The 57,112-nt window shown below is 35.1% G+C and carries 64 protein-coding genes, 1 tRNA gene and 1 CRISPR repeat array (2 of these 66 cut by a window edge); of the genes, 52 read left to right on the top strand and 13 right to left on the bottom strand.

Going from position 1 to position 57,112, the window contains the following annotated elements; all coding sequences use genetic code 11:
* From HYD3684_RS05580 to HYD3684_RS05535, 10 genes are all read left to right on the top strand, one after another.
* Positions 1-355 carry the final stretch of an energy transducer TonB gene (locus HYD3684_RS05580; RefSeq protein ID WP_015419700.1) on the top strand. 401 nt of this gene lie to the left of the window's left edge, so only the last 355 of its 756 coding nucleotides appear in the window; the start codon falls outside the window, past its left edge; its stop codon occupies positions 353-355.
* Positions 356-358: 3 nt separating this feature from the next.
* Positions 359-961 carry a ribosome-associated translation inhibitor RaiA gene (gene raiA, locus HYD3684_RS05575; RefSeq protein ID WP_015419699.1) on the top strand — a complete coding sequence of 201 codons (603 nt, stop codon included), beginning with the start codon at positions 359-361 and terminating at the stop codon, positions 959-961.
* A 2-nt stretch (positions 962-963) separates the two neighbouring features.
* A complete protein-coding gene (gene secD, locus HYD3684_RS05570; protein WP_015419698.1) occupies positions 964-2,466 on the top strand; it encodes a protein translocase subunit SecD in 1,503 nt (500 codons plus the stop codon).
* Positions 2,463-3,281 (top strand): A24 family peptidase, encoded by an 819-nt coding sequence (locus tag HYD3684_RS05565; RefSeq protein ID WP_015419697.1) that lies wholly within the window; start codon positions 2,463-2,465, stop codon positions 3,279-3,281. Before secD ends, HYD3684_RS05565 begins: the two co-directional genes overlap by 4 nt.
* Positions 3,272-3,550: a twin-arginine translocase TatA/TatE family subunit gene (locus tag HYD3684_RS05560; RefSeq protein ID WP_015419696.1), complete on the top strand. Its 279-nt coding sequence runs from the start codon at positions 3,272-3,274 to the stop codon at positions 3,548-3,550. The genes HYD3684_RS05565 and HYD3684_RS05560 overlap by 10 nt, the downstream gene beginning before the upstream one ends.
* Positions 3,513-4,238 (top strand): twin-arginine translocase subunit TatC, encoded by a 726-nt coding sequence (tatC, locus tag HYD3684_RS05555; protein ID WP_015471364.1) that lies wholly within the window; start codon positions 3,513-3,515, stop codon positions 4,236-4,238. Before HYD3684_RS05560 ends, tatC begins: the two co-directional genes overlap by 38 nt.
* A gap of 69 nt (positions 4,239-4,307) precedes the next feature.
* Positions 4,308-5,972, top strand: a complete 1,665-nt coding sequence (carB, locus tag HYD3684_RS05550) for a carbamoyl-phosphate synthase large subunit (protein ID WP_015419694.1) — start codon at positions 4,308-4,310, stop codon at positions 5,970-5,972.
* Between the two features lie 392 nt (positions 5,973-6,364).
* A CRISPR array of direct repeats spans positions 6,365-6,861; the repeat unit is 30 nt; unit sequence GTTTTGTTTGTACCTATAGGGGATTGAAAC.
* Between the two features lie 110 nt (positions 6,862-6,971).
* Positions 6,972-7,919 carry an Rpn family recombination-promoting nuclease/putative transposase gene (locus HYD3684_RS05545; RefSeq protein WP_015419693.1) on the top strand — a complete coding sequence of 316 codons (948 nt, stop codon included), beginning with the start codon at positions 6,972-6,974 and terminating at the stop codon, positions 7,917-7,919.
* 541 nt (positions 7,920-8,460) lie between these two features.
* Complete coding sequence (locus HYD3684_RS05540; protein ID WP_015419692.1) at positions 8,461-9,111, top strand: tetratricopeptide repeat protein; 651 nt, start codon at positions 8,461-8,463, stop codon at positions 9,109-9,111.
* Between the two features lie 126 nt (positions 9,112-9,237).
* A complete protein-coding gene (locus HYD3684_RS05535; RefSeq protein WP_015419691.1) occupies positions 9,238-9,837 on the top strand; it encodes a hypothetical protein in 600 nt (199 codons plus the stop codon).
* A 261-nt stretch (positions 9,838-10,098) separates the two neighbouring features.
* Here HYD3684_RS05535 and HYD3684_RS05530 read toward each other — a convergent pair whose 3' ends face one another.
* On the bottom strand, positions 10,099-11,082 hold the full coding sequence (locus HYD3684_RS05530; protein ID WP_015419690.1) for a hypothetical protein: 984 nt from the start codon (positions 11,080-11,082) through the stop codon (positions 10,099-10,101).
* A gap of 414 nt (positions 11,083-11,496) precedes the next feature.
* Between HYD3684_RS05530 and HYD3684_RS05525 the strand changes: the two genes are divergently transcribed.
* The 8 genes from HYD3684_RS05525 to HYD3684_RS05490 all read left to right on the top strand — a co-directional run bounded on the left by HYD3684_RS05525 (position 11,497) and on the right by HYD3684_RS05490 (position 22,353).
* On the top strand, positions 11,497-11,883 hold the full coding sequence (locus tag HYD3684_RS05525) for a hypothetical protein (RefSeq protein WP_015419689.1): 387 nt from the start codon (positions 11,497-11,499) through the stop codon (positions 11,881-11,883).
* Positions 11,880-15,143, top strand: a complete 3,264-nt coding sequence (locus tag HYD3684_RS05520; protein ID WP_015419688.1) for an AAA domain-containing protein — start codon at positions 11,880-11,882, stop codon at positions 15,141-15,143. The genes HYD3684_RS05525 and HYD3684_RS05520 overlap by 4 nt, the downstream gene beginning before the upstream one ends.
* A gap of 109 nt (positions 15,144-15,252) precedes the next feature.
* A complete protein-coding gene (gene rpsT / locus HYD3684_RS05515; RefSeq protein WP_012514171.1) occupies positions 15,253-15,534 on the top strand; it encodes a 30S ribosomal protein S20 in 282 nt (93 codons plus the stop codon).
* Positions 15,521-16,102 (top strand): tetratricopeptide repeat protein, encoded by a 582-nt coding sequence (locus HYD3684_RS05510; protein ID WP_015419687.1) that lies wholly within the window; start codon positions 15,521-15,523, stop codon positions 16,100-16,102. Before rpsT ends, HYD3684_RS05510 begins: the two co-directional genes overlap by 14 nt.
* Positions 16,099-16,800, top strand: coding sequence for a phosphoribosylaminoimidazolesuccinocarboxamide synthase (gene purC / locus HYD3684_RS05505; protein ID WP_015419686.1), 702 nt, complete (start codon positions 16,099-16,101; stop codon positions 16,798-16,800). Before HYD3684_RS05510 ends, purC begins: the two co-directional genes overlap by 4 nt.
* A gap of 342 nt (positions 16,801-17,142) precedes the next feature.
* Positions 17,143-18,732, top strand: a complete 1,590-nt coding sequence (locus HYD3684_RS05500) for a proton-conducting transporter membrane subunit (RefSeq protein WP_015419685.1) — start codon at positions 17,143-17,145, stop codon at positions 18,730-18,732.
* A 10-nt stretch (positions 18,733-18,742) separates the two neighbouring features.
* Positions 18,743-19,471 carry a hypothetical protein gene (locus tag HYD3684_RS05495; RefSeq protein WP_015419684.1) on the top strand — a complete coding sequence of 243 codons (729 nt, stop codon included), beginning with the start codon at positions 18,743-18,745 and terminating at the stop codon, positions 19,469-19,471.
* Positions 19,468-22,353: a DUF2309 domain-containing protein gene (locus tag HYD3684_RS05490; protein ID WP_015419683.1), complete on the top strand. Its 2,886-nt coding sequence runs from the start codon at positions 19,468-19,470 to the stop codon at positions 22,351-22,353. Before HYD3684_RS05495 ends, HYD3684_RS05490 begins: the two co-directional genes overlap by 4 nt.
* Positions 22,354-22,450: 97 nt before the next feature.
* On the opposite strand, the gene HYD3684_RS05485 is transcribed toward HYD3684_RS05490, so the two are convergent.
* On the bottom strand, positions 22,451-22,636 hold the full coding sequence (locus tag HYD3684_RS05485) for a hypothetical protein (RefSeq protein ID WP_015419682.1): 186 nt from the start codon (positions 22,634-22,636) through the stop codon (positions 22,451-22,453).
* An 87-nt stretch (positions 22,637-22,723) separates the two neighbouring features.
* Positions 22,724-23,968, bottom strand: a complete 1,245-nt coding sequence (locus tag HYD3684_RS05480; protein WP_015419681.1) for an adenylosuccinate synthase — start codon at positions 23,966-23,968, stop codon at positions 22,724-22,726.
* A 68-nt stretch (positions 23,969-24,036) separates the two neighbouring features.
* Here HYD3684_RS05480 and HYD3684_RS05475 point away from each other — a divergent pair, with 68 nt between their 5' ends.
* Both HYD3684_RS05475 and HYD3684_RS05470 read left to right on the top strand, forming a co-directional pair.
* Complete coding sequence (locus tag HYD3684_RS05475; RefSeq protein ID WP_041112961.1) at positions 24,037-24,222, top strand: S24 family peptidase; 186 nt, start codon at positions 24,037-24,039, stop codon at positions 24,220-24,222.
* A 58-nt stretch (positions 24,223-24,280) separates the two neighbouring features.
* Positions 24,281-24,976, top strand: coding sequence for a hypothetical protein (locus HYD3684_RS05470; protein ID WP_015419680.1), 696 nt, complete (start codon positions 24,281-24,283; stop codon positions 24,974-24,976).
* A 34-nt stretch (positions 24,977-25,010) separates the two neighbouring features.
* Here HYD3684_RS05470 and HYD3684_RS05465 read toward each other — a convergent pair.
* The 3 genes from HYD3684_RS05465 to hisC all read right to left on the bottom strand — a co-directional run bounded on the left by HYD3684_RS05465 (position 25,011) and on the right by hisC (position 26,593).
* Positions 25,011-25,100 (bottom strand) — tRNA-Ser (locus HYD3684_RS05465).
* An 88-nt stretch (positions 25,101-25,188) separates the two neighbouring features.
* On the bottom strand, positions 25,189-25,524 hold the full coding sequence (locus HYD3684_RS05460; RefSeq protein WP_015419679.1) for a helix-turn-helix domain-containing protein: 336 nt from the start codon (positions 25,522-25,524) through the stop codon (positions 25,189-25,191).
* Positions 25,517-26,593, bottom strand: a complete 1,077-nt coding sequence (gene hisC / locus HYD3684_RS05455; RefSeq protein ID WP_015419678.1) for a histidinol-phosphate transaminase — start codon at positions 26,591-26,593, stop codon at positions 25,517-25,519. The genes HYD3684_RS05460 and hisC overlap by 8 nt, the downstream gene beginning before the upstream one ends.
* A 30-nt stretch (positions 26,594-26,623) precedes the next feature.
* Here hisC and purE point away from each other — a divergent pair, with 30 nt between their 5' ends.
* Entirely contained in the window at positions 26,624-27,088 is a 465-nt protein-coding gene (purE, locus tag HYD3684_RS05450; protein WP_015419677.1) for a 5-(carboxyamino)imidazole ribonucleotide mutase, read from the top strand.
* 99 nt (positions 27,089-27,187) lie between these two features.
* Here purE and HYD3684_RS05445 read toward each other — a convergent pair whose 3' ends face one another.
* From HYD3684_RS05445 to dnaN, 5 genes are read right to left on the bottom strand one after another with little or no spacing between them, the layout of a single operon-like run.
* A complete protein-coding gene (locus tag HYD3684_RS05445) occupies positions 27,188-27,664 on the bottom strand; it encodes an NfeD family protein (RefSeq protein ID WP_015419676.1) in 477 nt (158 codons plus the stop codon).
* Positions 27,661-28,509, bottom strand: a complete 849-nt coding sequence (locus HYD3684_RS05440; protein ID WP_015419675.1) for an SPFH domain-containing protein — start codon at positions 28,507-28,509, stop codon at positions 27,661-27,663. The genes HYD3684_RS05445 and HYD3684_RS05440 overlap by 4 nt, the downstream gene beginning before the upstream one ends.
* A gap of 60 nt (positions 28,510-28,569) precedes the next feature.
* Complete coding sequence (gene sbcD, locus HYD3684_RS05435) at positions 28,570-29,712, bottom strand: exonuclease subunit SbcD (protein ID WP_015419674.1); 1,143 nt, start codon at positions 29,710-29,712, stop codon at positions 28,570-28,572.
* A complete protein-coding gene (locus HYD3684_RS05430; protein WP_015419673.1) occupies positions 29,709-30,452 on the bottom strand; it encodes a TIGR00730 family Rossman fold protein in 744 nt (247 codons plus the stop codon). Before HYD3684_RS05430 ends, sbcD begins: the two co-directional genes overlap by 4 nt.
* Positions 30,453-30,476: 24 nt before the next feature.
* Positions 30,477-31,673 (bottom strand): DNA polymerase III subunit beta, encoded by a 1,197-nt coding sequence (gene dnaN / locus HYD3684_RS05425; RefSeq protein ID WP_015419672.1) that lies wholly within the window; start codon positions 31,671-31,673, stop codon positions 30,477-30,479.
* A 75-nt stretch (positions 31,674-31,748) separates the two neighbouring features.
* Here dnaN and atpC point away from each other — a divergent pair, with 75 nt between their 5' ends.
* The 26 genes from atpC to HYD3684_RS05295 all read left to right on the top strand — a co-directional run bounded on the left by atpC (position 31,749) and on the right by HYD3684_RS05295 (position 51,208).
* Positions 31,749-32,159: an ATP synthase F1 subunit epsilon gene (gene atpC, locus HYD3684_RS05420; RefSeq protein ID WP_015419671.1), complete on the top strand. Its 411-nt coding sequence runs from the start codon at positions 31,749-31,751 to the stop codon at positions 32,157-32,159.
* Positions 32,160-32,170: 11 nt separating this feature from the next.
* Positions 32,171-32,719 (top strand): DUF507 family protein, encoded by a 549-nt coding sequence (locus HYD3684_RS05415; RefSeq protein WP_015419670.1) that lies wholly within the window; start codon positions 32,171-32,173, stop codon positions 32,717-32,719.
* Between the two features lie 107 nt (positions 32,720-32,826).
* Positions 32,827-33,060, top strand: coding sequence for a sulfurtransferase TusA family protein (locus HYD3684_RS05410; protein WP_015419669.1), 234 nt, complete (start codon positions 32,827-32,829; stop codon positions 33,058-33,060).
* A gap of 10 nt (positions 33,061-33,070) precedes the next feature.
* On the top strand, positions 33,071-33,604 hold the full coding sequence (locus HYD3684_RS05405; RefSeq protein ID WP_015419668.1) for a DsrE/DsrF/DrsH-like family protein: 534 nt from the start codon (positions 33,071-33,073) through the stop codon (positions 33,602-33,604).
* A gap of 126 nt (positions 33,605-33,730) precedes the next feature.
* Positions 33,731-34,159 carry a DsrE family protein gene (locus HYD3684_RS05400; RefSeq protein ID WP_012514125.1) on the top strand — a complete coding sequence of 143 codons (429 nt, stop codon included), beginning with the start codon at positions 33,731-33,733 and terminating at the stop codon, positions 34,157-34,159.
* A 13-nt stretch (positions 34,160-34,172) separates the two neighbouring features.
* Complete coding sequence (locus HYD3684_RS05395) at positions 34,173-34,895, top strand: 4Fe-4S dicluster domain-containing protein (RefSeq protein WP_015419666.1); 723 nt, start codon at positions 34,173-34,175, stop codon at positions 34,893-34,895.
* Positions 34,896-34,947: 52 nt separating this feature from the next.
* Entirely contained in the window at positions 34,948-36,264 is a 1,317-nt protein-coding gene (locus HYD3684_RS05390; RefSeq protein WP_041112960.1) for a heterodisulfide reductase-related iron-sulfur binding cluster, read from the top strand.
* Between the two features lie 20 nt (positions 36,265-36,284).
* Positions 36,285-37,343, top strand: a complete 1,059-nt coding sequence (locus tag HYD3684_RS05385) for an FAD-dependent oxidoreductase (RefSeq protein ID WP_015419664.1) — start codon at positions 36,285-36,287, stop codon at positions 37,341-37,343.
* Positions 37,343-38,116 (top strand): hypothetical protein, encoded by a 774-nt coding sequence (locus tag HYD3684_RS05380; protein ID WP_015419663.1) that lies wholly within the window; start codon positions 37,343-37,345, stop codon positions 38,114-38,116. Before HYD3684_RS05385 ends, HYD3684_RS05380 begins: the two co-directional genes overlap by 1 nt.
* Positions 38,117-38,128: 12 nt before the next feature.
* Entirely contained in the window at positions 38,129-38,890 is a 762-nt protein-coding gene (locus HYD3684_RS05375) for a 4Fe-4S dicluster domain-containing protein (protein ID WP_015419662.1), read from the top strand.
* Between the two features lie 12 nt (positions 38,891-38,902).
* Positions 38,903-39,865, top strand: a complete 963-nt coding sequence (locus tag HYD3684_RS05370; protein ID WP_015419661.1) for a CoB--CoM heterodisulfide reductase iron-sulfur subunit B family protein — start codon at positions 38,903-38,905, stop codon at positions 39,863-39,865.
* Positions 39,866-39,955: 90 nt separating this feature from the next.
* The gene (locus tag HYD3684_RS05365) at positions 39,956-40,402 is read left to right on the top strand and encodes a glycine cleavage system protein GcvH (protein WP_174256048.1); all 447 of its coding nucleotides are present in this window, start codon (positions 39,956-39,958) and stop codon (positions 40,400-40,402) included.
* A gap of 1 nt (position 40,403) precedes the next feature.
* Complete coding sequence (locus tag HYD3684_RS05360; RefSeq protein ID WP_015419659.1) at positions 40,404-40,661, top strand: thioredoxin family protein; 258 nt, start codon at positions 40,404-40,406, stop codon at positions 40,659-40,661.
* Entirely contained in the window at positions 40,658-41,059 is a 402-nt protein-coding gene (locus tag HYD3684_RS05355) for a DsrE family protein (protein ID WP_015419658.1), read from the top strand. Before HYD3684_RS05360 ends, HYD3684_RS05355 begins: the two co-directional genes overlap by 4 nt.
* Before the next feature lie 52 nt (positions 41,060-41,111).
* Entirely contained in the window at positions 41,112-41,558 is a 447-nt protein-coding gene (locus tag HYD3684_RS05350) for a glycine cleavage system protein H (protein WP_015419657.1), read from the top strand.
* Positions 41,559-41,633: 75 nt separating this feature from the next.
* Positions 41,634-41,981, top strand: a complete 348-nt coding sequence (locus tag HYD3684_RS05345; protein ID WP_015419656.1) for a DsrE family protein — start codon at positions 41,634-41,636, stop codon at positions 41,979-41,981.
* Between the two features lie 10 nt (positions 41,982-41,991).
* Positions 41,992-42,990, top strand: coding sequence for a radical SAM protein (locus HYD3684_RS05340; RefSeq protein ID WP_015419655.1), 999 nt, complete (start codon positions 41,992-41,994; stop codon positions 42,988-42,990).
* Positions 42,983-43,750: a dihydroorotate dehydrogenase gene (locus HYD3684_RS05335; protein WP_015419654.1), complete on the top strand. Its 768-nt coding sequence runs from the start codon at positions 42,983-42,985 to the stop codon at positions 43,748-43,750. Before HYD3684_RS05340 ends, HYD3684_RS05335 begins: the two co-directional genes overlap by 8 nt.
* Before the next feature lie 3 nt (positions 43,751-43,753).
* Positions 43,754-45,151 (top strand): NADPH-dependent glutamate synthase, encoded by a 1,398-nt coding sequence (gene gltA / locus HYD3684_RS05330; protein WP_015419653.1) that lies wholly within the window; start codon positions 43,754-43,756, stop codon positions 45,149-45,151.
* A 1-nt stretch (position 45,152) separates the two neighbouring features.
* Positions 45,153-45,581, top strand: a complete 429-nt coding sequence (locus tag HYD3684_RS05325) for a DUF4878 domain-containing protein (protein WP_015419652.1) — start codon at positions 45,153-45,155, stop codon at positions 45,579-45,581.
* 10 nt (positions 45,582-45,591) lie between these two features.
* The gene (locus HYD3684_RS05320) at positions 45,592-46,542 is read left to right on the top strand and encodes a glycosyltransferase family 9 protein (protein WP_015419651.1); all 951 of its coding nucleotides are present in this window, start codon (positions 45,592-45,594) and stop codon (positions 46,540-46,542) included.
* A gap of 38 nt (positions 46,543-46,580) precedes the next feature.
* The gene (locus HYD3684_RS05315) at positions 46,581-47,366 is read left to right on the top strand and encodes a DsbC family protein (RefSeq protein ID WP_015419650.1); all 786 of its coding nucleotides are present in this window, start codon (positions 46,581-46,583) and stop codon (positions 47,364-47,366) included.
* A 5-nt stretch (positions 47,367-47,371) separates the two neighbouring features.
* Positions 47,372-49,051 carry an alpha-glucan family phosphorylase gene (glgP, locus tag HYD3684_RS05310; protein ID WP_015419649.1) on the top strand — a complete coding sequence of 560 codons (1,680 nt, stop codon included), beginning with the start codon at positions 47,372-47,374 and terminating at the stop codon, positions 49,049-49,051.
* Complete coding sequence (gene truA / locus HYD3684_RS05305; protein ID WP_015419648.1) at positions 49,048-49,791, top strand: tRNA pseudouridine(38-40) synthase TruA; 744 nt, start codon at positions 49,048-49,050, stop codon at positions 49,789-49,791. Before glgP ends, truA begins: the two co-directional genes overlap by 4 nt.
* A complete protein-coding gene (locus tag HYD3684_RS05300; RefSeq protein WP_015419647.1) occupies positions 49,791-50,594 on the top strand; it encodes a serine/threonine-protein kinase in 804 nt (267 codons plus the stop codon). The genes truA and HYD3684_RS05300 overlap by 1 nt, the downstream gene beginning before the upstream one ends.
* Positions 50,591-51,208, top strand: coding sequence for a protein phosphatase 2C domain-containing protein (locus HYD3684_RS05295; RefSeq protein WP_015419646.1), 618 nt, complete (start codon positions 50,591-50,593; stop codon positions 51,206-51,208). Before HYD3684_RS05300 ends, HYD3684_RS05295 begins: the two co-directional genes overlap by 4 nt.
* Here HYD3684_RS05295 and dxs read toward each other — a convergent pair.
* Complete coding sequence (gene dxs / locus HYD3684_RS05290; RefSeq protein ID WP_015419645.1) at positions 51,194-53,077, bottom strand: 1-deoxy-D-xylulose-5-phosphate synthase; 1,884 nt, start codon at positions 53,075-53,077, stop codon at positions 51,194-51,196. The genes HYD3684_RS05295 and dxs overlap by 15 nt on opposite strands.
* A gap of 13 nt (positions 53,078-53,090) precedes the next feature.
* A complete protein-coding gene (locus tag HYD3684_RS05285) occupies positions 53,091-53,495 on the bottom strand; it encodes a hypothetical protein (RefSeq protein WP_015419644.1) in 405 nt (134 codons plus the stop codon).
* Between the two features lie 170 nt (positions 53,496-53,665).
* Here HYD3684_RS05285 and HYD3684_RS05280 point away from each other — a divergent pair, with 170 nt between their 5' ends.
* The 5 genes from HYD3684_RS05280 to HYD3684_RS05260 form a co-directional block, all read left to right on the top strand.
* Complete coding sequence (locus tag HYD3684_RS05280) at positions 53,666-53,899, top strand: pyruvate ferredoxin oxidoreductase (protein WP_015419643.1); 234 nt, start codon at positions 53,666-53,668, stop codon at positions 53,897-53,899.
* Between the two features lie 10 nt (positions 53,900-53,909).
* Entirely contained in the window at positions 53,910-54,230 is a 321-nt protein-coding gene (locus HYD3684_RS05275; RefSeq protein ID WP_012514100.1) for a hypothetical protein, read from the top strand.
* A complete protein-coding gene (locus HYD3684_RS05270; protein WP_015419642.1) occupies positions 54,230-54,781 on the top strand; it encodes a DJ-1 family glyoxalase III in 552 nt (183 codons plus the stop codon). Before HYD3684_RS05275 ends, HYD3684_RS05270 begins: the two co-directional genes overlap by 1 nt.
* 1 nt (position 54,782) lies before the next feature.
* Positions 54,783-56,582 carry a leucine--tRNA ligase gene (gene leuS, locus HYD3684_RS05265; protein WP_015419641.1) on the top strand — a complete coding sequence of 600 codons (1,800 nt, stop codon included), beginning with the start codon at positions 54,783-54,785 and terminating at the stop codon, positions 56,580-56,582.
* Positions 56,583-56,677: 95 nt separating this feature from the next.
* Positions 56,678-57,112, top strand: the start of a protein-coding gene (locus HYD3684_RS05260; RefSeq protein ID WP_015419640.1) for a short chain amide porin. It continues 966 nt past the right edge of the window; only the first 435 of its 1,401 coding nucleotides appear in the window; its start codon is at positions 56,678-56,680; the stop codon falls past the right edge of the window.

The following is a 57,112-nucleotide window of genomic DNA, read 5'->3' as shown; positions in this document are numbered from 1 at the left end:
AGAAATCGAAGCTCAAAGAAAACAAGCCCAAACAGACATAGAAGGGGCTATAAAACAAGTGGGAAATTTAAGCGCTACCATAAGCTCAAAAGGGTCTTACCTTCATGAGGGTTCTAGAAAGCTTATATACGCACCGCCCGCTCCTGTTATAAGAGCTGGAGAGTTTCCAGCACCAATGGTTTTAAGGATTTTTGTATCACCTTCTGGTTATGTCACGAGGGTTATTATCCTTAAAAGGAGCGGTATAGCATATGTGGATAGAGAGGTGGTAAACTACGTAAGAAGGTTTAGATTTGAACCTATAAATGGACCAGTAGAAAGTGGTACAATTACTATTAACTTTAAAGGAGGTTAAACTATGCAGATTGAGTTTATCGGCAAGCACTTTGAAATCACAGAACACTTAAGGGCTTTTGTAGAAGCAAAACTATCAAAGTTTAAGAGGCTTTTAAGAGAAACAGGTGAAGACCAAACAGAAGTAGTAGTAACAATATCAAGCGCCAGAGCAAAACACACCGACGACAACATCAACAAAACATCCATTTACAGAGTAGATATAGATATATATATAAAAAGCAACGGCGGTGGTACAGTGCACGCTTGGGAAGAGGACAAAGATGTCTATACAGCTATAGATAGAGTGATAGATGAAGTAGAGCGCCAACTTTTAAAACTAAAAGAAAGAAGGCTTAACTATCGTCGTAAAAGCTCAAAAACAAAAGAGGAAACAAGAGAAATACCACTAGAACCACTTGAAGAAGAGCAAGAGACTAAAACATTTGTAATAGAGGAAACGTTTTCAGTGGAAAAGCCTATGAGCGTTGAAGATGCTATTTTAGAACTAACCGAAAACCATATGGTATTTTTACCTTTTATGGATACAAAAGACGGTAAGATAAAAATTTTATATAGAAAACGTTCAGACAGTTTTGGTGTTATCGACTTAGGGTGTAAAGGATAACTATGCCAAAGAATATTTTTCTAAACATCCTTATAGGGGCTTTTATCATAATAGGTTCTTTATTGGTGGTAGCTTTTAAGCCAGTAAACCTTGGTCTTGACTTGAAAGGGGGCATAAGCATGGTCTTGGCTCCCGATATAGACAAAGTTATAAAAGAAGAGTATGAAAACACAGCCTCTGATATATCAAAACTTTTTTTAAAAAATCATATAAACGTCTTAGATGTTACACCTTCTCAAGATGGTATATATATAGACCTATTAAATGCTTCAGATTACAACAAAGTTTATGAGCTTTTGACAAAATACTACAAAAATAGAATAGATATTTCTAAGGTATCAGCTCTTAAAGTTAAAGTTAGATTTAGCTCTATCTACCTTAGTCAGATAAAGGAAAACGTTATAACTCAAACGGTGGAAGTGTTAAGAAGAAGGGTAGACCAACTTGGTGTAGTGCAACCTGTAATTACAAGGCTTGGCAATTCTAAAGTTATGGTGGAGCTACCCGGTGTTATGGATTTGGAAAGGGCTAAAAAAGTCCTTGGGAAAACCGCTCAGCTTGAGCTCATGGAAGTGGTGGACGCATCAGCTTCTTTAGATGCTTTACAAAAAGAGCTAAAACCAGATGAAAAGATATTGCCATCAAAAGATGGGCACGAATGGTATTTAGTTAAGAAAAAACCCATAATAACAGGGGCTGATTTAAAAACCGCTTACGAGAGCACAGATAGCTTTAACAACCCTGCTGTTAGCTTTGAGCTAAATTCAAAAGGAGCTGAAATATTTGGTAATTTTACCCAAAGCCATATAGGTAAAAGACTTGCTATAGTCCTTGACAATAGAGTTATGTCTGCTCCAGTTATTCGTTCAAGAATATCAGATCAAGGTCAGATAACTGGTAATTTTACACCAGATCAAGTAAGAGACTTGGCCGCTATTTTAAGAGCCGGTGCATTACCTACAACGCTTCATATACTCCAAGATGCTGTGGTAGGACCCACTTTGGGAAAAGCCGCTATAAAACAGAGTATCTATGCTGGTTTAGCGTCGTTTTTGTTTGTGGTGCTTTTGATAATAGCAAGGTATAAGACAGCAGGGGTCACAGCCACTATAGCAATAATAATGAATGGGCTTCTTCTTTGGGCTGGTCTTGTGCTTTTAGGAGCTACACTTACATTGCCAGGTATTGCAGGTATCATACTAAATATGGGTATAGCGGTAGACTCAAACGTTCTTATATTTGAGCGTATAAAAGAAGAGATAACAAGGGGCAACACCCTAAGGAAAGCCGTAGAATACGGTTATAAGAGAGTGCTTAGTGCCGTTTACGATACACACGCCACACTTCTGGTGGCAGCTTTGATACTTTTTCAATTTAGCAGTGGTCCAGTAAAGGGCTTTGCCACCACACTTACTATTGGTACCATAGCATCGTTTTTGTCAAATGTTTATTATTCAAAAGTGATGATAGACATCCTGGCTAAACTAAGAATGCTTAAGATATGACAATCCTAATCTTACTTACATTCTTTTTGCTTGGTACTATCTTTGGAAGCCTTTATAACGTGCTGATATATAGACTTCCAAGGGGAGAGTCTGTCGTTTATCCAAATTCCAAGTGCCCTCATTGTGGACATAAGATAAAACCTTATGAAAACATACCCATATTATCTTACATTTTCTTGAGAGGTAGATGCAGTGCTTGCAAAAATAAAATATCTATGAGGTATCCTATAGTAGAAGCCCTTACCGGGTTTTATTTTGCCCTTTGTGTTTATGCTTTTTATATAAAAAACAATGAAAATTTATCTGTGCTAAATATAAAAGATGCTGTAAAAACATTAGAAGCTCTACTTTTTGGATCAATCCTTATAGTACAATCTTTTATAGATTTAGATTGGTTTATCCTACTTGATAGTTTTAACTACGCTGGCATAGTGTTTGGACTTTTATTTTCTCTTAGTAATTATGGTTTTGTTGATATTAAAAGCTCAATACTTGGGATTTTGTTTGGTGGTTTAATTCCATTTTTAATATACTATATTTATCTTAAGGTTAGGAAGATGGAAGGTCTTGGCATAGGTGATATAAAACTTTTGGCAATGATAGGAGCCTTTGGTGGTATCTGGATGGTGCTTGGTGCTATGTTTTTTGGTTCAGTTATAGGGCTTTTGGTAAGCATACCTACCATTATAAAAAATAAAAATATGCAATACTATATACCCTTTGGACCATTTTTGTCTATTGGTGCAATAATTTGGATGTTTTTAGACCGTGGCATACTTGTTGGTATATTTATAGAGAGAGTGTTATGGACTTAGGTCAGATAATCATAATACTGGTTATAGCGTATATAGTGCTTGGGCCTGAAAAAATGATGGATGTGGCTACAAAGCTTGGAGAGTTTACAAGAAAAGCAAGAGAGTTCATGGATGAGATAAAAATGCAAGCTTATATAGAAAATGTAAATAAAAAAGTGTTAGAGCTTGAGAAAGAACAAACTAATACCGAGGAAAAGAAAGATGGAGAAGGAACTTCCGAAAGCTCCACTGATGGAGCATCTTCAGGAACTAAGACAGAGAATACTTAAATCTATAGCAGCTGTACTAATATTTTCTGCCATAAGCTTTTTTTACGCTAAGTATGTTTTTGAGATTTTAAAATACCCTATAGATGTATATTATCCTGGTATGAAACTTATAACACTTTCTCCCACAGAGCCCCTTTTTATCATGATGGAAATATCTGTAATAGTGGGAATAATACTTGCTATACCTGTTATTTTATATCAAATATGGAGATTTGTAGAACCAGCTCTTTACCCAGAAGAAAAAAGACTTGTTTTTCCTTTGGTTTTCTTTTCTTTGGTATTGTTTGTAATGGGGGCTAGCTTTGCATATTTTGCAGTGCTTCCAATGGCTTTAAAATTTTTAATAGGTATAGGTTTTAGCCAGCTTAGGGCAAAACCCATGCTTTCAGCGGAGCTTTATATAAACTTTTTACTTAAAATGCTTCTTGGTTTTGGTATAGCCTTCGAGATGCCCATTTTTCTTTTTATGCTACAAAGAGCGGGTATAATATCTACAAAACAATTAAAATCTTTTAGAAAATACTTTATAGTGGTGGCATTTTTTATAGGTGCTTTGATAGCCCCAGATGTTTCCACTCAAATCCTTATGGCTTTACCACTTATTGCCTTGTATGAAATATCTATATTCGTAGGTAGATTTGCAGTTAAAAAGCAAAATACTTCAAAAGATATACAAAAAGCTCAATAAACATTTAGTTTCTTGTTTTAAAAATATTATCAAATATTTCAATCAGTTAGTTTATAGTATAATAATTCTATGCCAAAAAATACCAACATAAAAAGAATACTAATCTTAGGAGCAGGCCCTATTATCATAGGCCAAGCGGCAGAATTTGATTACTCTGGTACTCAGGCTTGCAAAGCCCTTATGAGAGAAGGTTATGAAGTAGTACTTGTAAATTCAAACCCAGCCACCATAATGACAGATGAACAGCTTGCCACTAAGACTTACATAGAACCCTTGACTGTAGAGGTTTTAGAAGAGATTATAAAAAAAGAACACCCAGATGTCTTACTACCTACCTTAGGAGGGCAAACGGCTTTAAACTTAGCAAAGGATTTATATGAATCGGGCATATTAGAAAAATATGGTGTAGGAATAATAGGTGCCAGCTACGAGGCCATCAAAAAAGGTGAAGATAGGGCTCTTTTTGCAAAAGCCATGGAGGAGATAGGTCTAAAAGTTCCACCAAATGCCATAGTAAACTCTCTTTCAGAGGGTATGGCCTCTATAAAAGATATAGGATTTCCAGCTATATTAAGGCCAGCTTTTACACTTGGCGGGACAGGGGGTTCTATCGTTTACAACTTAGAAGAGTTTCCAGCTAAGCTAAACGCTGCTTTAGAAGCCTCTCCTATACATCAGGTGCTTATAGACAAATCTCTTATAGGATGGAAGGAGTTTGAGCTTGAAGTCATAAGAGACACAAAAGACAACGTCGTTATAGTTTGTTCTATAGAAAACTTTGATCCTATGGGTGTTCATACTGGAGACTCTATAACAGTAGCACCAGCCCAAACCCTAACCGATAAACAATATCAGATGTTAAGAGATGCAAGCCTTGCCATTATAAGAAAAATAGGTGTTGATACCGGAGGCTCAAATATCCAGTTTGCAGTAGACCCAAACAGCGACAATTTTTACGTGATAGAGATGAACCCAAGGGTTTCAAGAAGCTCAGCCTTGGCTTCTAAGGCCACTGGTTTTCCCATAGCAAAAGTAGCCGCCCTTTTGGCGGTTGGATATACCCTTGATGAGATAAAAAACGACATTACAAAAAATACACCTATAAGCTTTGAGCCAAGCATAGATTATGTTGTAGTAAAAATACCAAGGTTTGATTTTGCAAAGTTTAAAGAATCAAGCAAAATTCTTGGTACCACAATGAAATCTGTGGGCGAAGTGATGGCTATAGGAAGAACTTTTAAAGAAGCTTTCATGAAAGCCATAAGAAGTTTAGAAACCGATAATCCATATCTCTTTATGAAAGATTACGAAGCGCTTTCTTACGATGAGCTTCTTACAAACATAAGGATACCAACACCAGAACGTATTTTTTATATAAAAGAAGCGTTTATGAGGGGTATAAGCATAGAAAAAGTGAATGAAGTAAGCCATATAGACAAATGGTTTTTACATCAGATAAAAGAGCTTGTAGAGGCTTACAAACAAGATATACCTTTCGATAAAGATTATATATTTGAGCTAAAAATATTGGGCTTTTCAAATAAAGAAATAGCTAAAAAGTTTAACAAGACAGAGAAAGAGATAGAAGAGCTTTTGGAAGGTCTTATGCCTACTTTTAAAGCGGTAGACACCTGCGCTGGGGAGTTTAGGGCTTATACGCCTTATTATTACTCCTCTTGGGAATATCCATACTATAAAATCGGGCAAGAAGAAGCTATTTTTGACAACGACTAAATTTTGCATAAGTCCAAAAACTACTGCCAAAGATAGACATAAATAAACCATCTCATAAAGATTTTATTTCCTAATTTTATTTTCTAAAAGCCTAAAAATGTTAATATAATTTCTAAATTATTAACATCAAAATCCCCAAAATCATTGTCTATCAACGATCTGTCGATCGGCAAAAAATTATTAAAAAACGCCTTGTTTTCAAACAAAAAAATACCTCATTTTTGGCATCTCAGCTATATCTGACAAAGAATTGTCGATCTCCTATGATTTTGCTCCTATTGACGATCGACGGGAAATATGTTATATTATAAGCTGTTGATAGGTTGATGGGGTACCTCAAAAACCTTGCCGGCGAAGGGTTTTAGGGTAGTTCACAATTTTTTCATTTTGGTGTTTTGTTTGTACCTATAGGGGATTGAAACAGTTTGTTTTTTATCACAAAGCCCCAATTTTTAATCTTGTTTTGTTTGTACCTATAGGGGATTGAAACTCCATAATCGGCACTTTATTAGTTTTGATGTCAATGTGTTTTGTTTGTACCTGTAGGGGATTGAAACAATGATACCACACAAGAAAGCGACACACAAGAAGGAAGTTTTGTTTGTACCTATAGGGGATTGAAACTATTTTAATATTTGATTCATTATTTCCCTAATTTGTTTTGTTTGTACCTATAGGGGATTGAAACTTTGATTAAAGAGTTTGACTTTACACCATCATTGTTTAAGTTTTGCTTGTACCTATAGGGGATTGAAACTCCTCCTCGAATATCGGCGTGACGCCGACTTGAAGAGTTTTGCTTGTACCTATAGGGGATTGAAACAATCTTCTATATCGTCTAATATACGCTCTATCAATAGTTTTGTTTGTACCTATAGGGGATTTACTTTTGTAAATAATGTTAGTAGTAGCAATTTCTGGTTTCATCTGAGCCGTCTGGGTTAAGAAGCTGTGAAATCATATCCTTTAAATACTTTTGATTTGTAGTAAAATAGATCTATGGATATACAACCTCACGATACATTTTTCAAGCAGATATTTTCAGATCCCAAAAGATTAAAGATGCTTCTTGATATCTTTGCAGAGGATATAGCACAGGATATACATTCTATAACACCCGTTAATACAGAAAAGTTTTCTTCTAAATCTCAAAAGTTCATGCTTGATTTACTTTTTAGCTGCAAAGTAGAAGATCAAGATGCATATATACGGGTAGTACTTGAGCACAAATCTTATCTTGATAAAGAACTACCTATTCAGCTTTCATACTACAACAGTGCTATCTGGGAAGAAGCCATAAAAGAAAAAGAGTATTACCCTCCTATTATCAACATCGTTTTTTATCATGGAAAAGGTGAATGGAATATGCCAACATGTTTACCTATTGTTAAAAATACCAAATTAGAAAAATACACATCTAAGCTAAACTATATACTTATAGATCTAAATAAAATATCAGATGATGATATTATAAGTGAAACACATAAAGATCTTTGCACACAGTGGGCCTTGCTTGCAATGAAACATATATTTGATAGCATAAAAGACTTTATAAAGGTATTTGAGCTTATAGCAGATTATATCAAAACCCATGATTATATAGAAACGACTCATTGCATATTTTTAACGCTTGATTATATTGTATCTGTGAAAGACAGTGCTGAAGAGGTTGAAAATATTTTAAAAGAACTAACAGGAGGTGATGAAAAAGTTATGACACTAACAGAAAAGTGGAAAATGGAAGGCAAACAAGAAGGATTACAAGAAGGATTACAAAAAGGATTAATTAAGGCTAAAAAAGATGACATCAAGAGTGCTGTCCTTATCAAGTTTGGGTTACTACCAAAAGATTTTGAAGAAAAAATAGAAAACACAGATGATATACAGGCTTTAAACGATATCTTCAAGAAAGTTATACTTGCCACTAAAATTGAAGAGATTCAATAATCTAGCCTATTTAGTAATGATTTATAAAATCTATTAAAATTGTTCAATCTTAACCATGTGGGTTTCAACAACTCCACCGATTTCTGAAACGCGATTATATCTTTCTAGTGTGCCAACGGCATTTTTACATCGTGAGTAAAATATTTGTTAAGAAAACTGGAATTTGAAATGTGGTAAACCACTCTGTCCATATTCTATCTAAACTTATTTAAGAGCAGGTCGTACTTTAATAACTGAATAAGTGTATAGAGCTTTTTATACTTAGTAAATCCCAGCATGGCATTTTTAACTTTTTAGGTAAAGGCTTTGTTTTATTTCATCTGAAGCTCTTGGATATTAAAAAGACATAAGTATAATTGCAATCATAACAACATCGTTGATTTACAATGCTTGAAAGGCAGCTTAATTTAAAACATGGTTTTGTGTACATAGAGGATTTAAACTGATAAATATCATTGCAAAAATAAAAATAGATATTAAAGTTTATCTATTTATAGGGGATTTTAATAGCATTTAGATAAAATACAATAAGAGGCGATAAATGAAGAAATCTTACATTATAGGAGGAACAATATTATTAGTTTTAATTGGTGGTTTTGTTTTTCACAGATACGTGTATAGTAAAATAGAATATAAAAAAGGTCTTTCTTATTATAAAAATAAAAACTACCAAAAAGCATTACCTTTATTTAAAGACGCAGCGAATCAAGGATATGCGCCAGCCGAAGTTAAGCTTGGAGTGTTGTATTTATATGGTGAAGGAACATTAAAGAATTACGACAAGGCTATCTATTGGTTCAAGAAAGCTGCTGATCAGGGAGATGCAGACGGAGGATTTGATCTTAGTGTGATTTATGTCAATGGTTTAGGAGTACCACGGAATTATAGAAAAGCTCTATATTGGGTGAAGAAATTTGCTGAACGAGGAAATGCATACGGAGAATTTGGTCTTGGATGGATGTATTTATTTGGTAAAGGAGTACCAAAGGATTATGACGAAGCTCTATATTGGGTGAAGAAATCTGCTGAGCAGGGAAATGCAAGAGGAGAAAATCTTCTTGGATATATGTATGAAAATGGTTTTGGAGTATCACAGGATTATAACAAAGCTTTGTACTGGTACAAAAAGTCTGCTGAACAGGGATATGCACCAGCAAAAGCTAACCTTGAACGTCTTGAATCAGAGCACTAATTTGGTGGCTATTGAATCAAAAACAAGTGTATGAAATGGAAAGAAATGATCTTGGAATGATGTACCAACATGGTTTACAAGTAGGCTTAATTCAAATGAACAAGGCAAACAAAAGGAGGTATTAAGATGTTAAAGAAGTTAGTTGCAACATTGGCTTTAACAAGCTTGGCTTTTGGCAGTGGGTTGTGCTTTAACCCGTATAACCATGATTATGGGGTTAGCACAAAAGACATGTCAAATTTTTATTATGTCTCTTATAATCGCAACAAAGAAATCGTGCTTCATAATGGTAAATTGCAGCTTGATAAAGATGTCAGTATAAAACTTTTAAAGTATATAGCAAAAGGTAATAAAGCATTGGTATTAATGAAAGCAGACGTCGATTATTTAGTATTTTATGTGGAATGTGTAAATGGTAAACCACAAACTAAGGCTGCGGAAGACATAGGTTCATATGTTGATTCAGATTTTTCACATCCTTGGAATGTTAAAAGGTATCCAGTCAAGGTAGGATTCTATAAAGATGGATTCTGGACTAAAGCTTTAGGTATAGATGGTGGGACATATCATGATCCAGAATATCATTGCAACTATGAAACTGCCTACTTCCCATATAAACTTGTAGAAGAACATAAGACGGATAATAATCCGCCACATAAAAACAAATTCTTACCAAAGAGAGTATGTAATGTTTTGGTAAAGCAGTTAGGCATAGGATTACCATAAAGAAAAAACCATTAGTATAATAAGAAAGCTATCTGAATGGTGATTGGTGTTTCCTAAGGGGATGACCTTTACGCTTTTTTGGTTTGGCTTTTTTATGTACCTACAAGAGACTGAAAAGAGCTTTTTAGGTTATAGAACGCTTGCTAAGATAGTTTACAAGTCTGCCATGCCCCACAAGTATACCACGATAAACAAGTATTCAACTCTCCCAATTATAGCAAGATTTATGTGTTTATGATGTATTTAACCTGTACTAAAGTATTATCGCTTGGTAGTTTCAGATATCAGCTTTTCTATCTCATCAATGCTATTGGCAGTAATAGATTTATCAAATATAACATTTAGCTTTTGAAGGTCCTCTATCTTAGATAGCCTATTTTCAATATCTTCTGGCAATATCCCAAATCTTGTCAATATCACACGTTTTATATCCTCTAATTTCTCTTCAAGCCTTCCTTCAAGTTTTCCTTCAATCTTTCCTTCAAGCCTTCCTTCAAGTTTTCCTTTTAATTTACCTTTTAACTCACCTTCAAGCATTCCTTTTAAGATGGCTTCTTGTTCTAATTCCTTAACAAGCTTTCCCACCACAGGCCACTCTTTTATGTCGTCTATAGTTAGGCTTATTTCAAGCATAGGTGCCTCCTCGTAAAAATCTATAATCTCTTTACTTAATTTAGGTCTTATGCTTAAAAGCGTCAATATCTTCTTAAACCAATCAGACCTTTCTTTGCTTGGCAGCTCTTTTAATTTAGCTACAGCTTTTTTGAATAGTTTTTCTCTATCTTTTACATTGCATAGAAATGCAAAAGTTATATCTGCTATATTGTTAGACTCTATTAGACTATCGCATTGAATATACTTTATATCTATTATCTCGTATTTGTAAGAAATACCAATATCTTCAAAAGAATTTTCCATATTGCATTCATCTTCACCAAGATAAATAAGCTTTTGATAAAGAGACCTGTCTTTAAAATGCGACTTTATAAGGCTATAATACTCAAGCATTCTGTAAAGCATGTCTTTGTCATTACTTGTTTGAAATTTTATATGTAGTATTGAGTTATCTTCAAGCTCTAAAAGTAAATCTACTCTTCTTTCTTTTGTGCTTGGAAACACTGAGTTCAAAACACGTTTGTAGTTTTTACCTGTTATCATTCTTATAAATGCGCTTTCTGAAAAAGATGGAATTATATCTCTTATTGTGATATCTATCTTCTGAGGATGTTTATTCTCTTGATCCATAACTTAAGTAAAATTATATCACTCTTTGTATAAGTCTATATAAAGCATAGAAAGAGAGGTTTGTCATATTTGAGATAAGTGTTTTCTTAAAAGAAAATAATATCACGACAAGTCTGCCACAATCCACAAGTATACCACGATAAACAAGTATACCACGCCCTACAAGTCTGCCACAATCCACAAGTCTGCCACGGCTTATGTCTGCGATGTATTGAACTTGTGCAATTTTTTATAAATAAATATGATATAATAAGTCATAGGAGAGTAAATTAATTATAAGTTTTAAAAGTAGTTGAAATAAACAGATAGGAATAAAAGGAGTGAAGTTATGGGAAAACCTTATGAGACTTTGAAATTGATTTCTTACTTTCACAATAAGCAGATCAGATTTTTAAAGGTGTGAAGGAGGTGAATATGCCTACTGAAATAATATTAATTGTTATCTTGATTTTATTATTAATTTCAATTGCTTTAAATATTACTACTTACTTGAAACTTGAGAAAGACAAAAGTTTAATACTAGAAGAGATGTCAAATCATCACAAAGAGGTATCAAATCACAACAATATGATTCAAACCGCAATGAACCAAGCGTTTTTAGATCTAGATAAAAAGATAGAGCGACATGAAAATGAAATCAAAGAACACAACAATATGATTCAAACCGCAATGAACCAAGCGTTTTTAGATCTAGATAAAAAGATAGAGCGACATGAAAATGAAATCAAAGAACTTGAGGAAAAAATTGAGCATATTATAAAACTTCTTAAAGAGCCATTAACAGAGGAAGATTTAAGATGAATGATAAACAATATATCTTAGATTATCTTGGATATTTAAAAGAGTTAAGTAGAAAAATCGGTGTTGGAGTTGATTTTGGAAATCTTGTTAAATCTAAACCAAGAAATAAAAATCTTGAAAATACTTTTTTCTACTTTGATAAAAACTTAGACATAGGAGAAATTTATAGAATTGACATAGGAGAAATTTATAGAGCTAATAAAGAAGTAGATGGAAAATTATATTGGTACTTAAGGCAAAAGCTTATAGAAATTAATAATTCAAATCAAGCAATATTTTTAGGTATTGGATTATTAAAATATGTAATAAAAGAGAATGGAAGTTATACCAATAAAGCCTTTGGACCTATTTTTATAGTTAACTTAGATATAGAAGAAGATAAGGAAGGTAAAAGTATATCTATTTATTTTGAAAACTCATATATAAATTATGATCTTTTTAATAACATATCTGAAAATTTAGAAGATAACGAAAACTCTATCCAATTAGAACAAGCAGTATACTTTATAAAAACCTTAGAAGAAAAACTTGAAGAAACAAATAATTTGCTTGGTTTAAAGACTCTTGCAAAAGAAGCTATTTTGAAAATTCCTGAAGCATTTAACATTAAAATTGAACAAGACATTACAATAGAAAACAAAAATGTAAAAGAGATATTCTATAAAAAAGAAAGCGTTTATTTAGATAGAAATTATTTTTTTGTCAATAACTTTCCTTCTGAACTATCAACTTACAAATCTTTAGAATTGTTAATTCAAGAAATAAATGAAGAAGGAGATTTTAAAAACAGCACACTAAAAAAACTTTTTGTATCAGCCTTTGAAGAAAAGATTAACTTAGAGAAAGTTGACAATTTTAAACTTGAAGACTATGAATATTTAACTCCTTTGCAACTTTCAGAAAGTCAGAAAAAAGCTCTTGAGAATGCTATAAATTACGAAATTTCTTATATACAAGGACCTCCGGGAACTGGTAAAAGCCATACTATAACTGCATTGGCTTTATTGTCTATTTTACTTGATAAAAAAATTCTAATCGTTTCTCAAAAACCACCGGCTATTAAGGTTCTGTTTGAAAAGTTAACAGAAATTTTAGAAAAAAATAACATTATTCCGTTTATTTATTACTATGATGAGCACAAAAGAAAAATGAAGGAAAATGTAGGAGCTGTTGAGAGATTAAATATAAAAGACGATTTAAAAGAAAGATTAAGATACTTGGAAGAAAGAGCAATAGATTACATTAATGAGTTAAAAGAATTAGAGAAAAATTATAAAAAATATCTTGCATTGGAAAATAAATATTACTCTATAAGAAAAGATTTGAATGATGAAGTCAAGTTTTTTGAGGGAGGATTTTTTAATATCAAAAATTACCTCAATCACTTAAAATGCATAGAAATTGAAGAGCTAAATCTTCATAAAAATACTTTTAAAGTATTAGAAGGATATGGAAATACAAGACTTTTGCAGTTAAGAAAAGTATTTCTTTATAGATTTTTAAAAAACTATCACAAAGAGCTTGAGCTTAAGAAATTTTTAAATATTAGCCAATCTTTATTCTTAGATTCTCTGATAAAAATAATTTATGATTATAATAAAATTCAAGATACAAAAAGTAAGATTTTATCATTTGGAGATATACAGAATTTAGTCAATCGGATAAACCATATAAAAAGCCAATTAATGCAAGTTTCAAAAGAGTTAGTAAATTTAAAGCTATTACTTAAGATTTATGAAAATGCACAAAAATATAAAAATAATTTAGCCAAATTTAAGAATGTTTTTCATTGGGTAAAAGATCGTTTATTAAAGAATGTACAAGAAAAAGTTAATTATGAAAATATTTTGGAAATTTTTAATATTTGGATTGTAGATATTCCAAACGTAGACAGAATACTACCTATGAAGCCAAACTTATTTGATATCGTTGTAGTTGATGAATCCTCTCAGGTAAATTTAGCTCAAATAATTCCGGTATTTTATAGAGGTAAGCATATTTGTGTAGTTGGAGACCATAAACAGCTAAGCCTTGAGGCTACAGGTTTAGGATTTTCTATTGGTGGAAAACTTGATAGGTATACATGGGAAAAATTTAAACCAAATAAGATAGATTATGAACAAGCAAAAAGAAGAGATTTAATATTAACAAAATCTTCTATTTTAGATTTTTTAGTTTCAGATGATTCTGATAAAGATTCGAACAGAGAATCTTTTAACTACATAAGTGCAGAAGCTCAAAGTATGTTAAACGAACATTTTAGGTCAGTTTATCCTTCGGCAAGCTTTACTTCAAAGAAATTTTATGAAAATAAGATTTATATTATGACAAAAAATCCCAATTTAGAAGATAAAGCATTTAAAAGTATCAAAGTTAACGGTAAAAGGCATTTAAAATTTAATGTTGTTGAAGAAGAAATAGATGAAGTTTTTAAAATTATTGAAAGTCTAAAAAGAAATAGAAGATATGAGGACGTTGTTTTACCAGATTATGTTCCAGAAAATTTTTCAATAGGGGTATTATCATTTACAAGGGATCAAGTGGTGAGGTTGAAGATTAGAAGTTATGAATATGGCTATGAAGATATACTTATAGGAACACCAGAAGAGTTTCAGGGTCATGAGAAAGATGTAATGATTATATCACTTGCTTTAGATGAGACATGCACAAGAAGTAAAAACCATTATGAAAATAAAAATAGATTTAATGTTGCTACAAGTAGAGCAAAATATTTTACGTTTTTAGTTTATGGTGGAATTCCTGAAAACTTCCATTTGACTAAGGAATACATAGTACACTTTGAAAGTATAGAGAATGTAGATAGAAAAAATATAGATACAGAAAATGCTCACCTAGATAAATCTAAATTTGAATCAGAATTAGAGGAATTTGTTTATAATTATTTAAAAGATATAGTAAACGAGATAAATAAAAATTACCACTCAGATATAAGAATATACAATCAATATGAAACTTGTGGTTATAGATTGGATTTTGTATTGCATAATAGAAAAAACAAAAAATTTATTGCATTGGAAGCTGATGGACCTTATCACTATGAACAATCTGGTTTACAAAGTATTAATTATGCTGATTGGCACATAGAAAGAGCAGAAAGGTTAAAAAGAGCTGGGTGGAAAGTAATTCATACACCATATTATAGGTGGTATATTAACGGATGGTTAGATTCAAGCAATCCTATTATGAGAGAAGAGTTAGAAAGAATTAAAAAGGAACTAGTAGAAAACTTAACCACTTAACTAAGCTCTATAAGTCTACCACGGTTTATATGTCTACGACTTATTGAACTTGTGCATTTGTATAAATTGTTTGTTATAATATAATATTAATTTTTAAAGGAGGTTTTAGATGCCCAACAAAAGACAGGCTGCTAAAAGAGCTAGAAGAGATGAAAGAAGAAGAGAGATAAATGCGTTGCATGTATCAAGGATGAAAACTGCCATAAGAAATTTTAAGAAACTCATACAAGCCAAAGATTTGGAAACCGCCAAAGCCAAACTTCCTTTTGTGGTAAGTATGATCCAGCACGCAGCCGCTAAGGGTTCTATACACAAAAACGAAGCGGCCAGAAGAGTATCGAGAGTTACACAACTTTTAAACAAGGCTTTGGCATCCAATGAGCAAAAATAAAATATACACTATTTTATCCCTTAGCATCACAGCTATATTTGTGGCCATAGGTTTTTATTTTCTTAAAAACCATGAAAAAGAGTACAACGAAGCTGCAAGCTATCAACTATCAAAAGTAGATGAGCTTTTGCAACAAAAAAACTATCAAGGAGCCCTAAACCAAGCCCAGTTTGTGGCAACCCATTATAAGAAAAGTCCTATGGCGCTTTTGGCGATGTCTTATGAAATAGGTATATCCACGTTGGCAAACTTGCCTGTGAACGACGTTGCTTTGTCTCAAGATATTTCATCTAAAGCAAAAACATTGCCTGCTAAATTCTTATACGAAGAAAGGGCAGCTTATGGGCTATACAAAGAAGGTAAATACCAACAAGCCGTAAGCATACTAAACACCATCCCAAACAACGCTTTCAACAAAGCTTCTGCCTTACTATTGGAAGCCGAAGCTTATGAAAAGTTAAACGACAAAGTAAAAGCTATAACAGTTTACAACGATATAATAAAAGCGTTTCCAAAAAGCTATTATGCAAACGTAGCCTCTCTTAGAATATCGATGTTAGAATCATGAACAAACTCTATGAAGGCAAGGCTAAAATAGTCTATGAAAACGACCAAGACACTTACATAATAACATTTAAAGATGATGTTACCGCTTTTGACGCCATAAAAAAAGACAACATATCTGGTAAAGGACATATAAATTTAGAAATAACATCTTTTATTTTTGAGCTTTTAAAAGCCAGAAATATAAAAACACATTTTATAAAAAAACTATCTGAAAACTCTATGGTTGTTTTAAAAGCAACCCGCATAGATGTAGAAGTGGTGGTAAGAAACATAGCTGCTGGAAGCCTAACCAAAAGACTTGGCATAAAAGAAGGTACATCTTTAAACCCGCCGCTGGTAGAACTTTTTTACAAATCCGATGAGCTTCACGACCCTCTTATATGTATAGAACACGTTAAACTTCTCAATCTTGCCACCGAAGAAGACATAACATTTATGAAACAAACCGCTTTGAAGGTAAATGATGTTTTAAAAGAGTTCTTTGATCAGCTTGATATAATACTTGTAGATTTCAAACTTGAATTTGGTAAAACAAAAGACGGCGAGATAATATTAATAGATGAAATATCTCCAGATAGCTGCAGACTTTGGGACAAAAAAACCGGCGAAAAATTAGACAAAGATAGGTTTAGGTTTGACCTTGGGGATCTAAAAGAGGGCTATCTTAAAATCTTAGAGCGTATAAAAACACATTCATAAAAATACAAAGCGTTTTAAAGCATAAATCTCTTGCTGATTTTGTAATAAAAACTTTTGTTTAAAAATATTTTTAATTTTCCGCATTTTGGTTTTTATTTTTGATGTTAATTTATTTAATTCAAAGGCAGTTTAACTTAAAAAGGTTAAATATTTTGTAAAATAAGTTTTTTGATTTTACAATTATAACACGATATATATCATAAAAAATGTTTTATATCAAAAGCGGGCTGCTTAATTTTAAAGGCAAAAAGAGGTTATGACAATGTGTCAAATCATATTTAAACTATTGACAAAAGATCTTATAAGTATAGATTTTTACAAACCAAAAAGGAGGTAAAGTCTATGGAAATAGTGGTATCCATACCATTTATTCCGCTTGTTATTGCCGCTTTGATATCCTTTGTGGATGATAAGAGGGCGATACCAAGAATCAGTATGTTCTTTTCAGGGCTTATAGCCATTATAAGCCTTATAGGTACCGCTTATGAGTTTATGTTTCACAAGGTGATAATAGGGTTTTACAACACCTTGGTGTTTGATCATTTGGCCTCTATACTGGTGCCTTATGTGGCCATCATAGGGCTTGTTATAAGAAAGTACGCTTCAAACTACATGTGGGACGAAAAAGGTTATAAGAGGTTTTTTATAATACTAAACTTTATTTTTAGCTCCATATACTTTATGATAATGGCAAACAACCTCATTGTAATGTTTATAGCTTGGCAAATACTAAGCCTTAGCCTTTACTTCTTGATATCTTTTAGGGTGGAGTCAAAAGATGCAGTAAGGTTTGGCTCTTGGGCTATCACGGTGCATAGAATAGGAGATTTCTTTTTCTTGTTAGGGACGATACTAACATACAAAGTCTATCATACGCTAAACCTTCAAACGCTATATCACATATGGCAAACCAACATAGAGCATAGCACTGTTGTAAATGCAATAGCCCTCTTGTTTGTGGCTTCTGCAATGGCAAAATCAGCTATTATACCTTTTTACTTTTGGCTTCCTTACACATCGGAAGCTCCAACTCCAGTTTCAGCCCTAATGCATGCTGGTATAGTAAACGCTGGTGGTATACTCTTGAACAAAATAGCTTACCTTTATCTATCTTCCTCAATTGCTTTGAATACCGCGTTTTTCTTTGGCATATTAACCGCTATAGCCGCTTCTGTGGTGATGCTCTCTAAACCAGATATAAAACGCTCTTTGGGTTATTCTACAGTAGGACAAATGGGATATATGATAATGGAAGTTGGTATAGGAGCTTTTAGCGTAGCAATCTATCACCTCATAGTACATGGTATATTTAAAGCTTCTTTGTTTTTAGAGTCTGGTAACGTCATACACCTTGCCAGAAAAGATCCAAACATACCAAAAAATCTCTCTTACAAGCTTTTCTCAGAAGAAACTGAGGAAAACAGAAAAACCATAGGTGAGATTGTAGCTATATTTACCATAATACCTATAGTGCTTTTTACACTTATAGAGTTTTTGATAAATAGAGTTCAATTTCAATTCCAAGCTGGTATTATATTCTTAGCTTTTGGTTGGCTCACCAGTGCCCAGCTTTTCCTATCGTTTTTTAAGGTTTCTAAAAATACATCTTTAAAAACTATCTTAGGTCTTATAGTATCTTTTGTATTTATAGTTTTAACCTACGAGTTTATGGGTACTACATTTGAAGAATACCTCTATGGGCCCAAATACGTAGAGTTTTACAAAGCTGCTAATCTATCTATACCTTACCTTCTTATATTACTTGCTTTACTTATAGGTGTTATAGTTTTTGGTTGGGCTATCATATACTATCAATCTTACAAAGATGCTTCTGGCACAAGGTATGAAAAGCTAAAATGGACTTTTTATAAAATCTTCTCCAGAGGATTTTTCTTACCAGATATTTTAATAAGGTATTTTAAGCTTTTATAAGGAGGTATTTATGTACTACTTAGCATTGACTATGATGGGTATTTTACCCTACTATCTTTTTGGCAAAAACTTCAAGACCTACAGCATGTTGTTTTTAGGGCTGCCGCTTATGGGGCTTTTTATCTACCACTTCGATGACCCAACGGCTACAAGCGCCATCTACAAAGCTCTTGAGCTTATGGCATTTATAACATCAGCGCTTACGTTTTTATTGTCCTATAGAACTTCAAACCTTATAAAACTTAGTTACTACTTTGTATTTGTAAACGTTGTGGCGCTTTTTATCTTTAAAGATAAATGGATGTTTGAACTTTACTTTGGTTCTCTTGTTTTCAGCGCATTCTCTCTTTACCTTGTAGGCTATTATATGGATAAAACCTTTGGCAGCGCCAACATAGACGCTATTACCGGTATCGTACTAAAAGCTCCAAAACTTGCTTTATTCTTAAGACTTTCTCTTATGAACCTTGGGCTTTATCCTCCTTTTGCAAACGCTTTGATAATTACTTCAAATATATTAAAATCAAGCTTACATCTTGATGGGTATTTGATAGTAGTTTGGTTATTCTTTGCAAACTTTTTTATGGCTTTTAGGATAATAAATAGCTCTTTGTTTGGTAAACCAAACCCATTGGTAAACTACAAAGATATAGGACAAGGCTATGTTTTTGTGTTTAGCTTGGTTTTTTCAGTGTTAACCGTTGTAGGTTTTTACAGCTTGATGGAGGTGTTGTTATGATAAGAGTAGCTTTTGAAAACGCGGTGAAGCTTATTCCCTATTATTGGCCAATGACCACATTCATATCTAGAAATCCTCTTATGGGTTTTGAGGATATGCCTTTTAGAGAAGGCCTTAAAAAAGCCTCAAAGCTTTTTAAAGCAAAAGTATACATGCCTTCTTCTTACTACGTAGAACTCTACAAGGATGGTATTATCAAAAAGGATGTTTTTGAAGAAAATTTGTTGGAAGAACTAAGAAAAATAGGACTTGAAAATTATTTTCAAGAAGCAAAAACCTTTATGGTGGATATAAGCCCATCTTTAGATGAGTATAAAAAAGTACCAAAAGACTTAGATGAAGCTATACTTAAACATGTTAAAACCAAAGATAACATATCGACAACGTATTATCAAAAAGGTGTATTGGGGCTTATAGAAGAACTTTGTGAAGATATGATCCTTTGCGAAATAGTAGATGCAGTGTTTGACAAAAACTATACAGACATTATAGAGAAAGAGATAGTGGAATTTATAGCAAGATTTTTAGACGAAGGCCAAACCACCATGTCTATGCCAGAAAGAGAAAGGGGCATGTTTGAGGCTTTTAAACTATACGAAGGTATAAAAGAAACCCTTGATGAAGAATCTTTTGTAGAAAAGCATATAAACTTTTTAAATCCAAGCGACATTGAAAGATATATATTAAACCATTTTGTTAAAGATTTTGGTTGGTCATCTTTCATAAAGTATAGAAGTGAAGCACAAGACTACTACTTCCAGATAAAATACCCATCTTCTATGATGGCGTATCTTGCTATAAGGCTTTATTTTGAGCACAAATACCTAAAAAAAGCACCAATAAAAAACTTCGATGCGTTTAGAGATTTTGCTTCAAAAAATCCCTATTATGTGGTTTTAAAGCTTTTAAAAGCCAAAAACATGTTATATCCAAAGTTTTTGGACGAAATTGAGCTTGGCAAAGATTATAAAGCGATATTTGAAGAGTATTTAAACTACAGAGAAGTTCAAAGGGCATCTCTTCTTCAAAATGTAATATATGCTATGAGTCTTTATTTGGACAACCCAAAAGCGTTGATTGAACTTGTGGAGTTTTTAGAAGAGGAAGTGGGATATATATGGCTTGTATCTTTGGAAGACTCTTACATAAAAGATCTTTCAAAAGAGTTTTTAATGGCAAAAGAAAGAGAATTAAAATCAAATTTAGCTACTGCGATATTTTGCATAGATGTAAGATCAGAGGCCATAAGAAGAAATTTAGAGAGGTTTGGACATTACAACACCTACGGAGTGGCTGGATTTTTTGGTACTCCTATAGCTTTTATAGAGTTTGACAAAGGACATGAAATATACTCTTGCCCTGTTATCATGAAACCAGAGAAGATTATCCTAGAACTTCCAAAGGACAGCCATAAAGAATATGAACAAAAGAAAAATATCAATTATACTTTTAAGAAGATCTTAGAATCTCTTAAAAATAACCCATATACACCATTTTTCATGGTGGAGGCAATGGGATGGCTTTTTGGAATTAATTTGTTTGGTAAAACGCTTTTCCCTGGACTTACTCAAAAGCTGATGAAGAATGTAAAAGCTCAAAAACCAGACACTACCTTTACCATAGACAAACTTTCTGAACAAGAGATTGAAGAGTATGCAAAAAGATTTTTTGTAGAAAAGATACAAGAAGCCTATCATGAAGCCTATAAGAAAAACTTAAAATACAAAGACGCCCTTGAAATACTAAACACTATATTAAACGAAAAAGCATCTTTTGATGCCAAATTTTTGGAGCTTTTAAAAACCAAATACAACGTCACAAAAGAAGCTTACGAATTCCAAAAGCAAAAGCTATCTATGATAGGATATACACCAGAAGAGCAAGTTAGCTTGGTGTACAACTTTTTAAAACTCATAGGTTTTACCAAAGATTTTCCTAAGTTTGTATTCTTGTTTGGACACGGAAGCACTTCTGATAACAATCCTTTTGAGTCTGCCCTTGACTGCGGTGCCTGCGGAGGCAACAACGGTCTTGCAAACGTAAGAGTCTTAGCTAGAATAGCAAATAAAAGAGATGTTAAAGAAGCTCTTGCTCTAAAAGGTATTTTTATACCAGAGGATACTGTGTTTATACCTGGTATTCACGATACCACCACAGATGAGTTAGAGCTTTACGATTTGGATTTTGTGCCGGAAACTCATAGAGCATACTTAAACAAGGTCTTAGAAGATTTTAAATTGGCTTCTCAAAAAACAAGAGAAGAAAGAGCAAAGATGCTTCCTTACGCTGATAACCCTGAAAAAATATTTATAAGAGCTATAGATTGGTCTGAAACAAGACCAGAATGGGGATTATCCAAAAACATGGGAGCTTACGTAGGAAAACGCTCTAGCACTCAAAATTTAGCACTCAAAAATAGGGTTTTCATGCAATCTTACGATTGGGAGATAGACAAAGATGGTTCTATATTGAAAAACATATTGGCTGGTCCTTATCTCATCGGTGAGTGGATAAACTTAGAATACTATTTTTCCACTACAGATAACGAAAAATTAGGAGCTGGTTCTAAGGTGTATCACAACGTAGTGGGAAAAGTTGGCGTTTGGACAGGAAACTACGGCGATCTAAGAACTGGTCTTCCCTATCAAACAGTGTATGTGGATGGGAAACCATACCACGAACCAATGAGGCTTCTTGTATTTGTAGAAGCTCCTATTGAGAAGGTTATGGAAGCCGCCAAGAGTGTACCAAAAGCCTTAGAGCTTGTATTAAACGAATGGACAAGAGTAATCATAATAGATAAAACAAAAGGATCTGCTTTCACCATAAAGAACAAAGAAGTCATAACAGTGTTTGAACAAGGCTCACAAACGACAGCTTAATAGTTTTTAATAAAGCGGAGGGGGTAGGGCAGGTGAGTTTTTAATTTTTTTAAAAGCCCCGAAATAACATCGGGGCCAGAAAATGAGAGGATTTATATCACTTCTTGTGCTCTACTTTTTTGTGCCATTTTTTGTGGGCTACTTTTTTATGCCACTTCTTGTGCCATTTTTTGTGCACCATCTTCTTGTGCACTGGTTTGTGTTCCATTTTCTTCTCTGCTGCCATCACCATTGGTGATACTGCAAACATACCTGCCAAAAGCATTGATAAGAACTTCTTCATAGCTCTTAACCTCCTATAAAAGTTTTGATAGTTTTTAATATAATAAAAAAAAGATGAAAATTTGATGAAAACTAAAAATATTTTATATTACAAGTATAAGTAATCTTCTCTGGCTGGGCCAGTAGAAAGCATCGATACTTTTGTATTTAGATAATCCTCTATAAACATTATATAATCTAAGGCCTCTTTTGGAAGTTTGCTTTTATCTCTTGCCGCTTTTGTGTTGGTTTTCCAGCCTTTTAATGTCTTGTAAATAGGCTTTGCGTTTTCCATATCTTTCAAAGAGGACGGAAAATCTTCAAAGTTTTCATAGGCTATACAAACCTTTATCTCATCAAAATTGTCTAAGACATCTAATTTTGTAAGTATTATTTCATCAAAGCCGTTGGTATCGCAAGCGTATTTTAAGGCCACAAGGTCAAGCCATCCACATCTTCTTGGTCTTCCGGTGGTAGAACCATACTCATGCCCAAAATCTCTTAAGGCATCTCCTATCTCATCTTTTAGCTCTGTAGGAAAAGGACCGGCTCCTACCCTTGTAGTGTAAGCTTTTGAAACACCCACAAACTTAGCATCGGTGAAATATTTTGGATGAAGTCCTGTACCGTTTGAAAGACCAAGCGTTGATGAGTTGGAAGAGGTTACATAAGGGTATGTACCTATATCTATATCAAGCATAACCCCTTGAGCCCCTTCAAATATCACGCTTTTTGAGGTCTGTATAAGCCTAAACGTATTTTTAATATTTTTTTCTATAGGTTTAAAAAGCCTAAAAATATCTTCTGCAACTTTGTCTTTGTTTAAATCAAAGCTTTCGTTGTAAACTTTCTCACATAGTTCTTTTGTGAATTCGAGATTTTCTTCGAGTTTGCTGTAAAATATGTCTTCATCTTTTAAATCTACCATCCTTATGCCTTTTCTGGCGTACTTCATCATGTATGTGGGGCCTATGCCTTTTAAAGTTGTACCTATGTTTGATTTTTTTTCAAAAAGCCTATCTAAAATTTTATGATAAGGAAGGATTATATGAGCCCTATCACTTATAAAAAGTCTATTCTCAATATCCAAAGCCTCAAGATCTTTTATCTCTTTGCTTAAAACTTCAAGGTCTATAACCATACCCTGGGCTATTATGCCTTTTGTATGCTTGTGAAGTATGCCAGTGGGCACAAGATGAAGGATATATTTTTTGCCTTCTACTATAACAGTATGACCTGCGTTGTTTCCACCTTGATATCTCACCGCCGTTTCATAGTCTTTTGATAGCAAATCCACTATCTTGCCTTTTCCTTCATCACCCCATTGAGCACCAACTATAACCAGTTTTTCCATAACCTATTAATTATATCAGAAAAAGCTTTATTATCATAGCAAAGTATTTTTACAACGATGCTAGAGACTTGCCGAACAAGAAAATTGTCATTGTCAGAGATGATAAGGGAGAGCTGTATGTGAAGAGAATCTATAAAGGCAAAAACGGCATCGCTTTCATATCAAACAATCCAGATTATGAACCTATCCATCCAAACGAGGGTTTTAGGATCATTGGGACTGGTCAAGAAGTGATAGCAAGACGGAAGTTGTGAGTGCAAAATTGCAGGGATGGTAGGAAAAAGTAGTATAATTTTTGTAAGGGGGTAAATTATGGGCTTAATTCTTCTTATCGTAGGGTTTGTGCTTTTCATAGGAACGTTTGTAAAACCGAAAAATGAAGCCGATGCAAAGAAGTTAGAGATGTTCAGAAACCACAAATGGATATTTAGGATTGGTGGGTTTATTGTCATGGTTATTGGTTCGGCGTTGATGACGGGCAATACTACACAATCAACAGTGCAGACATCTAATCAACAAGAAGCTAAACAAACTCAAGCATCCAGCATTTCAGGAACGGATCTGAAAAAAGCTGTGGTATCCTTTTACAAACAAAACTACCCTGAAGCTACGATAGGTGGCGGAAACAATGATGCTATCATACAATTTCCTTACAAAAACACTACTCTTACCGTTGATGTAGGAGATATAAGCGATGGTGTCTTTACTGTGAACTGTTTCATAGGAATGCGGCTTGCAAGAAATTTGGGAAGTAAAGAATGTTTATCTACTGAAGATAAAGCAGGGCGTTCTATTATTGACGCTTTTTATCATATCTATGACATCAAGAAACCAAGTGAAGAAGAATTTATTGAGTCTCTTAGGCACAAATGCATAGAAAGGGAATGCGATATCAAAAATATGACTGTAATAGCATCTGGCAATAAAAAGTACACACTTAATATTCATTCTGAATATATTTCACCAGGCAATAAACATATACAATACGTTATGATAAGCGTTCAATAACACTGCAAAATTGCAATATATAAGCAGGATTTTATGGCGGAGAGGGAGGGATTCGAACCCCCGGTGGGCGTCAACCCACAAGTGATTTCAAATCACCCGCTTTCGGCCACTCAGCCACCTCTCCTAGGATTATATTATTTTATCAGAAGTTTGAAGAAGTTTTTATAGTTTTTAACATTGTTCCAACGGCCGCTCTCTGAGCTATGGAGCGCCTATACCTGTTCGTTAGCTTTGAAATGCGAAGTTGTCGCTCTATACTCTTCACCCCATTTATGCAACACATCTAAGACGGGTTTTAAACTCTCTCCAAGAGGCGTAAGAGAATATTCTACTTTCGGGGGGATTTCAGGATATATTTTTCTCTCTATAAGACCATAATATTCTAACTCTCTTAGTTGTTTTGTGAGCATTTTTTGAGTTACTTCTGGCATAGACTTTTTTAGCTCCGAAAAACGCTTTTTGCCTGTGAGTAGTTCTTTTATAATAAGAAGTTTCCATTTGCCGTTTAATATATTTAACGTTATACTAACTGGGCATTCTTCACTCATAGACCGTGGTAGACTTGTTATCGTGGTAGACTTGTTGAGCTATTTCTTTTAAAGCGTTTATAAGAGCGTCGTTTTCTTCTTTTTTACCGATACTTATCCTTATATGGTTTTCAAGGTTTGGAAGGTAAGATATGTTCCTTGTCAAAATACCTTTTTGTATGAGGCTTTTATGAATAAAATCTGCATCGTTTACTTTTATTAGGAAAAAGTTTGCACAAGAATCATACACTTTTATACCTTTTATCTCAGAAAGGGCTTCTTTTAGCCTATGTCTTTCATCTGTTAAAACTTTTATTTGGTTTTTGATGTTATCTATGTGGTTTGAAACAATGTAATCTGCTATAGCTTGGGATGTGGAGGATACGTTAAAAGGCATCTTTAGTTTAGATATTTCTCTTATAAACTCTTTTGTGCCTATCAAAGCCCCAACTCTCAAAGAAGCAAGGCCTATTTTGGATAAAGTTCTCATAACTGCTATGTTGTCATCTTTTATAGCATCTTTTATATAAGTTTTACCACAAAAATCATAATAAGCTTCATCTACGACTGTAAAAGTATGTTTTCTTATAAGTGCTATATCTTCATCCTTAAACAAGTTTCCGGTGGGGTTGTTTGGATTTGATATAAAAGCGATAGAGGGTTTTTTCTCAATGGCTTTTTGAAGGGTTTGTTTGTTCATTTGAAAATTTTCATCCAAATCCACATCGTATATGGGTTTTCCCAAAGCGTTTGCTATAACCTCATACATGGGAAACGTAGGACGCGGTATCAGTGCCCCTTCATCAAGTTCTCCTATACCAAGCATAAGATATTGGATGGCTTCATCTGAGCCGTTGCAAACCATTATGTTTTCTGGTTCTACCTCATAAAGTTTGGATAGGGTTTGTCTTAGTTTTGTAGCATGGGGATCTGGATATCTGTTGAACTCTATATTTTTTATAACCTCTAAAAGCTCTAACTTTACAGACTCCTCCAAATCAAAAGGGTTTTCGTTGGAAGAGAGTTTTATATGACAAGGTGTTGTCTCGGTTTTGTAGGCTTTTAAAAGCTTAATTCTCTTGCTAAACATCTTTTTATTATAGCATTTATAATATTTAGAATGATAGGTATAATAATGGGAAGCTCATCGGATTGGGAATATATGAAAGAAGCTGCGGATTTACTTGAGGAGTTTGAAGTCCCTTACGAGAAAAAGGTGGTATCCGCTCATAGAACCCCAGATTTGATGTATGAATATGCCAAAAGCGCAAAAGAAAGGGGCATAGAACTGATAATAGCAGGGGCTGGTGGTGCTGCCCATTTGCCGGGTATGGTGGCATCCATCACTACACTTCCGGTAATAGGTGTCCCGATACCGACAAAGCATCTAAACGGTGTTGATTCTTTGTACTCCATAGTCCAGATGCCAAAAGGTATACCAGTAGCCACAGTAGCCATTGGAAACGCCTACAACGCCGCTCTTTTAGCCATTAGGATTTTATCTATAAAATACGAATCTCTTTCTAAAAAGCTCGAAGACTACAAAAAATCTTTAGAGCAAAAGGTTTATAATATGATTATTTAAGTGTGTCAACAGCATTTCTTATATCTTATGATAAGTGTCTTTTAAAAGGATAGGCATATAAAACGTGCTTACAGCACTCTGTTCATATTCTATCCGATCCTATACATTAGGGGAAGCTTTTTTGCAAACCAATATACCTCCCTCGTGACCAACCACTACAAGCTTATCGCCTGCTTTTACATCGTCTAAAACTTTTGCATGCCATAAGTTTACACCGAGGATTGGAGAAGGGGATTCCACCTCTATCATGGTTTTTGCTTTAGCGTCTTCTTTTGCGTAAACTTCCTTGCCAAGTATAGCGTTCTCTGGCTGAGAAGATTTTGGTGTTTTTACACTTATCCACTCTTTTGAGATTTTACGAAGAAGATATATATTTATAGCGCTTACAACAAAAAATGTGATAAGTTGGGTTATGAGCATTTTTTCGTAAGGTATTTTTGTAAAATATTCTATCAAAAGCCCAAAAACTCCAGTTGCAATAGCACTAAGCCCTATGGGAAAGAATATCATTACAGGATGTGCTAGTTCTAATAAAGAAAGCACTATACCAAGCAGTATCCAAAGAAACGGGCTCATTTGTCTATAAGGCCTTTTACGGCATCTATTATGCTGTTTGGGAATATTATCAGCTTAGAGCTGTTTGAAGAAGCCAAATCTTTTATAGCCTCTATATAACGCTCTCCTAGTTGTAATAAACCAGCGGTTTCTCCTGATTCTTTTAGAGATTGCCCTATCATTGCTATGACGTCTGCTTGGGCTTGTCCTACCCTTTTTATAGCTTCTGCTCTGTTGGTTTGTGCTATGAGATAACCTTCGGACTCTAAGCGTTGTTTTTCTCTATTGGCTTCTGCTTGAAGGATGATAGCTCTTTTTTCTCTATCAGCTTGTATTTGTTTTTCCATGGCTTTTACTATGGTTTCTGGTGGAAGTATATCTCTTATTTCTACCCTTGTTATCACTATGCCCCATTCGCTTTCTATACCAGATAAGTTGTTTCTAAGCTTTGCGTTTATTTCATCTCTATTGGATAGGGCATGTTCTAGTTCCATGGAGCCTATTATGGCTCTTAGGTTTGTTTTGGCTAATTGTATCAACGATGCATCTATGTTTGTAATGTTGTAAGTGGCGTTGTAGCTATCTACCACTCTGTAGAAAAAAACGGCGTCTATTTGGACTATAGCGTTATCTTTTGTTATGACAGCTTGAGAAGGTACATCTAAAAACTGCTCTCTTACGTTAACCTTGTTTCTGATGTAATCTACAAAAGGCATTATAAAAGCAAGGCCTGGTTTTAAAGTCCTATGGTATCTACCAAGTCTTTCTATAATCCACTCTTCTCCTTGGGGAACCGCTCTTATAGAAAATCTTATCAATACTAGCGCTATGATTACAATTGCAAGCACTATTGTCAAATTTATCAAGCTTTTTACCCTCCTTTACTTTAAAATAAAAAAGTTTGTGAAAAAGTCAATTGCTATTTTTTATTCTTCTATATGCTCTACTTTGTATTGAAGTTCTACAAATGCTTTTTTTAAATCCTCTGGCAAATCTTCGCGGTATTTTGCCTTGTAATATTCTTCGTAAAAATCTACAAGGTTATTTCTTATTTTGTTTATATCTACTTGTATATCTGGTTTTTCAAAGACGTTTCTTCTTATCTCTAATATTTTGCTGGCTATATGTTCTGATGTTAGCCTTGATTCTAAAAGCCTGGTGTTTTCGATGGTATCGTCTATGATAACTCTTACGTATCCTTTTACGTTTTCTATATCTTCTATATTTAAGCTTTTAGCATCAACTTTTATAGTTTTAAGCTGGTTTTTTGTGTCTAATTTTATCTTTTCTACTTTGTTGGTGGAATGCTTTTCTAAAACCACAAAGTTGAAGTATTTTTCTTGTCCTTCTTCGTTGAAATCTATTTGAAAACAAGAACCTGTGTAATAGGCATCTGTAGTGGTGGGTATCTTTTGATATCTATGCACATGCCCTAAGGCAACGTAGTCCAAGTTTTTAAGGTTGTTTATGTTGTCTAAATTTATTGCGTAATACTCCCCTATGGAAGCTTCTCTTTCTGATTTTGTTGGTTTTGCACTTTTTACCATCATATGAGAAAGCAATATATTAAAGGTATTTCTTGGAGCTTTTGAAATGAGCGCATTTATAAAATTTTCTACTTTGTTAGCGTACTCTGCACTTGAGTTATCTTCCCAGAGCCTAACTATAAACTTAGGAGAAATGTAGGGCACACATATTATGTTGGTATCTTTTATTGTGATAACAAAATCGTCTGGAGATGGTTTTACAAACAAATGCATGTTGGCGTATTTGGCAAGAGTCTTGTAACCTTCAAAAAAACTATGCCCGTCGTGGTTTCCGGTGATCATAACCACTGGAATCTTTAAATCGTTTAACTCCCTTACCATAAAATCAAATATGATTTTTGTGGCTTCTGTATCTGGGTTGTATTGATCAAAAATATCCCCCGCCATAAGAATAAAATCTACAGGCTCTTTTTTTACAAAATCTATCACTTGAGATATGGCATATTCTGCATCGTCGTTTCTTGATTTGTTATGAAGAGTTTTCCCTGCATGTATGTCGCCTATGTGTAAAAACTTGGTCATCTAAGACCTCTAATCCTTGCGGTATTTTTGTATCTTTCTACCTTAGAAATGTCTTCTTTTTGTTCTTCCATGAGTTTTATTTTTTCTAAGAGATGTTTGTCTACTATAGCTATAGCCTCGTCTATATCATCGGTAAGATGGATAAGAGATAAATCTTCCTCGTCGATGGTACCATGTTTTATAAAGGTATTTTTGTAAAAATCCACAAGACCTTCCCAAAATTCTTTACCAAAGAGAATAATTGGAAATTTTGGACTCTTTTTAGTTTGTATTAGGGTAAGAGCTTCAGAGAGTTCGTCCATAGTACCAAATCCACCAGGAAAAACAAGATAGGCTATAGAGTATCTTATAAGCATAACTTTTCTTACAAAGAAATATTCAAAGCTCATAGAGAGTGTCTGATATGGATTTGGCTTTTGCTCTTTGGGAAGCTTTATATTTAAACCCACCGATATGACACCAGCATCCTTAGCTCCTCTGTTGGCTGCTTCCATAATGCCTGGTCCGCCACCTGTTATAACGTTGTAACCACCTTTTCCAAACTCGTAGCTAAGCTGATAAGCCTTTTTATAGTAAAAGTTGTTTTCGTCGAATCTGGCACTTCCAAAAAACGTTACCGCTGGGCTTACATGGGATAGCGTATCAAACCCATTCACAAATTCGCTGAGTATTTTAAAGATACGCCATGTATCTCCTTCTTTTAACCTTAGCTCTTCCAGTATTTGGTTGTTGTCAGTCATAATTTAAGTTTTCAGCTTTTAAAATCATCCAAAAGGCATTATTAAAGAGGCGTAATAAAAACCTTCTTCTTCAAAGTTTCCACAAGAAACTAATATGCCGTTCATAGGATCATCGGTGGATATGTTTATATAGTCGCATGGAGCGTAGTCTACGGATTCTTTTAGATATCTTGCGTTTAGATCTACGCTAAAAGCTTCTCCTACGTAATCTATATCGATCTCATCCCTTCCTTCTGTTAGTTCTCTATCTGAGGTTTCTCCTATCAAAATGTTGTCGGCAAAGGTAAGCTTTATAGGTATAACAGTACCATCTGCACTAAAAGAAAGCCTTCTTATCAAATCTCTCAAATCTTTACGCTGTATTTTGGCGTTTAAAGGTCTTTCTACGTTTTCTATATACATCTTATAATCTGGAAACTCTCCTTCTAAAAGCCTGCTAAACAACGTCCAGCCCATTGCCTTATCTTCGAAAATCAAAAACGAGCCACCGTTTTTATAGTAAATATTTACAAAAGATGCTTTGTTTACTATGGATTTTAATATTTTTACTGTTTTTCTTGGTATTGTAAAAGACACTTTGTTTAAAGTTATATTTTCGTTGGATTCATCTTTGGGGTAGTATTTTTTGAAAACCGTAAGTCTATTGCCGTCTGTGGCGGCAAACTCTACAAAAGGCTTTCCATCGTTGTTGTCAAGTATCATGTTTACGCCTGTGAGGGTGGGGTTCATGGCATCTTCTTTTGCTACAGCGTAATCTGTCCTCTCCAAACCCTCTAACAGCATAGAGCCAAGTATGTTATTTGATATCATGTCCTCTTCTATCTCTGGAAAAGCTGGAAACTCGGAAGCTTCTGCTAACGTTAGCTTAAATTTACTCCTGCCGCTCTGTATTTGGACGTAAGAGCTTTGGGTTGAAGGGTCGTTAACAAGCGTTAGCGTGAATGTTGCAGAAGAAAGACTTTTTACTATATCGCTTAGTTTCTTAGAATTTATACACAAGGTGCAGCTAACTTCCGATTGCTCTGGTCTACCTTCTATCTTTATATAGTTTTCTAAGTCTGTGGCTTTTACAAAATACTTAGAATGTTCTATCTCTATTAGGAAATTTGATAATATTGGGAGTATAGATTTCGATTCTGTGGTATTTTTAGCTTTGGATACGATATCGTCAAATTCTTTTTTATCGAAGACTACGCTACATTGGTTTTTTTCTAAATCCATACCATAATTATAGCATATTTAATTTTTTTACAAAAAATATTTTGGTATAATATTATCTTATGATATGGAGGCTTTATGTTAAAAGTTGATATAGTCACACCAAAGGGCGTTGTATACACCGAAGAGGTAGAATCTGTAAATATACCAGCCTACGACGGTGAAATGGGCATATTGGAAAACCATATGTTGCTTTTAACTCAAATAAAGCCTGGTTTGGTTTACTTCAACAAAGATGACAAAAATGGTATAGCTGTAGGATATGGATTTGCCGATATAACACCGGACAAAGTTATAATACTAACAGAAGAAGCTATTCCAGTAGGAAATATAGACCTCGAAGAATACAAGAAAGTTTTTGAAGAAGCCACGAGAAAATTATCTGATGCAAAAACTGCGGAAGAAATATCAGAATGGCAGAAAAAAAGGGAGATGGCGGAAACGTTTATAAACATAGCAAAGCATTTTAGTCCTAAAATAAAAGCTTAAGGAGCACAAGCGTGAGATTACCAGAAAGGTTGGTGGAAAGAATAATAAATAAGTTATTATCTGAGCTTTTAACAAAAAAATATATAGAAGTAGAGGATGTAGATTATTTTAAAAAACAGTTGCTGGCAATATTTAAAGAAGCCGATGAAGAAGAAAAAAACTTAGATGAAAAAGCAAAAGAAATACTAAAAGACCAACTATCTTATATAGAAAAAGAAAACATAGATTACAGGACAGCTTATAGAACCATAAGAATGAAGCTGGCTGAGGAAATGAAAATAGAAACAAAACCTAGAGAACGCATGAATCAAATAACCAACAGAATAAGAGATCTTATTAAAAACGATCCAAACATAGAAATTTATGAAGATATACCAATGATAAGAAAAGTTATATCTTCTATCCTTATAGAAGCTGCCAAAGAGGAAGAAGAGATAGAGAAAGAAGTGCGTATGCGTATAAAAAATTATTCCAAGAAGATTGTAGAAGGAACATCCGAGTGGAACATTCTATATAAAAGGATATATCAAGATACTCTAAAGCAAAGAGGCCTTGCTTGATAGCAATTAATTATAAAAAAAATTAATTTTTTTTAATAAAATCTTAATACATAAAATATAAAATAAAGAATAAAATAATAACATAACTTATTTAGGAGGTATTTTGCATGGCTATTAAAGTAGACAGGACTTTAGATGCATCTGGTCTCAATTGTCCTTTACCGGTACTTAAAACCAAAAAAGAAATGGCAGAAATGTCATCTGGTCAAATTTTGGAACTCATCACCACAGACCCAGGAGCGAAAGCAGATATACCAGCTTACTGTAAAAGAACTGGGGATGAGCTATTAGAAACTGTGGAAGAAGGTGGAAAAATTATATTCTATCTAAAGAAAAAGTAAGGAGTTTAATATGGAAAGATTGGCTATAATAGCCACAAAAGGTACGTTAGATATGGCATATCCGCCATTGATATTAGCATCAGTAGGTGCTTCAATGGGTCTAGAAACGGCCATATTCTTTACGTTTTACGGCTTAAATATAATACATAAGGAAAAAGTAAACCAGCTAAAGCTGGCCCCTGTTGGAAATCCGGCTATGCCTATGGCATTCCCACCATCTATGGAAGAAAAGTTTCCTTTTCTTAAAAGCGTGTCAAACTTTATACCAGGTCCTCCTCAGCTAATGGGTGTAATACCCGGCATGACAGATCTTATGACAGAGATGATGAAAAAATCTATCAAAGAACACGGTGTGGCTTCTATACCAGAGCTTCTTCAGTTGTGTAAAGAAGCCGATGTTAAGCTAATACCCTGTCAGATGACTATGGAACTTTTCGGATACAAATACGAAGATTTAATAGACGGCTTGGAGCCACCGGCTGGAGCTATGACTTTGTTTGATTTCTTGTTGGAAGCAGATAAGCCGATAACAATTTTTGTTTAATGGTGATCTTGATGAACAACAAGAGGTGTGAGCTTAAGTTACTTATAAGCAATTTATTATATTCTTATAAGCAAATCTTAATTGATTTTTTAAATTTTAGGATTAAACTTATTAAAGGAGAGATTTATGGCGGTACCAAATGGATTTGATAAAATTATTTTTTATATTTTAACTGTTCCATTTTTTGAAAGAGCCGATGCGGTGACTGGTGAGCTTATAAACCCTCAAGCGGGTGCACCTTTTTTCTTGGCTACTGCGGCTACAACAATGGACTTTGAAGTGGAGATGGTTATTACTTCAGAGGCCGGATTTTTGTTGATGAAAGACAATGCAAAAAAGGTTAAAGTAAGACCAGGCGTAGAACAAACTGTGTATGATTTTATAAAAATGGCAAAAGAAGCAGGAGTGAAGGTATATCTTTGCGTACCATCTTTAGACTTGACGGAAGAATACAAAAGGGAGGACGTTAACACCGAGCTTTGCGATGGTATAATAGGTGGTGCTGCATTCTTGGACAAAGTAATGAGTGGCGAGTACGCCGTTATAACCCTTTAAGGAGGTAATTGTTATGGATGGACACGCTTACGGATACAATCTTCCCATATCGCAGAAAACCAAAGATGTGCCATGGGAAGAGAAGGTTAGAATTGTAGAGGAAGTCAAATCAGACTTTCGCTATCACGAATATATATTTGGTTGTTTAAATTGCGGTGTTTGTACTGCATCATGCCCATCCAACAGATTTTTTGATTATTCACCCAGAGAAATAGTCCAAAGATTTTTGGAAGATGATGTGGAAGTGCTTTATGACATGATGCACGAATACATATGGGCTTGTTCCCAATGCTTTACCTGTTGGATAAGATGTCCATTTGTAAACAACCCAGGTGGTCTTGTGGCTATAATGAGAGAAGTGGCTGTTAGAAACGCCTTTGACGCAACTAAAGATCTTCTCAAACCATACGGTCGTGTGCTCTTGAAGGTTATGACCACTGGTAACCAGCTCTCAGCGGATATGCTTCAACCGGACTTCTTCCCAGACTGGGGTCCAAAGATGGCTGACAATATGGAAAACTTGAGAGCAAAGCGTATGGCTATACCCTTTGATGTAGGTAAATCTGTAAAAACAGCTTGGGAAGTATCTCTTCAAACTGCCATAGAGCTTTACAGTATTTGGAGAGAAACAGGTATATTTGATATGCTTGAAAAGATAGACCCCAACCTTTACAACGTTATCATGGATATGGTAGAAGAAAACGAAGAGCGTTGGGAAGACATGCAAGAAGAGTGATTTTTGCAATTTTTGGCGTAGTGCCAAAAAAATTTTTTAGGAGGTTAGTTTTATGAGTTTACTTAGATATGACAAGACCAAATTTCCAATTCAAAACAACCATGCTCATTACGATGAAATATTTGAGCGCATGGAAGAATTGGAAGCAAAGGGTGAGATCCTTATACATAGAATCACCAAAGAACATAAACCTGTAGAGGTTTATACAAGAACAGGTCGTATAAAGACTGTGCCTACCAACAAACTATGGCACCATAAATCTTGTGGACAATGTGGTAACATTCCTGGATATCCAGCTTCTATATTCTGGTTTATGAACAAGTTTGGATATGATTATCTAAACGAACCACACCAAACTTCTTGTACTGCATGGAACTACCATGGTTCTGGTACATCAAACCCTGTTGCATTGGCTGCTGTATGGCTAAGAAACATGCACCAAGCTTGGAAGACTGGTTATTATCCTCTAATTCACTGTGGTACATCTTTTGGTTCTTACAAGGAAACTAGAGAACAACTCATAATGAATAAAGAGCTTAGAGATGCTGTAAGACCTATATTGAAGAAGTTGGGTAGATTGGGGCCAAATGGTGAATTGGTGATACCTCAAGAAGTAGTTCACTACTCAGAATGGACACATGCAAACAGATATAAGATAAGAGAACTATACGAAAAAGAAGGTAAACCAAAAGGTATAGATGTATCAAATGTAAGAGTTGCTATACACAATGCTTGCCACGTTTGGAAAATGATAGCTGATGACTACGTATATGACCCAGAAATATATGGAGGCCAAAGACCAGCAGCATCTACTGCTGTTGTAAAAGAGTTAGGAGCTATAGTGGCTGACTATTATACATGGTATGATTGCTGTGGTTTTGGATTTAGACATATATTGACAGAAAGAGAGTTCACCAGGTCTTTTGCTATAAACAGAAAATTGAAGGTAATATATGAGGATGCTAAGGCAGATGTTATAGTTACTCACGATACCGGTTGTACCACAACTTTCGAAAAGAATCAATGGATAGGCAAAGCTCATGATATGTACTATCCGGTAGCTGTTATGTCAGATGTTATGTTCTCAGCTTTAGCCTGTGGTGCGCATCCGTACAAGATAGTTCAACTATACTGGAACTGCTCAAGCTATGAACCTCTCTTGGAAAAAATGGGTATAACCAACTGGAAAGAGCTAAGAAAAGAGTGGGAAGACACTGTGAAATATATAAACGAGCTTGATAAAGCAGGCAAACACGATGAGCTTCAAGAATTCTTTAAAACCTATGACCTGTACGAACCATACAGCAGAACATCCGACGGCAAACCAAGGGCAAGTGCAACGGCTGATAAGGTATTGTTTAGATCTTAATAAACCTTAGGAGGTTATATATGTCTAAGAACGTATTAGTAATAGGTGGCGGACCTGCTGGTGTATCCGCAGCTAAAACTCTTGGTAAATTGGGTATATCTACCATCTTAGTGGAGAAGGAGCAAAAACTAGGTGGTAGACCGATATTGGAAGATTATCATACCCTTATTCCAAGAAAGCTAAAACCATCACAAGTTTTAGGTCCCGTTATTGATGAAGTAACTAAGAACCCAAACGTTAAAGTCAAGTTAGGTACAGAAGTGGAAGCTTGTGAAGGTGCGCCTGGTAACTACAAGGTAAAGCTATCAAACGGGGAAACTGTAGAAGCTGGAGCTATAGTAGTGGCCACTGGCTTCCAACACTTTAATCCAAGAAGAAAAGGTGAACTCGGTTATGGGCTTTTCCCAGATGTAATAACAAACCTTGAGTTAGAGCAAATGTTTTCTCGTCAAGGTAAGCTTTACAGACCATCCAACGGCCAACTTCCCAAGCGTGTAGCATTTGTATTTTGCGTTGGTTCAAGAGATAGGCAATTGGGTGTATCAAATGTACACTGCTGTAGATATGGATGTGCTCTCTCTGGTTTACAAGGCACAGAGATAAGAGAACATTATCCAGATGTAGATGTGTTTTGCTATTATATGGATGTTAGAACATATGGCACTTGGGAATACCCATTCTATTGGGCTCCTCAAGAAAAAGCCGGTGTTAGATATGTAAGAGGAAGAATAGCTGAAATAACCTTTAGACCGTCAGACGGAAGACTTGTAGTAAAGCACGAAGACACTATAGTTCAAAGACCATCAGAAGTACCAATGGACTTGGTAGTTTTAGTGCTTGGAATGGAGCCATCTGAAGGTACAAAGAAAGTTGCTAAGATACTAGGTTTGAACCAAGATCAAGATAGTAAATTCCTGATACCTTCTGACAACTCAGGTTCAAACATCATATCAAACAAAGAAGGTATTTTTATAGCAGGTGCTTGCAAAGGCCCTATAGATATAGAGTCATCTATGTCTGAAGGTGAGGCAGCAGCTGCAGAAGCAATAGCTTTTATAGGAGCTAAGGTGAGTGTATAATGAGCAACATTAAACCAAACGAGGGGTTCAAAGCGGCCCCTCTTGATGACTTTTTAGTAAGGGATTATCTAATAAAGATATTAGGAGATGGAGAGGAGCTAGCTCAAGAGTTCTATTCTAGGGTTCTTGAGAAATCGAATCTTTTTAGAGAGACATTCTCAAAGGAGCGATTAGCTTCTATAGATAAGGACACATTGCTTGATGTATTTTACAGGATGTACCCAGCTAGAAGATTCAGAAATAAGATTGTGGAAGAAACCGGTGTTAACAACCTCAAAAAAGCTATAAGCGATCTTTTATATTCTAAAGCGGATACCTGGGAACAAAGGGTTAACGCTTTTACAGATGTAATAAGAGGTGTAAGTAAGAAAAACGCTAGAGATATTGCTGCAGAGATACTACATTTTACATTTCCAGAAGATTACATACTTTTCACCTCTTGGATATGGGACCCTGAATCTGAAAGTGGAGCTATTGTGTTCTTAAAAGAAGAAGCCCCAGTAAATGGGCACGGCAGAGAGATGTATGGTTCTACTTACGAAGAATTTTATCAAACCTATGTTCAAGTTTACGAAAAGCTTCTGGAGTTCGGTATAAGAGTGAGAGGATTTTTGTTTGTAGATATCTTTTTGGCTATGATTTATGGTACTTACGTTGATTACATGACCCTATCTACAATGCATAGTGCTAAAGGGTTTTTCCCACCTGCAGATTTTATTGCCAAGCGTCTTTTAGGTGTTTTAAGAGATGATGAAGTAACTTTTACCTATTAATAGGAGGTTGTTATGGCTATTCATGAACGTGGCCTTGTAGAGCAAGAGCGTATAATAAAGAAAGATAGGATAGTTATAGACGGTGTTGATGCATCTGGAGACTGGAACCTTATAATACTTCCTCGCGTAATAGACGATTACGATTTAGATTTCGCCAAAGATATCATCAACCACCCCCAAGGGAAAACGATAAACCAGTGCTATCAATGCTCATACTGTACAGCTAGTTGTCCTGTGCACAACTATTGGGACGAGAAATACAACCCAAGACATTTCATATATTTAGCAAGATTAGGTATGTTAGATGAATTGCAGAAAAGAGCAGATGTAATATGGAGATGCGTGTCTTGTCACAAATGTACGCATAGATGTCCAAAAGGCGTTTTGGTAGAGGAAGTATTAAAGGTAATAGTAAATCAAATGTCGAAAAGAGGCCTTATAGAAGAATACCCATCTAAAAAGTTTGACAAGTTCTTTACTGAAAGTGTCATAGAATACGGACGTATAGAAGATGGAGAGCTTTTGTTTGGATGGATGGAAAAGCAAGGTTTTAATGTAATGAAGGATCCAATCCTCAAGAAACCAATACCTTTTGCAGGTGGTTTGCCAGATTGGTTAAAAAGCTTAGCTATCAAACCGTTGAAAGGTATGAACATAGATTTCTTGATATTAAATGCCAAACATATGTTGATACATCCAAGAACTCAAAACTGGAACAGATTCAAACAAGTTCTTGAAAGAGTTATAAATGAAGAAGGCATAATGACTCATTAAAGGAGGTTTTACATGGGTGTTATAGGTAAAAATGTAGCTTACTACCCAGGCTGCTCATTAGAAGGTGCAGCTAGAGCTTACGATGTATCTTTAAGACTGGTAGCTAAAGATTTGGGCTTAGAGCTTGATTATTTAAAAGATTACAACTGTTGCGGAGCAATGGAATCAAAAAATGTAACGTTCTGGGGCACTATTTTAATGAACGCTAGAAATATGTCTTTGGCTAGAAAACAAGGACATGAAGTAATAGTGGCTCCTTGCAACGGTTGTTCTTTTTCACTCCAAAGGGCTTGGTACTTTCTAACCACCGATAATTCTGTGCTTACTAAAACAAATGATCTTTTAAAACAAGGCGGTGTGGATCCTTTGGATGTAATACCTGAGACATATCATGCTTTAGAGTGGCTTTACGAAGAAGCTGGCCCAGAAAAAATAAAAGAAAAGACCAAGAAACCTTTAAAAGGTTTAAAGGTAGCCAACTACTACGGTTGTCTATATACAAGACCGCACTTCTATGCTAGGACATATTCGCACTCTGGTGGTCAGGACTTAGATAAAGATAGACCCATGAGAAGAGCAACGGCTGATGATGATGAACATCCATTTTTCCAAAACAAACTCTTAGAAGCGGCCGGAGCTACTAGTGTAGATTTTGAACCTATGCATACCCAATGTTGCGGTGGTCCTCACTCCTTGTCGGATGAGTCAGTGTCAGAAAAATTTGTTATGATGATATTGCAAAACGCTAAAAGAAATGGCGCCGATGTTATAGCTACCGAATGTCCACTTTGCCATGCTTCTTTGGAAATGTATAGACATAGATTAATGTTAAAAGGTGTTCCAGATGTTGATGTACCAGCCGTTTATTTTACTCAACTCTTAGGTCTTGCATTGGGAAGAAGCGCCTCTGAAGTAAAGCTAAAAGACAATTTATCTGATCCATTACCAGTGCTGAAAAGATACGGTTTGGCATGATATACTATTTTGCCCCCCACGTTTTCTGGGGGCAATTTCAAGCTCTAGAGGTGTATAGATATGGATTTACATGGTAATGTAGACGAAAATATAGTTGATCATAACGGTTGTTTGATACCAAAAGATTTGTATTACGATATAGAAAATCAAGTGTGGATTAGGTTAGAGCCAGACGGTAATGTAACGTACGGTCTTACAGATGTAGGGCAAACCAGATCTGGTAAGCTTCTACATATACGCATAAAAGATGTCGGTAAGAAAATACCCAAAGGTAAACCAGTGGCATCGTTAGAGAGTGGTAAATGGGCTGGTCCTATACCTTGTATCGTAGAGGGTGAAGTAGTAAGAAGAAACGAAGAGTTATTAGAGCAAGCTGATATAATAAATTACGATCCATATGGTAGAGGTTGGATAGTAACGTTAAAACCTGTAAATTTAGAAAGAGATTTAAAAGATTTGGTAACTGGTGAAGAAGCTGTTAGAAAAATGAAAGAGTACATAGATAGAGAAGATATTATTTGCATGAGGTGTACGTAGTATGGCGGCTTCTGATAAACATGTTATACTTTTAGTGTCTCAGTGGTGTGCTACATGTCCAGATGCAGATGCTCTTTATCAAAAGTTACAAGCTGAACTTGGTTTCAAGTACGAAGTGCTCGATGTGGCTCAACCAGAAGGTAGGGCTTGGGCTAAAAAGTTAATAGTTAGAAGTGTTCCATCTACGATTATAAACGGCAAACTAACATTTGTAGGAGTGCCCTCAGAAGAAGAGGTAAGGAAGGTGCTTAACTCATGATGGAAGCAGAAGGCCAAAAAGTGTTAATACTAATGACAAGCGGTCCAAAAACACCTCATAGATGCGCTACACCGTTTTTTATAGGAGCTTTGATGGCTTCAAACGATGCAATAGTAGAGATATTTTTTAATATGGATGGTACAAATCTAATAAGAAAGGGCGTTCCAGAATCTATATACCCCGGTGGAGATTCCTGTGTAGCAGGTCAAAAACCAAAATCGGTATATGAATTTATGAAAGATGCTAAAGCTGCTGGTGTTAAACTTTACTCTTGTAAGCAGGCTATAGATTCATCGGGTTTAAAAGAAGATGAGCTAATACCATTGCTAGACGGTATAGTTCCAGCTGGTGAATTTGCTCAAAAATCTTTAGAAGCTGATAAGGTAATAATTTTTTAGGCTTTTAAAAGTTAAAAATTAATTTAGAAAATAATTTATTAAGGAGGTATATATGGCAGTAGTAAACGGGTGCAATATCCCAGAGGATTTACTTTACGACGTTGACGCAGAGGCTAATGCCTTCACATGGGCAAAAGACAACGGTGATGGCACCTTCACGGTAGGCCTCACTTCTGTAGCTGCAGCTATGGCTGGTAGATTGGTAGCCTATACACCGAAAAAACCAGGTAAAACTGTGGAAAGAAGAAAGTCAGTAGCTACCATAGAAAGTGGAAAATGGGTTGGTCCAGTGCCATCTCCATTGAGTGGCGAAGTGGTAGAGATAAACGATGCAGTAAAAGCAAATCCTGCCTTAGCTAACGACGATCCCTATGGTGCTGGTTGGATAGCAAAGATAAAACCCACTAATCCATCAGAAGTGTCAATGCTTCTTAAAGGCCCAGAAGCTGCAGAAAAGTTAGGTGCTATAGCAAAAGAAAAAGGTATCTCCTGCGGTTAATATAATCTATGCCCTACTCTTTTGGAGTAGGGCCGCTAAATTTAATTTAAAAATCAATTGTATGTGGTGTTTTAAATGAAGAAATTAGCTATTGTGTTGATGTCTGATGTAAATATAAGTGAATTGAGAGTAGAGATGAGTATGAGGTTTGCTTTAAGAGCCTCTGAGGATCCAAGCTTTGATGTGAGATTTTTCTTTTGGGCAGACGGAGTTAAAGTACCAAGACAAATAGAGAATATACCTCATTTAAAAGATTTGTTTTATAAGCTTTTAGAAAAAGGCGTTACTACAATGGCCTGTATAAACAACTCTACAAAGCTAGGAGAAAAAGATTACAACGAACAAAAAGGCATAAACGTTTTGGCTATTGGTCCAGAGCTTTTAGAACTCATAGATCAAGGTGCTGAAGTAATAACATTTTGAGGTAGAATTTATGATAGACATAGAAGTAGATGAAGCTTTTTTAGAAAAGCTAAAAACAGGTCTTAAAACAAAAGAAGAACATTTTGGAAACAATATATTTTTTTATGGGCCAGGTTTTAAGCATTACGAGGTAGAGGATTTCAAAACTGTGCCAAAACCGAGGTTTGTAGATATATCTATAACTGGGAAAAAATGTGAATTGATGTGCGATCACTGCGCTTCTAAAATATTGCACCATATGATACCTGCCACTTCTCCCGAAGAGCTTGTAAAAGTTTGTGAGGACTTAAAGGAAGCAGGCGTTGGAGGTATACTTATATCAGGAGGCTCAAACAAAGATAACGTCGTGGAGCTATACGACTATAAAGATGCAATGGTATATGCCAAAAAAGAGTTAGGGCTTATAGTAACATGTCATGTTGGCCTTGTGGATGAAAGATTGGCTAAGACGCTAAAAGAAGCTGATGTGGATGCTGTTCTTTTAGATATTATAGGTGAAGATGAAACAATTCATAAGGTTTATAAGCTTCCTCATAAAAGCACCAAAGACTACGACGAGTCATTGAGACTTTTAAAAGAGTATGGCCTTAAAATAGTGCCTCATATTATCATAGGCCTACATTACGGTAAGATTATAGGCGAGTTTAACGCGGTAGATATGATATCAAAATACGATCCCGATGCTTTGGTGCTTGTAGTGGTTATGCCTTACTACGGTAACGCAAGATATCAGCTTATAAAACCTCCAAGCGCTGAAGAAGCTGCAGAGGTGATACTTTACGCTAGACAAAAAATGCCAAAAAACCCTATAATAATAGGATGTGCAAGACCAGCAGGAGAGTATCGCTTGGCTTTTGATACATACGCTATGTTAGCAGGAGCCAACGGTATAGCTTTTCCAGCAGAGGGCATAGTATCTCAAAGCATGGAATTTGGTATGAAGCCTCATATATCTCCAAACTGCTGTTCTACGGTGATATTTGACATTAGGGATTTTGTGAATGGCTGAAGTATTAGAAGTTTTAGATATCTCTAAAAGTCTGAAACTAATAAAACTAAAGAGTTTGTATCTTTCTAAAGCAAAACCAGGTCAATTTTTTATCATGCAATATCAAGAAAAGCCAGAAAGAATACCTGTTTTTATTATGAGTGCAGATGTAGAACATAGCACTGTTTCTTTCTTGTTGCAAAAATCTGATGACACGGTGGTGACTGAGGCTTTTGAAAATATAAAACCAGGGCAAAGGTTGCATTACGTGGAAGGTCCAGCTGGAAAACCTTTCCCTCAGCTAGAATATAAGAATATACTCTTTGTTAGTATAAATTGGGGTTTTGCAGGTATATACAATCTTGCAAAACATCTAAAGCCAAAAAACAAAATAGAACTTGCTTTTATAAATTCTGACTCAGTGCGTTTAGACGATTTGAAAAGCTATACAGATATATTTGATCATGTTTATGAGTTTGATAGTATAGAGGCTTTTAGCAAGATTGATAAACCATATGATGTTGTTGTAAGTGCTGGTTCTAACGATTTAGCTAAAGAGTTAGTTAGTGTTTATGAAGATAAAAATGTTTTGTGTGCAGTTATCACAAGGATGCTTTGTACGGTAGGGCTTTGTTTGGCTTGTAGGATTCAATATGATGGCAAGCTTAAACTTCCTTGCGTAGAGGGGCCTTGGCTTGAAGCCAACAAGATAGATTTTGATGATTTAAACAGAAGGCACCTAATTTTAAAAGAAGTGTTGGTGCGTTCTAGGAAGAGTTGAGCCATGAAAAAAATTAGGTATTACGATAGAAACCAAGAAGTCCTAATGCCAGTGGATAAGCGCACAAAGACTTTTGAAGAGTATGCTCTTGGCTATACAATAAATTTAGCTATAGATGAGGCAAGGCGTTGTATACTTTGCAAAGATGCGGATAAAAGATGTATTAAAGGTTGTCCTATAAATGTAGACATACCTGGTTTTATATCGAAGATAGCGGAAGGTAACATATTGGAAGCTTACAAGATAATCACTCAAACCGATATATTTCCATCAATATGTGGAAGGGTATGTCCTCAAGAAAGGCAATGCGAAGGTGCTTGCATATTGTACTTTGATACGGTAAGAAACAAGAGAAACAAGGGTCTTCCTGTTAACATAGGGGCTTTAGAAAAGTTTGTAGGAGATTTTGTAAGGATATCTGGCATAGAACCATCGGTAGAGATAGAAGAAAAGAAAGGATACAAAGTTGCGATTGTGGGCTCAGGTCCAGCATCATTAGGATGTGCTTATGAACTTGCTAGAAGAGGTGTAGATGTTGAGGTTTACGAGGCGCTTCCTAAGCTTGGTGGTGTAATGTTTTACGGTATTCCAAATGCAAGGCTTGATAAATCTATATTAGAATACGAAATAAACAAGCTCAAAAAAATGGGCGTAAAATTTCATACTGGCATAGTAGTAGGAAGAAGCATATCGCTTAAAGAACTAAAGGAAAATTTCGATGCGGTGTTTATAGGCGTAGGTGCCGGTAGGGGAAATCTCGGTATAAAAGGAGACAACCTTATAAATGTATATTCTGCAATAGAATTTCTCATGAATATAGCTTTAGGTTGTCCGATGGCAGATATAAAAAAAGTAGCCATAATAGGTGGTGGATTTACCGCTGTGGATTGTGCTATAAGTGCTATAAGGTTTGGTATAGAAACCCATGTAGTTTATAGAAGAACCAGAGAAACCTCATCAGCTAGAGACGAAGAATGGGATCATATTCAAGAAGAAGGTGCCATAATACATTGGCTTACACAACCGAAAGAAATAATAGGAGATGAAAACGGTTATACAAAAGGTCTTCTTTGTGTGAAAATGGAGCTTGGTGAACCGGACGAATCGGGAAGACCTAGACCAATTGAGATACCAAACTCAGAGTTTGTTATAGACTGTGACGCTGTGGTGTTGGCTATAGGCCAAAAACCAAACCCTATAGCCTTTGAAGAATTAAACTTAAAAACTACAAAATGGGGTACTCTTGAAGTGGACCAAAATTATATGTGTTCTGTTGAGGGTATATTTGCATCTGGGGATGTGGTAAACGGTGGTGATACTGTAGTAAGAGCTTTGAAAGAAGGAAAAGAAGCGGCAAAGCATATTTACGATTATCTTATCAATAAATCTAGGAGGTCATAGCATGTCAAAGAAGAAAATTGTTATAGGAATAGTAGCCTTAGGGGCTGTGTTTTTGCTTTTTAGAGCTTGTGGGTCTTCGCCTCAAGGGATATCTAGAGATTTAGTATCGGATTTTATGGCTAATCTAAAAGACCATCATCCTATAAAAGCTATAAGAAAGCTCGATCCAAGCCTAAGGGAAAGCTTAGAAAGCCAATTAAAATTACCACTTGCTTTAGTGGAGATGAAGCCGTATGAAGCTTTGGGGGCTTCTTTGGAGGGTCAGATGTCTTTTGTAAAATCTTTTAAGATTAAAAATGTGTCAAAAATATCAGATTCTGAGGTAAAGGTTGTGCTAGAAACCAAAGACAACGAGCATATGGAACGTGATATTACTTTTACCGTATCAAAAGAGGACGGCTCTTGGAAGATAACCAGCATAAGTTTTTAGCGTTTATTTATTGAAAGTACTTGTTTGGCAAACAGCTTACTTAGGGGATGTGGTACTGGCTACATCCCTTTTGCAAAATACCGTTGATATTTTTGGTGAGTACAGCGTAGGTTTTGTAGGAAGGCCTTTTATAAAAGATGTTTTATATGGTTACCCTGTAGAGCTTTATCCTTACGATAGATCCTTAAAAGATTCTTTTGATATCATAAAAGCCATAAAAGGCTACGATGCTGTTTTGTCTTTACATGTATCTTTTAGAAGCGCCTTAATGCTTTATTTGTCTGGTATTAAAAAGCGAATAGGTTTTGATAGATCAGAGGGGAAATTTTTATATACAGACCTTATACCTTACCAAGAAAAAGGTATTCACGAGATAGAAAGAAATATAAAACTTTTGGAGCTTTTGATATCAAAAAAACTAACTCCAAAACCGCCAAAGTTATATATAGAAGAAGGTCTAAAAGAAGCTGTAAAAAGAAAATTCAATTTACCACTTTCTTTCATAGCAATATCCCCTATATCAAATTTTTTCTTAAAAACCTGGAAACAAGAGCACTTTGTAAAACTATCAAAATTTCTTGATAAACCTGTAGTTATATTATCTGATAAACGTTTAGAGGCTTTTGACAATATAAAAAATGTTTTAAACTTATCAGGTCTAACATCTTTAAAAGAGTTTTTAGCTGTTGTTAGTCTTTCTTCTTTGGTGATTTCAAACGATTCTTCTTCCGTTCATATAGCAAACGCCTTTGGTATAAAAGCTATTTCAATATATTGCGCTACTTCAGCCTCTTATGGGTTTTATCCTATAAATGGGTTTTATTTAGAGCCTAAGCTGTATTGTCATCCTTGTTCTATAAATCCTAAAAGCTGTAAAACAAAAACCTACAAGTGCCTTGATTTTGTAAAACCAGAGGACGTGTTAGAGAAAGTGAAGACTATTCATGATTTATTCATTTAGCTGTGGTATAATGGCATTTAATATTTAGGAGGAATTTTATGTATAAAAAGCTTTTGTTGTCTATAGGTGCTTTTGGTATGATTATAGGCAGTGCTTATGCAAAGGACGCTTGTCCATCAAAAACAGAGGTTAAAAGCATATTGAAAAATTTTAACCTACCGCCTACTATAAAAATAGAAGATGTATATCCATCCAAAAGACTTAGCGGTTTTTGTGAAGTGGTGTTTAAAGTATCTCCTCTAAACGCTCAATACTTTTTTATAAGTAAAAACGGAAACTATATAATACAAGGTCAAGTGATAGATATAAAGCATAAGTCTTTGGTAGCTCCAGATCTATCTAAGTATGAAAAGCTATCAAAGCATCAACTAAAAGAATTAGAAGACCATGTTGATTTTGTGTACAACTCTAAAAACGCTAAAAACTTTGTATATTTCATAACAGATCCTCAATGTCCGTTTTGTCACGAAGCGGAAGGCCCGCTTAAAGAATGGGCTAAGAAAAACCATATAGCAATAAAAGTAATTTTATATCCTGTACAAACACCAACAGGCTCTTTGCATCCAGGCTCTATTAAGAAATCCGCTGAGCTTTTATGTGACAACAACGCTAGTTATAGCATGCTGGAGTTTATGTACAGTGCTCCGGTACCAAAAAGCCCTTGTAAAAAAGGTTTAGAAAAAGTAAAGGAAAATATATCATATTTGCAAGGTTTAGGAGTAGATGGAACGCCTACATTTGTGGGTCCTACTGGAAAAGTGGAAACTGGTATTGCAAACTCAAAAGAAGCGATGTACAAAGAGTTTGGCAATCTGATAAAATAATTGTTATGATAGCTTACTTTGTAATGGAATGCGGCATAGAACCATATATACCCACTTACAGTGGGGGTTTAGGGGTATTGGCTGGTGATACTCTTCAAAGTCTTGCGGATTTAAAAGTGCCCTCTGTAGGTGTTACTATACTCTGGAGAAAGGGCTATACATCTCAGCATCTTACAGCTCATGGAGCTCAAACTGATTTCCCGCAAACTTGGGACCCATCAAAATATTTAAAGCCTTTAGATATTAAAATCAAAATACCTGTTAACGGTCAAGATATATATGTGACAGCTTGGAAATACGATATGGTGGGTATTTCTGGACACGTAGTACCAGTACTATTTTTAGATACAAACCTAAAAGAAAACCAACCAGAGATAAGACAGATATTTGACAGGCTTTATCTTGCCCAAGGAAAGGATAGGATGCTTCAAGAGATTATATTTGGTGTAGGTGGTTATGAGCTTTTAAAGGTTTTGGGTTATAAGATTATGGTATATCACATAAATGAAAGTCACTCAGCATTTCTCACGATAGGTCTTCTGAAAGATTTACAAGATATAGAAAAAGTGAGAGATAGAGTAGTTTTTGTAACTCATACACCTGTGGCAGCTGCTTTTGACAAGTTCCCAATAGACGATGTGAAAACCTATTTAAAAGATTATATAAAAGATACGAATATGGAGGATCTTTTTGATCACGATCAAGAGTTTAACCTATCTTGGATATCTTTAAAAGCTTCAAGAACTGTGGCTGCTGTATCAAGAAAACACAAATATGTTTCAGAGGGCATTTTTGAAGGGTATAAGCTGGAATACGTTACCAACGGCGTTCATCATATAAGATGGGCCTCCCCTCACCATAAAAAGTTATATACGGAATTTATAAGGGGTTGGGAAGAAGACCCATCTCTTCTAAGACAAATAACCAATGTGCCTGACCAGATATTTATACAAGCCCATCAAAAAGCAAAGGAAGATCTTATAGATCTTGTAAACTCTCAAACGGACGCTTCATTTTCTAGGGATTGGTTTACTATAGGTGTAGCAAGACGTATGACAGCCTATAAAAGAAACCACATGATATTAAAAGATCTTGATTGGCTCATAGATATAGCCAACGATTTTAACGGTCTTCAAATAGTATTTTCTGGTAAGGCTCATCCGCTTGACGGGGAAGGCAAAGCCATCATAAAAGAGATATTTGATGCAAAAGATTACGTAAAATCCAAAACCGACAAGTTAAAAATAGCTTTTATAGAAAATTACGACATGTATAAAGCTAAGATTATTATATCCGGTGTAGATATATGGTTAAACACTCCACAAAGACCTTTAGAGGCTTCTGGTACAAGTGGAATTAAAGCAGCTTTAAACGGTGTCCCAAGTTTCTCCGTATTGGATGGTTGGTGGATAGAAGGTTGTATGGAAAACGTAAACGGCTGGTCCATAGGTAAAAAAACCTCTTGGGAAGATATAGACGTAGAACCAGAATGGGATCCTGATGAGATTCATGATCTTTACAACAAGCTTAGATATATAATATTGCCCACTTACTATGATAGTTTTGGCAAATATGTAAGTGTGATGAAGATGTCTGTGGCCACTGTATCCACTTACTTTAATACAAATAGGATGGTGATGGAGTATATCACAAAGCTTTATCTAAAGAACACGTTGGCGGTGTGAAGAACTACAAATTTAGTATATCCTTTGTGGGTACAAATTACAGCGGATGGCAATACCAACCAAACGTACCCACCATACAAAACGAAGTAGAAGAAAAACTTTATTACATAGTAAATAAGAAAAAACCTATAAAGCAAAAAATAAGGGCAATAGGTTGTTCTAGGACAGACAAAGGCGTTCATGCTATTGAGTTTGTATTCAACGTCAAGATGGAATTTGATAAAGATTTAAACTTTTTAAAAAAAGCCCTAAACAGCGCTCTACCAAAGGATATAAAAGTCCACAACATAGAAGAAGTTCCTTTGGAATTTAACTCACGTTTTGATGCTTTAAAAAAAACCTATATATACAAACTGTTTTTTGATGAGAAAAACTCACCGTTTTTCCAGGATAGGGCAATGCTTGTGTATAAGCCTACAGATTTAGGCAAAATGATGGAGATATCGTACTTATTTTTAGGTTATAAGGATTTTAGGGGATTTACCAAAGAGCTTGAAGACGAAAACGGATATTGCTTTGTAGAAAATATAACTTTTAAAGTGGATTACCCTTTGGTAGAAATATCAATTACTGCCAATAGATTTTTGAGGTATATGGTAAGGCGTATGGTAGGCACGATGTTATCTTACGCTCAAGGGCTTATATCCATAGACGATGTTAACGATTTTTTACAAGCCAAAAAAGTTTCAAACCACACGGCAAAAGCTAATGGTTTATACTTAAAAAAGGTGTATTACTGATGGAAATAGGCGATATAGTTTTAGATATGTATAGGATAGTAGGGATTCTTGGGGAAGGTGAGTTTGGTAAAGTATACAAAGTTGAGGGCTTAAAAGGCAAATACAAATGGAAAGAGTTTGCATTAAAAATAGCAAAAGATGAATATGCCATAGAGTACCTTTGGAAAGAAGTCCAATCCCTTATTCTTTTAAGACATCCAAACATTATATCTTTGATAAGCTATCTTTATAAAAAAGAGGAAAAGAGATTGTATGTTATATACGAGCTTATGGATACTGGAAATTTAAAAGAATATATATCTCATCAAGATCTTAACAAAGAGGCTGTATTGAAGATTTTTACGGACATAACCAACGGCCTTGCTTTTTTACATCAAATGGGCTATATACACAGCGATATAAAACCAGATAACGTGTTTGGTAAAAAGATATTAAAAGGGCTTGTGTGGAAATTGGGGGATTTTGGGCTTTTAAAAACAAAAAAAGGACAATCTCTTATATCTGTAAAAGGTACTGTAGGCTATATAGCCCCTGAGATATTTAGAAATGAAATATATCCAGCCAGCGATATATTTTCTATGGGAGCGTTGCTTCACTATATCCTTACAAAAAAAGACCCTTTTGAGGTAGAAAGCGATATACCAAAGTTAAAAAGAAACAAAAACTGCGATTATAAGATATCCGAAGACTTACCTCAAAAAACAAGGGAATTTATAAAGATGCTTTTAGAGTGTGATTACAACAAAAGATTTCAAAACGCTATGGAACTAAGAGAATATCTAAAGACTCACGAGATTTTATGAATATAATCTACGAGTGCGGGCAGATAATAGGAGAGAAGAACTACCAAAGCGATGAAATATTTGTGCAAGATAGTGTATTTGCAGTGGCAGATGGTATGGGAGATAAAAACTCTGGAAAGCTTGCCTCAAAAATAGCGATACAGGTGTTAGAGCAATATTTAGATGATATAGAAAATGCTTTTAATAAAATAAACAAAGAGATTATAAATAGGTTAAGTAAATATGCAGACGGGCTTATATGTGGTACCACGCTTAGTGTGTTAAAATGCGATTTGGATAGCATGATGTACTATGTATATCATGTTGGAGATTCTAAAATATTTCTTATTCGTGATAAAAGCCTAATACAACTTACTAAAGACCAAAGCAAACTAGAAAACTATAAAAAATACGTAAAAGCCCTTGGTATAAATTGGAGTATAGATTTATATAAAACGATAGGAAACATTGAGAAAAACGATATTTTTTTAATATCCACAGACGGCATATGCGATATAAAAGATGTATTGGAAGATATAGCAGGAAAAGATCCTAAATCTATAAAAGAGCATATTTTGTCAAAAAAACATCGTATGAAAGATAACCTATCTTTTATAGTGTTAAAAGTTTTTTAGCTTTTGAGATGCAAATATGTTCTCTAATATGAACTTCTTAATACCATTTTTTGTAAGGTTAAACATCTCTCTTAGCTCTTTCTGAGAAGCATGCTCTACAAACTTGTCTGGAATACCTATTCTATAAAGTTGTACGTCTAACATATTGTCGTTAAAAAACTCTAAAACAGAGGCTCCAAAACCACCCTTTAAAACTCCGTCTTCAACGGTTAAAACTGTGTTAAACCTTTTTGCTATATCAAATAGCATATCTTCATCTAAAGGTTTTATAAACCTTGCATTTACCACTTCTATGTTTATACCATGCTCTAAAAGCTCATAAGATGCTTCTAAAGCTTCTTTCAAAAGATAACTGTTTGTAAGTATAGCTATATCTGTACCAGGCTTTAACACTTCCCATTTACCTATTTTTATAAGCTTTGGTGCTCTTTCTTCTTTGGATAAAACCGCTTCTCCTCTTGGATACCTTATTACAAATGGTTTGTTGGAATTTATAGCTGTGTAAAGAAGGTCTAAAAGCTCAAGATTGTCTTTTGGAGATGATATAACGATGTTTGGTATACAATTTAAAAACGATATATCAAAAACCCCATGGTGCGTAGGTCCATCTTCTCCTACTAAACCAGCTCTATCTACTGCAAAGACAACGTTTAGATTTTGAAGAGCTATATCGTGTATTATTTGATCGTAGGCTCTTTGCATAAAAGTAGAATAATAAGCCAAAACAGGTTTCAAACCCCCTGCTGCAAGCCCAGCAGAAAATGTAGCAGCGTGCTGTTCGGCTATGCCAACGTCAAAAAACCTGTCTGGATATTTTTTAGCAAAATCCACAAGACCAGAACCCTCTTTCATGGCTGGGGTTATAGCTACCACTTTTTCATCAAGCTCCGCTATTTTAAGAAGCGCTTCGGAAAAGCATTGGGTCCAGGATTTACCGCCAGACATTTTTGAAGCTTCACCAGATTCCTTTTTGTAAGGGGCAACACCGTGCCATTTCACAGGGTTTTCTTCCGCTGGTTCGTAGCCCTTTCCTTTCTTTGTGACAATGTGTATTAACACGGGTCCATCTATAAATTTTGCGTTTTCTAATGTTGTTTCAAGGGCTTCTTCGTTGTGACCATCTATTATACCTATGTAATTCAGACCAAGCTCTTCAAACAAAATACCAGGCGTGGCAAAACCCTTTACAAATTCTTCTGTAAGTTTTGCAAATCTTCTTGGTACAAACCCAGCTTTATCTAAAATATTTTTTATTTTATTTCTTGTATCTTGGATGTGTCTGCCGGTGATTAGTTTGTTTAAATATGTGGATATTGCACCTATATTTTTTGATATAGACATTTCGTTGTCGTTTAATATTATTATAAGTTTGTTATGATGAAGGTGTCCTATGTTGTTTAAAGCTTCATATACCATGCCTGCGGTCATAGCACCGTCCCCTATAACGGCTACTACATAAGAATCATCTTTTAATAGGTCTTTTGCTACTCTAAAACCTTCCGCTGCCGATATAGAAGTAGAGCTATGCCCAGCTCCAAAAGCATCGTATATACTCTCTTCTCTTCTTAAAAACCCAGATATACCACCTTTTTTTCTAAGCGTATGAAATACATCTTTTCTATCTGTTAGTATCTTCCAAGGGTAAGCTTGATGGCCTATATCCCAGATTACAATATCCTTTGGTACATCAAAAACCCTTAAAAGTGCTATGGTAAGCTCTACAACACCAAGACCAGGAGCCACATGACCCCCGTTTTTGGATGTTACATCTATGATAAGTTCTCTAACTTCTCGAGCTAAAACTTCCAATTCCTCTTTTGAAAGCTCTTTTAAATCCAATACGCTGTTTATACGTTCTAATACACTCATTTAATTTAATATATTATCTTGCTACAAAATCAAATATGATATCAAGCCCTAAAAATACTGTCAGTAGACAGAAAAATAAACCTGTTACAGCTATGGCTATACCTTTTAATTTACCGGCATCCTCTTGTTTTACCCATAGATACATAAAAGTACCTATAAGATAAAGAGCTGAGAATATGGCAATCCACTTGTGTAAAAATATAAAAAGCGCCGGGGCTTTTACCATTATATAGGATATTCTCTCGGCACCAAAACCAGCAAGCACCGCTAAAATTCCAAAAATCACCGATAAACCATGATTTGCAAGACCAAAAATCATAACTGGTTTTTTCTTAAGGATTGTAAACACAAGAAGATAAGTTGTAAAAGCCGTTAGAGCGTAAGTGCCAGCAAACATCGCAAAAAAAGCATGTAACATAAACTATACCTCCATAAGTATTAGAATATAATTATAAACCATAAATAAAGGTACAATGCAAAAATATTCTTATAAAAAGCTCAAAAAAAGCTTATACTATCAAAAGACATATTGACACACCAAACAAATGTTATAATATATATCTATCTCATTTCCAAAGGAGGCTTGATATGTATTATGTAGCTAAGGTTATAAATGACGAATGCAGCAAATACAACTGCAAACAATGCACGCTTTTTTGTCCAGAACCAAACACCCTTATGTACGATGACAACGAACATCATGCTTATGTGATTACAAATAGATGCAAAGGATGTGCTCTTTGCGTATACGTATGCTCTGATATGCTAAAAAGAAATGCCATAAAAATGGTGATGGCGGAAGCCCACGAAGAAGTGGCTTAGTATAGCGCTTATGGAATTTTCAAAAGAGCAATTGGAGTTTTTATCAAATATATTTGAGCAAGATGTTACCAACGATAATTTTGATGAGATACTAAAAGCCAAAAACTATAAACTATACCAGTGTAAAAACTGCGGTAAACTTATACTTCACGATAACTACGAATTTTGGAACATAACAGAATGCTGTGATGATAACTCTAAAATAATGGATGATGGGACTTTGATGTGTGAGGTTTGTTATTCAAGGTCTTTGGAAAATATGATGAGTTGGTTAAACAGAAGACCTGAGTGGGCAAAAGAAGTGAAGTTTGATATAAAAAGGAGGGAATGATGGCAAAAGTAGCTGTGTTGTTGGCACCTGGTTTTGAAGAAGTAGAAGCTATAGCCCCTATAGATATATTAAGAAGAGGCGGTGTAGAAGTGTTGATAGTAGGTGTAAAAGATAAAGTCATACCAAGCGCCAGAAATGTAAAAATTGAAGTTGATCTAACCATAGATGAGCTAAATGATGTAGATAACCTCGATATGATTATAATCCCTGGTGGTATGACAGGTGTTGAAAATCTCAAAAAGAGTGAAGAGGTAAAAAACCTTATAAATCAAATGAATGCTAAGAAAAAATATGTTAGCGCTATATGCGCGGGTCCTTTGGTGCTAAAAAATGCCGGTGTGGTGGAAAATAAGCATATTACCTCTCATCCGTCCGTGAAGCTTGAGTTTAACGAACATCTATACAAAGAAGAATCTGTGGTAGAAGATGAAAATATTATAAGCAGTAGAGGTCCAGCTACGGCTATGGTTTTTGGTTTTAGGCTTTTAGAAAAATTAACTTCAAAAGAAAAGGCAAAAGAAGTGGCAAAAGCGATGCTTTTTGATTATTGATATGGATTTTAAAAGCATAGAAAAAAAGTGGCAAGAACGCTGGGAAAAAGAATCTAAGACCCAAGAACCCGTAAACAAATTTTACGTACTTGAGATGTTCCCATATCCATCTGGAAAAATACACATGGGGCATGTAAGAAACTACACCATAGGAGACGCTATAGCCCGTATCAAAAGAATGGAAGGATATAACGTGCTTCATCCGATGGGATGGGATGCTTTTGGACTGCCTGCCGAAAACGCCGCTATAAAAAACAACTTAAGACCTGATATCTGGACTTATCAAAACATAGATTATATGAGGGCTCAGTTAAAATCTCTTGGTTTTTCTTACGATTGGGATAGAGAAATTGCCACTTGCAATCCAGATTATTATAAATGGAATCAGTGGATTTTTTTAAAGATGTATGAAAAAGGCGTAGTTTATAGGAAAACCGCCACTGTGAACTGGTGTCCTCACGATCAAACGGTTCTCGCCAACGAGCAGGTAATAGATGGAAAATGCTGGCGATGTGGTACTCTTATTGTCCAAAAAGAAATTCCCTCTTGGTATATAAAGGTTACAGATTACGCTGAAAGGCTTTTAAAAGATCTGGAGCTTTTAGAAGGAAAATGGCCTCAAAAAGTAATTATGCAACAAAGAAACTGGATAGGAAAAAGCGAAGGGGCTTTGGTAAAGTTTCCATTGGAAACAAAGCTAAAAGATTTTGAATATTTGGAAATTTTTACCACACGTATAGATACGGTATTTGGGGTTAGCTTTATGGCTATAGCCCCAGAGCATCCACTGGCCAAAGAGGTGTCCAAAGAAAACCAAGCTGTAAAAGATTTCTTACAAAAAATGTCTCATATATCTACAAGAGAAAGGGGTACCGCATCTGTTAAAGAAGGAGTTTTTACAGGCCTATACGCCATAAATCCTGCCAACGGCAAAAAAATACCCATATACGTGGCAAATTATATCCTCTTTGAATATGGAACAGGTGCCATAATGGCAGTGCCCGCTCACGATCAAAGGGACTTTGATTTTGCCAAAGCTTACAAGCTCGATATAATACCTGTTGTTAAACCCCAAAACGACAACCATGATTTTGATGAAAAAGCCTACGAAGAAAAGGGTATTCTTATAAACTCTGGAGATTTTGATGGACTTTCTTCCGATGAGGCAAAAGAAAAAATTTTAGAGTTTTTAAAAGCCAAAAACTTAGCCACCAAAAAAATCTCTTACAAGATAAAAGATTGGAATGTATCAAGACAGCGCTACTGGGGAACCCCTATACCTATGATACATTGTCAAAACTGCGGTATAGTGCCTGTGCCTTACGAAGATTTGCCGGTGCTTCTTCCAAAGGATGTAAACTTTACAGGACATGGAAACCCTTTAGAACAATCTGAGAGCTTTGTAAATACTACCTGTCCAAAATGCGGTGCCAAAGCAAGAAGAGAAACAGACACTATGGATACGTTTTTTGATTCCTCTTGGTATTTTTTGAGGTTCACAGATCCCAAAAACCACAAGCTTCCTTTTGATAAAGATATAGCCAATAGATGGATGAATGTGGATATATATATAGGCGGTATAGAGCATGCGGTGCTTCATCTTCTTTATTCGAGGTTTTTTGAAAAGTTTTTATACGATATAGGCCTTATAGACCATATAGAGCCTTTTGATAGGCTTATCACCCAAGGTATGGTCCTAAAAAAGTGGGTAAGTATAGGAAAACTCTTAGAACATCTTGGGCTTTCCGAAGAAGATGATATAGAGCTTCTTAAAGAAAAGTTAGAGCATCTAAATATATAAACAAATTAATATACCTTATAAAGAAAAATGAAATCTTAATGAAAAATTAACAATTCTATTTTATAATAAAAGCATCAAAACTTAAGGAGGTTTGTATGAAAAAGAAGCTATTACTAGCTCTATCAGTTTTTGGTATGGCTATGATACCCCTTCATAGCGCCGATGCTATCTTATTAAAGGCAAATGACAACGAGTTTGCAAACGTAGGTCTTAAACTTGCCATCTGGGCTCAAAACAATGGCAAAGTTACCACCAACGACCAAAATAGCACCAACTTCTCGGTGGAAAACGCAGGGCTTTATTTTTCAGGCCAAATAAACCCAATAGTCCAATTTGGCTCAAACATTGATTTTGCAGACAACAACACCTTATCTCCAGATGGTTCTGCAAGAGCTCATGGTGGTATGGGTTATACTCTTGTAAAAGATGCTTTTATAAACTTTAAGTTTATGCCACAAGCTCAAGTTATGGCTGGTCTTTTCTTAGATCCATGGTCAAGGGTAGGCCTTGGTGATTTGTACTCTTTCATA

The sequence above is a fragment of the Hydrogenobaculum sp. 3684 genome (genome assembly GCF_000213785.1).
Lineage (GTDB): Bacteria > Aquificota > Aquificia > Aquificales > Aquificaceae > Hydrogenobaculum.
This window is presented reverse-complemented; position numbering and strand designations above follow the sequence as displayed.

Excerpts from the sequence above, each read along its gene's own strand:
- raiA (WP_015419699.1), top strand. The coding sequence starts at position 359 with ATGCAGATTGAGTTTATCGGCAAGCACTTTGAAATCACAGAACACTTA.
- secD (WP_015419698.1), top strand. The coding sequence starts at position 964 with ATGCCAAAGAATATTTTTCTAAACATCCTTATAGGGGCTTTTATCATA.
- HYD3684_RS05565 (WP_015419697.1), top strand. The coding sequence starts at position 2,463 with ATGACAATCCTAATCTTACTTACATTCTTTTTGCTTGGTACTATCTTT.
- HYD3684_RS05560 (WP_015419696.1), top strand. The coding sequence starts at position 3,272 with ATGGACTTAGGTCAGATAATCATAATACTGGTTATAGCGTATATAGTG.
- tatC (WP_015471364.1), top strand. The coding sequence starts at position 3,513 with ATGGAGCATCTTCAGGAACTAAGACAGAGAATACTTAAATCTATAGCA.
- carB (WP_015419694.1), top strand. The coding sequence starts at position 4,308 with ATGCCAAAAAATACCAACATAAAAAGAATACTAATCTTAGGAGCAGGC.
- HYD3684_RS05545 (WP_015419693.1), top strand. The coding sequence starts at position 6,972 with ATGGATATACAACCTCACGATACATTTTTCAAGCAGATATTTTCAGAT.
- HYD3684_RS05540 (WP_015419692.1), top strand. The coding sequence starts at position 8,461 with ATGAAGAAATCTTACATTATAGGAGGAACAATATTATTAGTTTTAATT.
- HYD3684_RS05535 (WP_015419691.1), top strand. The coding sequence starts at position 9,238 with ATGTTAAAGAAGTTAGTTGCAACATTGGCTTTAACAAGCTTGGCTTTT.
- HYD3684_RS05530 (WP_015419690.1), bottom strand. The coding sequence starts at position 11,082 with ATGGATCAAGAGAATAAACATCCTCAGAAGATAGATATCACAATAAGA.
- HYD3684_RS05525 (WP_015419689.1), top strand. The coding sequence starts at position 11,497 with ATGCCTACTGAAATAATATTAATTGTTATCTTGATTTTATTATTAATT.
- HYD3684_RS05520 (WP_015419688.1), top strand. The coding sequence starts at position 11,880 with ATGAATGATAAACAATATATCTTAGATTATCTTGGATATTTAAAAGAG.
- rpsT (WP_012514171.1), top strand. The coding sequence starts at position 15,253 with ATGCCCAACAAAAGACAGGCTGCTAAAAGAGCTAGAAGAGATGAAAGA.
- HYD3684_RS05510 (WP_015419687.1), top strand. The coding sequence starts at position 15,521 with ATGAGCAAAAATAAAATATACACTATTTTATCCCTTAGCATCACAGCT.
- purC (WP_015419686.1), top strand. The coding sequence starts at position 16,099 with ATGAACAAACTCTATGAAGGCAAGGCTAAAATAGTCTATGAAAACGAC.
- HYD3684_RS05500 (WP_015419685.1), top strand. The coding sequence starts at position 17,143 with ATGGAAATAGTGGTATCCATACCATTTATTCCGCTTGTTATTGCCGCT.
- HYD3684_RS05495 (WP_015419684.1), top strand. The coding sequence starts at position 18,743 with ATGTACTACTTAGCATTGACTATGATGGGTATTTTACCCTACTATCTT.
- HYD3684_RS05490 (WP_015419683.1), top strand. The coding sequence starts at position 19,468 with ATGATAAGAGTAGCTTTTGAAAACGCGGTGAAGCTTATTCCCTATTAT.
- HYD3684_RS05485 (WP_015419682.1), bottom strand. The coding sequence starts at position 22,636 with ATGAAGAAGTTCTTATCAATGCTTTTGGCAGGTATGTTTGCAGTATCA.
- HYD3684_RS05480 (WP_015419681.1), bottom strand. The coding sequence starts at position 23,968 with ATGGAAAAACTGGTTATAGTTGGTGCTCAATGGGGTGATGAAGGAAAA.
- HYD3684_RS05470 (WP_015419680.1), top strand. The coding sequence starts at position 24,281 with ATGGGCTTAATTCTTCTTATCGTAGGGTTTGTGCTTTTCATAGGAACG.
- HYD3684_RS05460 (WP_015419679.1), bottom strand. The coding sequence starts at position 25,524 with ATGAGTGAAGAATGCCCAGTTAGTATAACGTTAAATATATTAAACGGC.
- hisC (WP_015419678.1), bottom strand. The coding sequence starts at position 26,593 with ATGTTTAGCAAGAGAATTAAGCTTTTAAAAGCCTACAAAACCGAGACA.
- purE (WP_015419677.1), top strand. The coding sequence starts at position 26,624 with ATGATAGGTATAATAATGGGAAGCTCATCGGATTGGGAATATATGAAA.
- HYD3684_RS05445 (WP_015419676.1), bottom strand. The coding sequence starts at position 27,664 with ATGAGCCCGTTTCTTTGGATACTGCTTGGTATAGTGCTTTCTTTATTA.
- sbcD (WP_015419674.1), bottom strand. The coding sequence starts at position 29,712 with ATGACCAAGTTTTTACACATAGGCGACATACATGCAGGGAAAACTCTT.
- HYD3684_RS05430 (WP_015419673.1), bottom strand. The coding sequence starts at position 30,452 with ATGACTGACAACAACCAAATACTGGAAGAGCTAAGGTTAAAAGAAGGA.
- dnaN (WP_015419672.1), bottom strand. The coding sequence starts at position 31,673 with ATGGATTTAGAAAAAAACCAATGTAGCGTAGTCTTCGATAAAAAAGAA.
- atpC (WP_015419671.1), top strand. The coding sequence starts at position 31,749 with ATGTTAAAAGTTGATATAGTCACACCAAAGGGCGTTGTATACACCGAA.
- HYD3684_RS05410 (WP_015419669.1), top strand. The coding sequence starts at position 32,827 with ATGGCTATTAAAGTAGACAGGACTTTAGATGCATCTGGTCTCAATTGT.
- HYD3684_RS05405 (WP_015419668.1), top strand. The coding sequence starts at position 33,071 with ATGGAAAGATTGGCTATAATAGCCACAAAAGGTACGTTAGATATGGCA.
- HYD3684_RS05400 (WP_012514125.1), top strand. The coding sequence starts at position 33,731 with ATGGCGGTACCAAATGGATTTGATAAAATTATTTTTTATATTTTAACT.
- HYD3684_RS05395 (WP_015419666.1), top strand. The coding sequence starts at position 34,173 with ATGGATGGACACGCTTACGGATACAATCTTCCCATATCGCAGAAAACC.
- HYD3684_RS05390 (WP_041112960.1), top strand. The coding sequence starts at position 34,948 with ATGAGTTTACTTAGATATGACAAGACCAAATTTCCAATTCAAAACAAC.
- HYD3684_RS05385 (WP_015419664.1), top strand. The coding sequence starts at position 36,285 with ATGTCTAAGAACGTATTAGTAATAGGTGGCGGACCTGCTGGTGTATCC.
- HYD3684_RS05380 (WP_015419663.1), top strand. The coding sequence starts at position 37,343 with ATGAGCAACATTAAACCAAACGAGGGGTTCAAAGCGGCCCCTCTTGAT.
- HYD3684_RS05375 (WP_015419662.1), top strand. The coding sequence starts at position 38,129 with ATGGCTATTCATGAACGTGGCCTTGTAGAGCAAGAGCGTATAATAAAG.
- HYD3684_RS05370 (WP_015419661.1), top strand. The coding sequence starts at position 38,903 with ATGGGTGTTATAGGTAAAAATGTAGCTTACTACCCAGGCTGCTCATTA.
- HYD3684_RS05360 (WP_015419659.1), top strand. The coding sequence starts at position 40,404 with ATGGCGGCTTCTGATAAACATGTTATACTTTTAGTGTCTCAGTGGTGT.
- HYD3684_RS05355 (WP_015419658.1), top strand. The coding sequence starts at position 40,658 with ATGATGGAAGCAGAAGGCCAAAAAGTGTTAATACTAATGACAAGCGGT.
- HYD3684_RS05350 (WP_015419657.1), top strand. The coding sequence starts at position 41,112 with ATGGCAGTAGTAAACGGGTGCAATATCCCAGAGGATTTACTTTACGAC.
- HYD3684_RS05345 (WP_015419656.1), top strand. The coding sequence starts at position 41,634 with ATGAAGAAATTAGCTATTGTGTTGATGTCTGATGTAAATATAAGTGAA.
- HYD3684_RS05340 (WP_015419655.1), top strand. The coding sequence starts at position 41,992 with ATGATAGACATAGAAGTAGATGAAGCTTTTTTAGAAAAGCTAAAAACA.
- HYD3684_RS05335 (WP_015419654.1), top strand. The coding sequence starts at position 42,983 with ATGGCTGAAGTATTAGAAGTTTTAGATATCTCTAAAAGTCTGAAACTA.
- gltA (WP_015419653.1), top strand. The coding sequence starts at position 43,754 with ATGAAAAAAATTAGGTATTACGATAGAAACCAAGAAGTCCTAATGCCA.
- HYD3684_RS05325 (WP_015419652.1), top strand. The coding sequence starts at position 45,153 with ATGTCAAAGAAGAAAATTGTTATAGGAATAGTAGCCTTAGGGGCTGTG.
- HYD3684_RS05315 (WP_015419650.1), top strand. The coding sequence starts at position 46,581 with ATGTATAAAAAGCTTTTGTTGTCTATAGGTGCTTTTGGTATGATTATA.
- glgP (WP_015419649.1), top strand. The coding sequence starts at position 47,372 with ATGATAGCTTACTTTGTAATGGAATGCGGCATAGAACCATATATACCC.
- HYD3684_RS05300 (WP_015419647.1), top strand. The coding sequence starts at position 49,791 with ATGGAAATAGGCGATATAGTTTTAGATATGTATAGGATAGTAGGGATT.
- HYD3684_RS05295 (WP_015419646.1), top strand. The coding sequence starts at position 50,591 with ATGAATATAATCTACGAGTGCGGGCAGATAATAGGAGAGAAGAACTAC.
- dxs (WP_015419645.1), bottom strand. The coding sequence starts at position 53,077 with ATGAGTGTATTAGAACGTATAAACAGCGTATTGGATTTAAAAGAGCTT.
- HYD3684_RS05285 (WP_015419644.1), bottom strand. The coding sequence starts at position 53,495 with ATGTTACATGCTTTTTTTGCGATGTTTGCTGGCACTTACGCTCTAACG.
- HYD3684_RS05280 (WP_015419643.1), top strand. The coding sequence starts at position 53,666 with ATGTATTATGTAGCTAAGGTTATAAATGACGAATGCAGCAAATACAAC.
- HYD3684_RS05275 (WP_012514100.1), top strand. The coding sequence starts at position 53,910 with ATGGAATTTTCAAAAGAGCAATTGGAGTTTTTATCAAATATATTTGAG.
- HYD3684_RS05270 (WP_015419642.1), top strand. The coding sequence starts at position 54,230 with ATGGCAAAAGTAGCTGTGTTGTTGGCACCTGGTTTTGAAGAAGTAGAA.
- leuS (WP_015419641.1), top strand. The coding sequence starts at position 54,783 with ATGGATTTTAAAAGCATAGAAAAAAAGTGGCAAGAACGCTGGGAAAAA.